This window comes from Streptomyces sp. NPDC050164 (assembly GCF_044459945.1).
Classification (GTDB): domain Bacteria; phylum Actinomycetota; class Actinomycetes; order Streptomycetales; family Streptomycetaceae; genus Streptomyces; species Streptomyces coeruleorubidus_A.
This window is the reverse complement of sequence record NZ_JBITJK010000007.1, coordinates 167,640-224,945: the sequence shown is the minus strand read 5'-3', so window position 1 is coordinate 224,945 and position 57,306 is coordinate 167,640. Positions and strand designations below refer to the sequence as shown.

Here is a 57,306-nt window from a genome sequence, read left to right as displayed (position 1 = left end):
TGGAGGAGTGCACCTTGGCGTCGCCGTGGTGGTCGCTGCCGGCGGCGCCGTACCAGCGGTGGGTGCGGAAGTAGTCGGTGTAGATCTGCGTCGACTGGGCCGGGTATCCGGCGCGGGCGGGGTGGCTCTGGTCGCTGCCCAGCAGCATCCCGCGCTCGCGGTGCCATGCGGCCAGCGGCCGGAAGAGGGCCTCTTCGGTGAGTTCCGCGCGGACCGCGTAGTAGTCGGCTCGGATCTTCGTCTCCGGCACGGTGGCGTCCGTGCCGAACAGAGCCGGCAGGTGGTCGAGCAGGTCGTAGCCGCGCCGGGTGCGGAACTCGTCGGCGAAGCGGTGGCTCCAGGCGTTCGTGCCCGGCAGTTCGTCCTGGAAGCTGCCCGCGATGACGGTGCCCAGGTGCTCGGGCACGCGGCGGTCGTACTCGTGGTGCACGGCGTCCATCAACAGGCCGACGGCGTCCGGGGCCAGGTAGTCGAACGCCGTGGGTACGGCGGTGACGAGCCGTACGTCGGTTCCGTCGGCGGCGGCGACGGCCAGGGTGTGCCGGCCGTCCGTGGCGAGGTCGAGGCGTCGTCCCCGTGCGGTGTACGCGGCCAGCGGGGTCTCGGCATCCCGCAGGGCGACCTTGCCCCGGGAGACGGTGACGTCGCGGCAGCGCAGCGCACCGCCCCTGGCCTCGGGATGACGCCGTGTCACACCACCCTGCACATTGGCGCCGGAGAACCCGATCTGGTCGTAGAACCACAGGCGTGTGCCCAACTCCGCCGCGATCTCGCAGGCGTCGGTGAAGCGCGCCCACCACTCCTCGCCGAACCACGCCGGATCGTCGGCCCGGGCGCCGAACGTCGGGCCGGCCGGGGCCAGGTTGATCACGACGAGGTTGTGGACACCGCCCTCGGCGAACGCCCGCATCTGCCAGGCGAGTCGCTCGCGGGTGACCTTCGCACCCGACCACCACCACAGGGGTGCGGGGCCGAAATCGCGGGGCGGGTCCTCGAACAGCTGCCGCAGTGCGGGGGAGATCACGGACGCGGTCCTTCCCCTAAAACGTTTTTAGGCCACCTTCACCGTAGGGGAGCTGGGACGGTCACGCCATATCCGAGGACGGCACGGCGGAAGCCAACACACGGTCGCCGATGTCTGCGCGACACCTTGTTGCAACGTTTTTCTCGCCCTATATTCGCTGCGACCAGGCCCCCGGAACCGCGATGTCACCAGACGACGGAGTCGCATCATGGCCGGTACCCGCCCCATCCCCAAACAGCTCTGGAAGGCCGCCGCCCTGTCGGGCATGGCCTCCTATCTCGACGCCGGGCTGATCGTCAGCATCTCCGTCAACCTGGCCATCTACCGCGACAGTTACGACATGGGCGTGTGGATGGCCGGTGCGATCAGCGCGATCGTCACCGGCTGCATCGCCGTCGGATCCCTCGTCGGCGGCCGGCTCGCCGACCTCTTCGGCCGCCGCCGCGTCTACAACTGGGACATCTTCTGCTTCGCGCTCGGGGCGATCGTCATCACGCTGGCGCCCGACGACATCACGCTGCTGATCGGCGTCCTCGTCGCTGGACTTGCGGCCGGCGCCGACCTGCCGACGTCCCTGGCCGTGGTCTCGGACGCCGCACCCTCCTGGGCCCGGGGACGGCTCATCGCCTTCACACAGGTCATGTGGATGCTGGGCATCGCCGTCGCCATCTTCCTCGGCTTCGTCCTGTCCACCACGGGCATGACCGGGGCCCGGCTCATCACCGGACAACTGGCCGTCGCCGCGCTCGTCACCTGGGCCCTGCGCTCCCGCCTGAAGCTGTCCGCCGAACAGGACACGAAGGAGGAGACGGCGGCCACCTCGCGCGGCAGCGCACTGAGGAACATCTGGACGCGGGCCGCCCTGCTGCCGATGACCGCGACCTTCGTCTTCTACGTAACCTGGGGCCTCGGGGCCAACACCTTCGGCCAGTTCGGCACCTATCTGCTCGTCACCGTCAGCGACGCCTCACAGAGCCTGGCCACCGGAATCAACCTGGCCTTCATCCCGATCGGGGTGCTGCTGACCTTCGCCTTCGTCCGCGTCGCCGACAGCCCCTGGCGCGACCGGCTGTTCCACGTGGCCGCGGTGGTGCAGATCCTCGCCTTCGTCATCGCGTCCCTGACCGCGGGCGCACTCGTCGGCATGCTCGTCTTCTTCGTGCTCTACCAGCTCTCCAACCCCTTCGCCGGAGAGGCGAACTACAAGGTGTGGTCGCAGCTCACGCTGCCCGCGGACACCCGCGGCACCACCCAGGGCTTCACCTACGCCCTGTCACGCGGGGTCTTCGCGGTCGCCGCGTTCTTCACTCCCGCCCTGGCCGACTACAGCCCGGCCGTCCTGCTCTGGACGATCACCGCCTGCATGACGGTGGCCGCGTTCGCGGGCATGTTCATCATCCGCGTCCTGGTCCCCCGTGCCACCGGCGCGGCGCAAGACAGAGCGGACCTGCGAGTCCCCAGCACCTGAGCCGCAGCACACCGACAAGGAGCACCGACCATGGCAACGACCGCGGACCGCACCGCCGGACGGGCCGCCGCCCTGCACGACCTGCTCCCGCCGGTCACCCGGCGCCGCACCCGGATCGGACTGGTCGCAGGCGGACTCGGCACGTACTGGCCGCAGTTCCCCGGGCTCCTCCCGCAGCTGAAGGAGTCGGCCGCCTACGTCGCCGAGCGCTTCCGGGGGATGGACGCGGAGGTGACCGACGCCGGGTTCGTCTCCGACGCCCAGGAAGGAGCGCGCGCCGCCGAACAGTTGCGCAAGGCCGACTGCGACCTCATCGTGCTGTTCCTGACGACGTATCTCACTTCCTCGATGGTGCTGCCGATCGCGCAGCGCACGCACACTCCGGTCCTGGTCATCGACCTCCAGCCGACCGAGAAGATGGACCACGCCTCCTTCGACACCGGGGCCTGGCTGGCCTACTGCGGTCAGTGCCCCGTCCCCGAGGTCGGCAACGTCTTCCGGCGCGCCGGCATCCCCTTCCGGTCGGTCTCGGGCTGGCTGCGGCAGGAGTCCGCCTGGCGGCGCATCGAACAGTGGATCCGGGCCGCGCACATCCGCGCCGCGCTCCGGCACGCCCGGCACGGCCTCATGGGACACGTGTACCCCGGCATGCTCGACGTGCAGACCGATCCGACGCTGCTGTCCACGACGTTCGGCTCGCACGTGGAGGTGCTGGAGTTCGACGACCTGCGGCACCGGGTGGAGCGCGTGACCGAGAAGGAGACCAGGGAGCGGATGGCGCTCGCCCGGCAGGTCTTCACCCTCGACGACAGCGTGGTGGAGGAGGACTTCGCCTGGGGCGCGACCGTGTCGGTCGCCCTGGACCGGCTCGTGGCGGACTTCCAGCTCGACAGCCTCGCGTACTACCACCGGGGCCTCGACGGGGAGCTGCACGAGCGGCTCGGCGCCGGCATGATCCTGGGAGCCTCCCTGCTCACGGCCCGGGGCGTGCCGGCGGCCGGGGAGTACGAACTGCGCACCAGCGTCGCCCAGCTCGCCTCCCAGAGCGTCGGCGCCGGAGGCTCCTTCACCGAGATCCAGGCCCTCAACTTCGAGGACGGCGTCGTGGAGATGGGCCACGACGGACCCGCCCACCTCGCGGTCAGCGCCCGCGACCCGCTGCTGCGCGGGCTCGGCGTCTACCACGGCAAACGCGGCTGGGGCGTGAGCGTCGAGTTCGACGTCCAGCACGGGCCCGTCACCCTGCTCGGCCTCGGCCAGGACGCCGATGGCAGTCTGTCCTTCGTCACCTCCGAGGGCACCGTCGTACCGGGACCCCTGCTGGAGATCGGCAACACCACCCGCCGCGTCGACTTCGGCCGCGATCCAGGCGAATGGGTGGACGCGTGGAGCGCCACGGGTGTCGGCCACCACTGGTCCCTCGCGGTCGGCCACCACGCGGCCGACTTCCACGCGGCGGCGAGCCTGCTGGGCATCGACCACCGGAGTGTGTGACGGGGAGATGGGCGTCGCCCCCACCCGGAGAGTGGTTGTCGCCACCGCCCGGAAATGGGTGCGGGCACCGCTGGTGACGGACCCGGAGCCCGTGTGAGGCAGGCGGCGTCGCCGAGGCTCGCGTCGGTTGTCATGGCCGCGGCCTCGTGCGGCGCCGAGACGTGCACGACGCCGTCCGACCCAGCCTCACGAAGGAGGAGCCCCTTTCGATCCCCGCATGGTGAAACGATCCGCCCCCGCGGGCCCGCGAAGGCGGTGACCCGTGGGACGCGCTGACAGCCTCCTCGCGATGGGCGGCGCTTTCCTCGCCGCCGCCCTCCTCGCCCGCCTCGGCGGCAGGATCGGATTCCCGACCATCGCGCTCTGCATGCTCGCGGGCATCCTGCTCGGCCCGCACACGCAGGGCCTGGTCATAGTCGAGGACGCACACGACTTCGAGATGCTCTCCGCACTCGGACTGGTGCTGCTGCTGTTCTACCTGGGCCTGGAGTTCCACCTCGACGACCTCAGGAGCGGCGGCCGGCGCCTGCTGACGGCGGGCGGCATCTACCTGCTGCTCAACGTCGGCGCGGGTCTGGTCTTCGGGTTCGCTCTGGGCTGGGGCGTCCGGGAGGCGCTGGTGCCCGCCGGTGTCCTGGGGATCTCCTCGTCCGCCATCGGCCCCGGTGGTCTCCGGCCATCCGTGCCACCACCCATCCCCGACCGAACAACCGTCTTACGGCACGGCGTTCGTACGGGGCGGCCACCGGGAAGGATGAGGATTGGGCCTGATGGCGGACGCCGCTGGAAGGGGGAGAAGCTCAAGCCCTGGTGGGACCGGCCGCGCCGCGCGTCGGCGGGTTGTCTCCCTCCGCACCGTCACACGGCCCCGACACCCCAGGACTTGCCATGGCCTCGGCCGTGCCCTGCCTCGAAACGCTGTCGGGTTCCGGGAAGGAGAAGCCGTGCCCCAGTCCGAAGACGAACGTCTCGTCGACCTCGAAGCACGACTCGAGCGGGAGGACCCCAGGTTCACCCGGGCCATGAGTTCCGGCCGCCCGGCCCGGCCCCGGGAGTACCGGCGTACCGGAGCCTGGTGGGCGCTGGCCCTAGGCGTGGCCGTCCTGGGCTCCGGCATCGCCCTGGCCCAAGGGCTGCTCATCGCGGCCGGACTGGTCCTCGTCGGCATGGCGGCCCAACTGGTCGACCCCGACCCGAGCCGCCTGGGGCGTCAAAGGCAGCGGCGATGGTGACGCGCGCGGCAGCCGGAGCCTATGCCCCCGCCCACTTCCGCAGCAGCGCCTCGCGTTCCTCGCGCGGCGGAGTGTCCTCGGCCGCGTGGTCACGACCCCAGGCGAGAAGGTCGCCGATCCCGGTGCCGCCGTCGGCGAGCCGCTGGAGGAGGGCGACGGAGAGCTCGTACTCGGAGGGCAGGTAGATCCCTCCGGCGACGGCCGCGTGCACATCGACCTGGACGGTCTCCTCGGCCGTCGCCACCTCCACGGTGAAGGCGGGCGGCAGCTGGCAGTCACCCGTGACCACGACCAGCGCGGCGTCGAAAGCCATGGACGCCAGCCTCCGCACCCCGGCCCGCACGGGCACGTCGTGAGCCTCGATCCGGACCACCTGGTCCCACGTCCAGAACCCGCCCCGGCCGGCCCCCAGCGCCTCGACTCCGTCCTCGGACAGCCGCACCCCGGAGGCCGCCCCCTCGGGCTCGGCCCCCACGTACACCGAGTCCTCGCCGATCCAGAACAGGCCGACCATGGCCATGAACGCCTCCCGCAGCTGGTCCGGGGGAGAGCGGACCTCGCCCCCGTGTCGCCGTAGGAGACGGGTGCGACGGGCGAGAGGTTGCGATCTTTCCGGCCGGACCGGCCGGGGCGAATGCCGCCGTCAGGGTGTGGTCGTAACCCGTGTGAACGCTCCGGATGGTGGGACGGCCCGGCATGACTGACGGTGGTGCACGTCGAGGCCGGGTCTCGTGAGCTGGCGAGGCGTCAGCGCCCGGTCCGAGACGGAAGGACTCACCGATGCGCTCTGCCCGCATGCTGCTCGCGACGGCCACGGCCACGGCCGCCCTCGCGATCGCCGCACCCACCGCCTACGCCGAGGCGATGGGTGACCGGGACCACGACACCACTTCCTACAGCAAGGAGCACGACAAGGACCGCAAACACCACAAGCCGCGCGGCGGGATGCACACGGGCGGGGGAGCTCTGACCGCGGTGAACACGGACCACGACTCGGACCGCCCCGAGCACGGCAAGCACGACGAGCACGGCAAGGGCGACGAACACGGCAAGCACGACGAGCACGGCAAGGGCGACGAACACGGCAAGCACGACGAGCACGGCAAGGGCGACGAGCACGGCAAGCACGACGACCACGGGAAGGACTTCGGGCACGGCAAGCACGACAAGCCGCGCGGCGGAGTGCACACGGGTGGCGGAGCGCTGACCGTGGTGAACTCGGACGACTGGGAAAAGGACAGCGAGCGAGGCGACGACCCCTGGGGCGACAAGCACGACGAGAACGGCTTCGGGGACAAGCACCACAAGGACGAGTTCGGCGACGAGCACGGCAAGCACGACGACCACGAGAAGGGCTTCGAGCACGGCAAGCACGACGACCACGAGAAGGGCTTCGAGCACGGCAAGCACGACGACCACGAGAAGGGCTTCGGGCACGACAAGCCGCGCGGTGGCGTGCACACCGGTGGCGGTGCCCTGGCCTCCACGCAGGGCGTGACCGCCGGCGGGCTGGCGGTGCTGGCCGTGGCCGGCACGGGCCTGTACGCCCTGAGGCGTCAGAGGGCCTCGCAGGGCGCGGCATGACCGAGACCTGACCGCATGCCGCCGTGGCCGCCGCACGTGCTCCTCGCGTCGCGGCGGCCCGGCTCGTCCTCCCGCGTGCCGTGTGCCGTGTGCCGCGTTCGCTGCCGTGTCCGTTCCGCTGCCGTGCCCGAATGAGGTGGTCTCCGATGGCAGCCAGCCCTCCTTCTCCCGCCGAGCCCGGTCCCGCGCCGTCGAAGCGGCGATTCCGCACCGTCGTGACGGTCATCTGGGGTCTCGCCGCCCTGGTGCTGATCGTCACCATGGTCACCGGACGTGGTGAGTCGTCGTCCGACGCCGGTGGCCCGCCGCACGCCCCGCCGGCCGTCCCGACGGCCGCGCCGGCCACCTCCGCCGTGCCCGACGCGCCGCCCTCGTCCGCAGCGCCGCACCGGACCGCCGCGTCCGGGACCGGCCCGCATCTGCCGCGGTCCCGGCCGGTCCGTCTTTTCATCCCCAAGATCTCGGTGAACGCGCCCTTCACCGACCTCGCCATCGGCCGTTCGGGTGAGCTCGAACCCCCTCCGGCCGACGACACCAACCTCGTCGGCTGGTACGCCAAGGGCGTCTCGCCCGGCGAGGCCGGAACCGCGATCATCGCCGGGCATGTGGACACCGCGACCTCCCCGGCTGTGTTCGCGGGGCTCAGCCAGATGAGGAAGGGCGACCGGTTCCACGTGGCGCGGGCCGACGGCAGCAGGGCGACCTTCGTGGTCGACGACGCGCAGTCGTTCGCCAAGGCCGACTTCCCCAGCAAGCGCGTGTACGGTGACACCCCCTACGCCCAGGTCCGGCTCATCACATGCGCGGGTGCCTACGACCGGCGGGCCCGGGACTACACCGAGAATCTGGTCGTGTTCGCCCATCTCGTCTGACTTCCGGGTCCCCGGCCTGAGGTGGTGTTTTAGAGTGACTGCCACCAGCTTCAGGCGACTGTGGGACCTGTGAGGTATTCGCGAACCATGACGACCGAAACGTTTGAGTTCCAGGTAGAGGCACGTCAGCTGCTCCAGCTGATGATCCACTCGGTCTACTCGAACAAGGATGTCTTCCTGCGGGAGCTTGTCTCCAACGCCTCCGACGCGCTGGACAAGCTGCGCCTGGAGAAGCTGCGGGACGACTCGCTCGACGCCGACGTGTCCGACCTGCACATCGAGATCGACGTCGACAAGGACGCCCGGACCCTAACGGTGCGGGACAACGGCATCGGCATGTCGTACGACGAGGTCGGACGGCTCATCGGCACCATCGCCAACTCGGGTACGGCCACCTTCCTGAAGGAGCTGCGGGAGGCCCAGGACGCGGCCAATGCCGAGGGGCTCATCGGCCAGTTCGGCGTCGGCTTCTACTCCGGCTTCATGGTGGCGGACGAGGTGACGCTGGTGACCCGGCGCGCCGGCGAGAGCCAGGGGACCCGCTGGACGTCGCGCGGCGAGTCCACGTACACGCTGGAGAAGGTCGACGACGCGCCGCAGGGCACCTCCGTCACGCTCCACCTCAAGCCCGCCGACCCGGAGAACCAGCTCCACGACTACACCTCGCCGTGGACGATCAGGGAGATCGTCAAGCGGTACTCGGACTTCATCACCTGGCCCATCCGGATGGTCCCGGAGGCGGGCGACGGCGAGGACGCGCCCGAGCCCGAGACGCTGAACTCGATGAAGGCCCTGTGGGCGCGGTCGCGCGACGAAGTGTCCGACGACGAGTACCACGAGCTGTACAAGCACATCAGCCACGACTGGCGCGAGCCGCTGGAGACGATCCGGCTCCAGGCCGAGGGCACCTTCGAGTACCAGGCCCTGCTCTTCGTCCCCTCGCACGCCCCGCACGACCTGTTCACGCGGGACTTCAAGCGCGGCGTCCAGCTGTATGTGAAGCGCGTCTTCATCATGGACGACTGCGAGGCGCTGCTGCCGCCCTACCTCCGCTTCGTCAAGGGCGTCGTCGACGCGCAGGACCTCTCGCTCAACGTTTCCCGCGAGATCCTCCAGCAGGACCGGCACATCCGGATGATGCAGCGCCGGCTGACGAAGAAGGTCCTGTCCACGGTTAAGGAGATCAAGGCCAAGGACGCCGACCGCTACGCCACGTTCTGGCGCGAGTTCGGCACGGTCCTGAAGGAGGGTCTGGTCACCGACTCCGAGAACCGGGACGCCATCCTCGCCGTCGCGTCGTTCGCCACCACGTACGCCGAGGACGAGCCGACCACCCTCGCGCAGTACGTGGAGCGGATGAAGGACGGCCAGGAGGACATCTACTACATCACCGGCGAGTCCCGGCAGAGCATCGAGAACTCCCCGCACATGGAGGCGTTCCGGGACAAGGGCATCGAGGTCCTGCTGCTCACCGACGCCGTCGACGAGGTGTGGGTGGACGCCGTCGGCGAGTACGAGGGCAAGAAGCTGCGCTCCGTCACCAAGGGCGAGATCGACCTCGACGGCGAGAAGGACGAGAAGGCCGACGGGGAGCGGGAGAAGCAGGCCGAGGAGTACGCCGGTCTGCTCGGCTGGATGCGGGAGCAGCTGGACGAGGACATCAAGGAGGTGCGCCTGTCGGCCCGGCTCACCGTCTCCCCGGCCTGCGTCGTCTCGGACGCGCACGACCTGACCCCGGCCCTGGAGAACATGTACCGGGCGATGGGCCAGGAGGTGCCGCGCACCAAGCGGATCCTCGAACTCAACCCGGACCACCTGCTGGTGAAGAACCTGAACCAGGCGTACAAGGAGCGCGAGGACCGCTCGGGTCTCGTCGAGTCCGCCGAGCTGCTCCACACGCTGGCGGTGCTCGCCGAGGGCGGCCAGCCCAAGGACCCCGCACGCTTCGTCAAGCTCGTGGCCGACCGCCTGGAGCGCACGCTGTAGGCGGTCGGCGGATCAGCGGTGGTCCGGGGCGTCCGCCGCCCGCGCGCCGGGCGGGGTCGTGCCGGTGCCCGGCGGGACGATCTCGCCCTGGACCACCCGCGGCGCGGTGCCCGCCCCGGCCTCCTCGTCCTTCGCGGCGCGTGCCTCGGCCTTGAGGATGCGGGCGGACTTGCCGGCGGACCGGGCCAGTTCGGGCAGCTTCCTGGCCCCGATCACGGCTATGACGACGATGAGGATGATCGCGAGCTCGCTCAGTCCGAACATGGTGTGTCCTTTCTCGCCCGGGCCGGGCACGGCGTGAGCGTATCGGGCGGGGAGCCCGGTGTGATCCCCGCATCGCAATGTGCGACCGCCGGATGCCGGAGCAGATGGGGCAGCATGCCGCGGTCGAGCAGGGCCTGCCGCCAGGCCAGCCGGGCGTGCTCCACGCGGTCGGCCCGCCCGCCCAGGGCCGAGCGCAGCAGCGCGGCCAGGCCGAGGAGGCCGGTCACGGCCGCCACGAGCGCCAGTGTCCAGCCGGCCGAGACGAGCGACCCGGGCAACGGGCCGGGTGCGCCGGCGACCTGGAGCAGGCAGCCGAGCAGGAGCAGGGACCCGGCGGACGTCGCCGCCACGAGCGGCGTGAGCACCGCGAGGGCGGGCAGCAGACTGCCGGTGTCGAGCGGGCGCCGCGCGTCCTGCCGGACGGCCGTCCGTACGGCCAGGTAGGCGCGGTACGGCTCGCCTGCCGCCGCCGTGATGGCATCGGCGTGGGCGAGCGCGTGGGCGCGCAGGTGCGCGGCCGTCCGGCCGGTCGGATCGGCGCGCACGGCACCATGGAGGTCCGCGGTGCTCAGCGCCAGATCCAGTACCGCTTCGAAGTCCGCGCGGTCCTCGGGTTGGAGGCGGGGCGGATCGGCCACAGGGTCTCCTCGTCGGTTGCTGTGTCGGACGTTGGGAGCGAACGCATTGAATCTACAGTACTGTAGAAGTAGAGGCGATGATCCCGCGGATCTATACGATGTCCAGAGGCAACGCAGGGCGGCTGAAGGGAGACAGGGCGGTGACGGATCCCCGGCAGCGTCCCCGGCGGGGGCAGGGCGAGCTGGAGGCGCTGGTGCTGTCGGCACTGCGGGAGGCGGACGGCCCGGTGACGGCCGGCTGGGTGCAGGAACGCCTCGGCGGTGACCTCGCGTACACGACGGTGATCACGATCCTGACCCGGCTGCTGGCCAAGGGCGCGGTCACCCGGGAGCGCGCGGGACGGTCCTTCGCCTGGACGCCCTCCTCGGACCATGCGGGCCTGGCCGCCGGGAAGATGCGCAAGGTGCTGGACGCCGAGAACGACCGGGAGGCGGTGCTGGCCAGCTTCGTCACCGGCCTCGACCCGGACGACGAGCGGCTGTTGCGTGACCTGCTGGGGCAGGCCCACGGCGAGGGGGACGGCTGAAGCCTCATGGGGGTCTTCGTCTTTCTGCCGCTGGTTCTCCCGCTCACGGCGTGGCCGGTCGCGCGTCTGGCCGAACAGCATCTGCACCCGCGCACCGCGACCCGGTTACTGACCGCGATGGCCGCGGTGCTGGCGCTGTGCAGCACGGTGTGCCTGGGACTGGTCATGGTGGTCGGCACCGCCCAACTGCCCGGCAACCCGCTGCCCGACGGCTGGTCGGACCCCGAGGTGCGGGCGGCGGTGCCGTTCGACGAGGTCGTCGGCAAGGCCGCGATTCCCGCGCTGTGCGCGGTCGTCGTCGCCTGCACCCGCGCGCTGTGGCGGCACGCCCGGGTGCGCCGCCAGGCCCACCGCGCGCTGTCCGGGCTGCCGGACACGGAGGTGGCCGTACTGCCGGACGGCGTTCCCTACGCGTATGCGCTGCCCGGTGGTGGTCGCCGGGGTGGTGGTGCTCTGCACGGTGGCCGCCTGGTCGGTGCTCTGCGCGGCAGCGCCGGGCGCCCTGTCCGCCGTCGGCGCGGGGGGCGTGTCGTGGTGACCACGGCCCTGCTGGACCGGCTCCGGCCGGCCGAGCGCAGGGCCCTGTTCGCCCATGAGCGGGCGCACCTCGCCGCCCGGCACGACCGTTTCCTGCTCGCCGTGCAGCTCGCGGCCCGGGCCAACCCGTTCCTTCGGCCGCTGCGTACGGCCGTGGCGTACACGGCCGAGCGGTGGGCGGACGAGGAGGCGGCCCGGGCGATCGGCAGCCGCCGCACGGTGGCGCGTGCCATCGGCACGGCCGCCCTGGTCTCCCGGGGTACCCCGGCGCCCACGCTCGCGGGACTCGCCGCTCCGGGCCCGGTGCCGCGCCGGGTGGCGGCCCTGCTCGGCCCGCCACCCGCGGTACGCAACTGGCCCTCGGTGTTCACCTCGGTCGGACTGGCGGCGTGGGGCGCGGCCGCCGGAACGGCCGCGTCGGCGATGTCCTCCGCGAACTCCGCCGTCACGATGGTGCTCATCCTGCACGCCGCGACACCCTTTTGAGGGGGCAGGGCCTCAGCCCTCCTCTTCCTCCTCGCCCTCGAAGAAGTCCCCGACCTCGTCGACCACTTCGTCCGCGACCATGCCGCCGACGACCCCGGCCGCGAGCCCGGCCGCGCCCGCCGCGACGGCGGTCCCCATGCCGGGGCCCGAGCGGTGGCCGTCATGGTGATGCCCGCCGTGCCCGTCATGCCCGTGGCCGCCCATGCCGAACGCGGCGGGGGAGCCGTACGAGGCCCGGTGCTCGACCAGTTGCCGGATCCAGCCGTCGACGATCGCGGGCCAGTCCTGGTGCTCGACTCCGTCGTGGGAGACGGTGAAACGGGTCAGCGCGTCATGGCCGGGCGACAGGAAGCCGCCGCGCTTGTCCGCCTCCAGCACGACCTCCATGCCGCCCGGGTCCGCCAGGAACGTCAGCTCGATCTCGTTGACCTGGTGCGCGTACCGGGGTGACGGGACGAGCTCGATCTCCTGGTAGAAGGGCAGTTGCTGGCCGGTGCCGCCGATGCGCCCGTACTCGAGGTCGGCCGTCTTGAATCCGAACCCGAGCCCGCCGAGGGCCTCCAGTACGGCCTCCTGCACGGGCAGCGGCGTGACGTTCAGCTGGTCCAGGTCGCCCTTGTCCTTCGCGCCGGCCACCGACAACTCGGTGCGCACGCCCAGGACGACGCCCAGGCGCTGGCCGTGCAGTTCGGTGACCGGCGTCTCCCACGGCAGGGTCACGCTGAACGGCACACCCCGCTGCTCGCCCTCGGCGAGCCGGAAGCCGCCGCCGACGGTGAAGCGGCCGAAGGGGACGACGCCCTCGCTCTCGCCGCCCTCGTGCTCGGCCTCCACCCGGGCCACCAGCTCCAGGGTGATGTGCTCGATGTCGAAGTCGGCTTTGCCGCCCTCCAGCCGAACCTCACCGGTGAGCGTGCCGCCGGGCCGGACGGGAGCCGGGTCGAGGACCGTGTCGACCGTGGGGCCGCCCACGCCGAGCGCGCCGAGCAGTCGTTTGAACACCATGGTGGCGTCCACTCCTCACATGCGTGTACTGACGTTCTACAAACATGTAGAAGTATAGGGGAGTGCTGGAAGGGATCTTGCACGTCGGTTGCGGAGGAGTACAGCTCACTCCTCCGCAACCGCCCCCGTCACCGCGCGACTCAGCCCACGATCCGGCCCAGCTCGATCCGGTCGATGTTCGGCGCCCAGGCGCTCGCGTTGCCGAACGTCACCTTGTTCGTGCCCTTCGCCAGATCGACCGGAACGCCGACGGTCCAGTAGTCGTCCCAGCTCCAGGTGTTCTTGAAGGTGACCTTCACCGGGTCCGCGGTCCCGACCGTGATGTCCGCCGTACGGGACATGATGTCCGTGTTGTAGGCGTGGCCGTTGTCCCGGCGGTCGTTGTGGGCGTAGTGGACGACCAGCAGATAGCGGCCGGACCGGGGCGCGTCCACCGTGAACTCGGCGGTGCTTGAGGCGCTGTTGCCGAGCCAGCCGATGTACGAGCCCGCGGACGCGTGCGGGGAGTCGACGAGCTTGGCCCCGCCGGCGAGCGCGGCCGAGGCGCCCTCGTGGGAGAGGGTGCCGGCGGCCGAGCCGTCGCCGGAGACGTCGAGGGAGCGGACGGCGCTGTGGCCCGACGTCATCGCGATCCGGTTGTTGCCCGCGACCAGGTAGAGCCGCAGCGGGCGGCCGGGCGCGGCCGTGACCGTCTCCCCGTGCAGCGAGAGCTTCACGGCCGCCGAAGTGCGCGGCACCACCGTGTAGTAGCCGTCGCGCGGGGCGTACACGTCGAACACCGCCTTGTCACCGGAGCGCAGGACCAGGGCGCCCGTGCCCACACCTGCCGACGAGGTGTAGTCGTACGACGGCTTGCCGCTGATGTCCGCCAGCGTGGCCTCGTAGGAGGCGGAGGGCGCGCCCGTCCGCGTGGTCAGGTCGATCCGGTCCAGGGTGACCTCGGCGTCGCCCTTGGACAGGGTCAGCTGGTGCGTGCCCGCCTTGAGCTGGACGCTGACGTCCTTCTTGGCGCGGTACGTCCAGTTCTCCGTGGAGGGGTAGGCGACCGTCACCGGGGCGCCGCCGTCGACCGACAGTTTCTGCGTGGCGGGGCCGCCGGACTGGTTGCCGTACAGGATCGCCAGGTCGTACGTGCCGTCCTTCGGGACCGTCACCGAGAAGGTGACCTTGCTGCCGGGCTGGTTGAGCGAGCCGACATCCTTGGTGCCGGAGGCCGCGTAGCCGTTGGCGTTCTGGACCGTGCCCTGCGTGTAGACCTTGCCGTCGGTGATGGTCGCGTCCTCGGCCTCGTACGACGCCGACCACGGGACGGAGGCGGCGGACGGCGTGCCGGAGCCGCCGGGGGTGAGGACGACCCGGTACGCCGACATCTTGTGCAGGCCGCGCAGCGGGACGGTCGCCGAACCGTCCTCCGCGACCTTCACCTTGGTGCGCGCGAGGACCCGCGGCGCCGCGTGCTGCCCCTCGTATCCGGACCAGGCGGCCTCGGCGACGGTCGCGGTGACCGTACGGCCGAACACCGACCGGGGGACGCCCCGCACGACCACGTCAGAGTCGGCCGCGGAGCCGCCGAGCAGAACCTGCGCCTGGCGGCGGGAGGTGTCGAGGGAGGCGAGCCCCTGGAGGGTGTCGATGGTGTTGGGCTGCGGTGGCGTCACCTTCACCGTGTCCCCGGTCATGCCCGCGTACCAGCGGAAGAGCCACCAGCCGCCGTTGGGGATGTTCGAGCGCACGACGTGGCCGCTGAGGTTGCCGGCCGCGTCCCAGTACGCCATGTTGGCGTACACCTTGTTGCGCTCGAACATCGACACCCACTGCACGAGCTGTCCGGGCACGGACAGGTCGCGGCGGTTGGCGTACTCGTCGATGTTGATCTTCAGCGGGGCGATGCCCGCCTCGCGCTCCAGCTTGCGGTAGTCGTCGTAGTGCGCCTGGAAGTCGCGCAGCGAGCCGGAACCCAGCTCGTGCCAGGTCATCACCTGCGGCAGCACGTTCTCCCGCTTGGCGAAGGCGAGGAAGTCCTTCAACAGACGGGTGTGGTACGCGGCTTCGTTGGGTCCGGCGATCCTCGCGTCCGGGTCGATCGCGCGGATGCGGTGGTACACCGTCTTCCAGTCCTTGAAGAACCGGTCGCGGTTCTTCTCGTACTGCGCCTGGTCGGCGACGCCGAGCTTGTACCAGATCTGGTCTGGCTCGTTGAACGGGATGTAGACGAAGCGGTCGCTGTTCGGGTCGGCCGAGACCTCCTTGACGATCTTGTCGACCTTGGGGAGGTAGTCGTCGATGCCGAGGTCCTCGTACGGCCACTTGGCGTAGACGTCCTGCATCATCACGTTGATCTCGCCGCCGCCGGTACGGAAGAACGACTTCGAGACCGTGAGCGCGTCGCCGTTGGGGTGCTGGGCGCCCCCCTCCGGCTTCTGCGAGATGCTCGTGATCTTCAGGGGCGCCATCGCGGCGTCGCTGGGCACCCCGTCGTCGCTGAGCCCGTACAGCGAGCCGTTGGCGCCCAGCATCACCGGGCCCTCGGAGGCGTTGAGGTCGACGGTGAGGCGCTGTGGGTCCGCTGCTGCCGCGTTTCCGGCTGCGGGGAGAGTGGCTGCCATGGTGGCTGCTCCAAGTAGTGCTGTTATCAAGGCGGTTCTCGTACGAGATCTCGGACGGGCTTTCGTGCGGGTGGGGGTGATCACGCTGCTGGACCTCCAGTCACTTGACGGCTCCACTGGTGATTCCGGACACGATCTTTCGCTGGCCGACGAGGAACACGGCGACCATGGGCAGGCTCATCACCACGACGTACGCGAAGACGAGATGCCAGTTGTTGAGGTAGAGCTGGGCGCTGGCGACCTGGTAGAGGTTGAGCGGCAGGGTCGCCCGGTCTCCGCCGCCGAGGACGAAGAACGCGTAGAAGATGTCGCTCCAGGCGTAGAGCATCACCATGATCGTCGCGGTGGCGATCACCGGCCGGAGCAGCGGCAGGACGATCCGCCAGAAGATCCGCGCCGGCGTCGCCCCGTCGATCCTGGCCGCCTCCTCCAGCTCCATGGGGATGGCGCGGATGAAGCCGGTCATGAAGAAGATCGACGTCGACAGGTACATGCCGGTGTAGACGGCGATCATGCCGGGGCGGGTGTTGGACAGCCCCAGCTGCCGCAGCTCCATCACGATGGTGATGACGGCGGGCGGCAGCAGCAGTCCGCTGATGCACAGCGCGTACGCCGCCGAGACCAGCTTCGACTTGCGCCGGGCGAAGACCCAGGCGGCGCCCGCGCCCAGGATCAGCACCAGGACCACCGAAGGCACCACGACCAGCAGCGAGTTGAGGAAGCCGCGCAGCATCTCGCCCTGGCTGACGGCGTCCGCGTAGTTGCTCGCGGGCTGCCACTGCCCGGGCAGGTCCAGGTTCGGCTTGATCGCCTCCGCCTGCGGCTTGGCCGAGGTGACGGCGACCAGCCACAGCGGCACGCCCACGGCCAGCGCGGCGAGCAGGACGACGAGACAGGGGCGGCCGTACCGCCACACCGCGGTCACAGCATCTGCTCCCTTCGCCGGAGCCCCACGACCAGCGGGATCGCCACGGCGACCACCACCAGGAACAGGACGAGGCTCATCGCGGAGGCCTGCGCGTACAGGCCCTGACCGAAGATCCGGAACATGTAGATGTTGAAGACCTCCGTGGAAGCCGCGGGGCCGCCGCCCGTCGTGGCCTGCACGATGTCGAAGGTGTTCATCGAACCGATCAGCGCGGTGGTGACGTTGAAGGTGACGGCCGGCGCGAGCATCGGCCAGCGCACCGACCAGAAGGTCCGCCAGGGCCCCGCGCCGTCGCACTTCGCGGCCTCCAGCATCTCGCCGGGGATGCCCTTGAGCCCGGCCAGATAGATGAGCATCGACAGGCCCATCCACTTCCACCCGTGGATGAGCGTGACGATCACCAGCGTCCAGGTCGTCGAGCCCAGCCACGGGATGTCCGTGCCCAGAACGGAGTTGACCGCCCCGTCCTGGTCGAGCAGCGCCTGGAAGACGTAACCGGTCGCCAGCGCCGAGATCAGCACCGGCAGGAAGAAGACGGCACGGAAGAACCGGTTGAAGCGGCTGTCGTCCTCCAGCAGCAGCGCCAGCACGAGCCCGAAGCCGTTCTGGAACAAGGCCGCCAGCAGCGCGTACACCAGGGTCGTGCGGATCGCCCGCAGCAGTGAGCCGTCCTCGGCGATGGTCCTGAAGTTGTCCAGGCCCGTGAAGGCGATGTCCGCGTGGTACGAGGACCAGTTGGTGAACGGGTAGTAGAAGTTCAGCAGGTTGGGCACCAGGAAGAAGGCCGCGAAGACGACGATCGCGGGGAGCGCGAACCACCAGGGGTGGTGCACGGCGGCGCGCGGCAGCCGTCCCACGCCCTTCGGTGCGCCTTGTGCAGCAGGCTGCTTGCGCGTACGTACGACCGTGTCCGCCATGGTCAGAACCCGGGGGCGCCCTGGGCCTTGGCCACCTGCGCGAACTGGTCCTGGATCGCCTGCGCGACCTGCTGCGGGCTCTTCTTGCCGAAGATCATGTCGGCCAGGTAGAGGTGGGTGTCGGGGGCGACGATCGCCTTGGCCTGGAAGACGCCGATGGCCTTGGGCAGGGCCGCGACCTGGGCCTTGGACGCCTCGGGCAGCCCGTCGGGAGTGGGCACGGACGGCTGCACGGACGGGATCTTCATCGTCTTGATGTAGTCCGGGTAGTCCGGTCCGAGCCAGAAGGCGAGGAACTGCCGGGCCGCGTTCTGCCGCTTGTCGTCACCGGTCTTGAAGGCGACGACACCGTTGGTCTGGTCGGGGGAGTACAGGCCGGTGGCCGAGGAGTTGGCGACCGGGAACCAGCCGATCTTCTTGTCCAGCTCGGCGGTGGAGTACTTGGCCTGCAACTGGCTCTGGAAGGACGTGACGTTGAGGACCATGCCGGCGTCGCCCTTCCACAGCGCGTCGGCCTGCCCGGTGAAGGTGCCCGTCCGGTAGTTCTTCTGGGCGAGCCCCGCGTCGAGCAGCTTCTCCTTGTACTTCTTGATCGCGCCGATGACGACCGGGTCGGTCCACTTCTTCTTGCCGGCGTTCAGATCGGCCCACCACTGCCGGTCGAGGTCGGTGAGCTGGACCTGCATCTGCCACTGGAGCGGCCACTTGTCGCCGCCGGCCTCGTAGAAGGCGGCCGCGTCGGTCTTGTCGACGACCTTGCGGCCGAGGGCGAGCAGCTCGTCGTAGGACTTGGGGAAGTCCTTCTCGCTCAGCCCGGCCTGCTTGAAGACGTCCTTGTTGTAGTAGACGCCGAGCATGGCGGGGCTGGTGACGATCGCCGCGTACCGTTTGCCGTCGATGACGCCGAGGGACCTCTCGGTGTCGCCGAGCTTGGCCTCCCAGGGCTCCCCGTCGAGGGTCAGGAGGTTCTGCTTGGGCTGGACGAACGGCAGCGTGGAGATGGACGGCTGCCAGAACATCAGGTCGGGGCGGTCGCCGGAGGCCAGCTTCGTCGGCACGTTCTGCTCGTAGAGGTCCGGGATCGCCTGGGTGTCGACCTTGGCGCCGGTGGCCTTCTCGAAGGCGTCGATGACCTGCTTGGGCGCGGTCACCGTGTTCTGCGCGGTCCACATGGTCAGCTTCACGCCGTCCAGCCGGGCGGTCGGATTCACCGCCGTCCGCTTGGCGTCCGAACCGTCCGAACCGGAGTCCCCGGCGGTCGGGTCGCTGCACGCGGTGGCGGCCAGGCCGGCGGCACATATCAGCGCCAGGGCGGGGAGAGCTCTTGTCTTCATCGTGTGCCTTTCCGGAGCAGGCGGTTCGGTTCAGAAAGCGGGACTCGCAACTGCTGGGCTCGTTCGGATTGTTCAGGCGTCGGCGGTTCAGACGTCGGCGGGCGGTGGCCCCGAGCTCTCCCGCACCACCAGTTCCGGCACGGACACGGGATGCGGGGCGACCGGCGCGGACTCCTCCAGCACGCCGTGCAGCAGGGCGAACGCGGACCGCCCGAGGCCGGTGAAGTCCAGGCGTACGGTCGTCAGGGACGGGGTGAGGAAGGCGGAGTGCGGGGCGTCGTCGAAACCGGCCACGCTGACCTCGCCCGGTACCGAGCGGCCGGTCTCGTGCAGGGCGCGCAGCACGCCGAGCGCGAGGTCGTCGTTGCCGCACAGGATCGCGGTGACGGACTGGTCCTTCGCCAGCTTCAGCCCGGCGGCGTGACCGCCCGTCGGCCCCCAACTGCTCTGCACCGGGCGGGGTTCCGGGGCGCCGGCCTCCTTCAGCGCCTGCCGCCAGCCGCTGGTGCGGGCGCTGGTGCGGCGGGTGCTGGACGGGATGGCCACGTAGTGCACGGTCTGGTGGCCGAGGGAGAGCAGGTGGCTGGTCGCCTGGTAGGCGGCCTCGCGGTCGTCGGTCCACACCCACGGGCGGTCGCCGCCCGGCGGGCTCGCCGGGGTCTCGACCACGCCCACGACCGGCAGCCCGGCGGGCACGGCTCCCAGGGCCCGGACACCGGCCGGATCGTAGGCGATCGCGATGATCCCGCCGCCCGCGTCCGCCGCGCGCTGCACCTGCGCGGCGACGGCCGCGTCCTCGGCGGATTCCAGCACCCCGATCCCGACCGCGTACGACGCCGCGCGGGCGGCCTCCTCGATGCCCTGGAGGATCGAGGCGTAGCCGTAGTGGGTGGTGTTCGCGGTGAGCACGGTCACGGCCCGGCTGCGCCCGCTGGCCAGGGCGAGGGCGGTCGCGTTGCGGCGGAAGCCCAGTTCCTCGATGGCGGCGAGCACCCGCTCCCGGGTGGACGGCCGGACGCTGGGATGGCCGTTGATCACCCGAGAGACCGTCTGGTACGAGACCCCCGCGGCGGTCGCGACGTCCCTGATGCTCGCCGGGCGCCTTGTGTGACCGGTCACATTCATGCCAGGATTGTGACCGGTCACACTTGGGTCGTCAAGAGACCGTAACGAGGGATTCATGCGGGCCTCCGCTCCCCGAGGACGGGGCGAGGTCAGGAGGGGGAGCACCTTGACCGGCACGGCGGATGCGGCGCACATGGCCTCCAACCGGCGGCAGGACGAGTTCAGTTGGGGGCATCGAGCCCTCCGGGCCGCTTTCGCGGTCGCCGCCGACGGGACCCTGCGGCTGGTCCGGCTGTCCCACCCCGACGACGAGCGCTCCGCCACTCCGCACTCCGCGCTCCCGCTCGTGGAGCTCACCGCCCTCGGCCACGGCACCGGCTGGTCCGGCCCCCGCTTCACCGGCACGGCCTTCGGCGCCCGGCTCGCCTACCGAACCCACCGCACGGGCAGACGCGACGGCTGGGAGTGGCTGACCGTCGAACTCCACGACCCGGACACCGGATTGACGGCGTCCGTCGAGCTCACGTCACCCACCGCACTGCCCGTCCTCCGCTCCCGCGTCCGGCTCCGCAACGAGGGCCAGGAGCCGCTGGTCGTCCAGTCCGTCAGCAGCCTCCTGCTCGGCGGCCTGCCCGCCCCGGACGCCCTCGACGTCCACCGGGCCCGCAACGACTGGCTCGCCGAGTGCCGCTGGTACACCGAGCCGCTGCGCGCCGCCGTCGCCGACATCCACGTCGACGCCCACCAGCACGACAGCCGGGCCGCCCTCTCCCTCACCGGGCGCGGCAGCTGGCCCACCGACGGCCATCTCGCCATGGGCGCGCTGACGGAGCGGGCCGGCGGCCGGGCCTGGGTGTGGCAGGTCGAGTCCCCGGCCGGCTGGCGCTGGGACCTGGGCGAACGCGCACACGGCACCTACCTCGCGCTGAACGGCCCCACCGACGCGGAACACCAGTGGCGCCTCCGGCTCGCCCCGGGCGAGGAGTTCACCACCGTCCCCGGAGCCCTGGCACTCGGCTCCGACCTCGACGCCGCGATGGGCGCCCTGACCTCCTACCGCCGGGCGGTCCGCCGCCCGCACCCGGACCACACCGCCCTCCCCGTCGTCTTCAACGACTACATGAACACCCTGATGGGCGACCCGACCACGGCCAAGCTCCTGCCTCTGATCGACGCCGCCGCGGACGCCGGCGCCGAGTACTTCTGCATCGACTCGGGCTGGTACGACGACGACACCCAGGGCTGGTGGGACAGCGTCGGTGCCTGGCAGCCCTCGCCGCGCCGCTTCCCCGACGGTGGCATCCAGGCCGTCCTGGACCGGATCCGGGAGCGCGGGATGGTGCCCGGACTGTGGCTGGAGCCGGAGGTCGTCGGAGTGCGCAGCCCCGTCGCGGCCGAACTGCCCGACGAGGCGTTCTTCCAGCGCGACGGCGTGCGCCTGGCCGAACAGGGCCGCCACCAGCTCGACCTGCGGCACCCCGCCGCCCGCGCCCACCTCGACAAGACCGTGGACCGGATCGTCGGCGACTGGGGCGTGGGCTACCTCAAGCTGGACTACAACATCGTGGTCGACCCCGGCACCCAGGCACCCGGCGACCTCGCGCCGGGAGCCGGGCTGCTCGGCCACGCCCACGCCTACCTGGACTGGCTGGCCGGCGTACTGGACCGCCACCCCGGACTCGTCGTGGAGAACTGCGCCTCGGGCGGCATGCGCATGGACGGCGCCACCCTGGCCGTCGCCCAGCTCCAGTCCACCAGCGACCAGCAGGACCCCCTGCGCTACCCGCCGATCGCCGCCGCGGCGCCGACCGCCGTCCCGCCCGAGCAGGGCGCCGTCTGGGCCTACCCGCAGCCCGAGTTCGACGACGGCCTGACGACGTGGACCCTGGGCGGGGCCCTGCTCGGCCGTATCCACCTCTCGGGCCATCTCGACCGGATGTCGGAACACCAACTGGCCCTCGTACGGGACGCGGTCGCGGTCTACAAGTCGATCCGCGGGGACCTCGCGCGGGCCCTGCCGTTCTGGCCGCTCGGACTGCCCGGCTGGACGGACGAGTGGCTGGCCCTGGGGCTCTCGGTCCCCGGTGACCGCACGGCGTACCTGTCGGTCTGGCGCCGCGGCGGACCGGCCGAACTCCACGTCCCCGTCCGGCACCTGGCGGGCCGGACCGTCCGCGCGGACGTCCTGCACCCGTCCTCAGCGGGGGCGGGCACGGCCGTCTGGGACGGGGACGGGCTGACGGTGTCCGTGCCGCGCACGCCCGGTGTGCTGCTGATCGGGCTCACGCAGGAGGGGTAGGCCAGGACGGGTGGGCGGGGCCCCGGCGTCAACGGCCTACGGCACTGCCCTCGCGGACCGCGTTGCGTTCCCGCGCCTGCTGATGTGCGTCCCGGCGGAACGCCCAGGCCATCTCGGGCTCCATCACCCAGCGGAACAGCCGCCGCACCGGCGGGGTGCACAGCGCGGTCACGAGCACCGCGGCGAAGACCGTCACCACGACCACGCCCACGGGCCCGTGGACCCACGCCGGCTCGTACCAGCCCCAGAACTTGGACCCCTGGGCGACGAAGCCGTGCAGCAGGTAGCCGTACAGCGTCCCAGCGCCCAGCACCGTGAACCACGCCCGGCGCCCGGGCACCCACGCGAGGAAGCAGGCCACCAGGACCAGCGAACAGCCGAAGGTCACCAGCGTCATCACGGGCCCGTACCAGGCGGGCGCGGCGAGTTCCTCGGCGCTGTCGCGGTGGTAGAACCAGGCGCCGGTCATCCGCGGGACCGCCCAGTACGCCGCCACGACCGCGGCGGCGAAGACCGGCACGGCCAGCACCCGCACCGAGCGGCGGCGCACCAGCCGGAAGTGCTCCGGCTTCAGCAGCAGACCGAGGACGAAGTACGGCAGGAACTGAAGGGTGCGTTGCAGGTCGAGGTCGTTGCCGACGGACGGCGAGAGCGTCGCCAGCATCGCGATGACGAGGGCGAGCGGCAGCGGCCACCGCACGCGCCGCCACACCGGCGTGGTCAGCCGCCAGATGAACAGCGCCGCCAGGAACCACGTCAGATACAGCGGATCCAGCAGGCTGACGGGCCGGTCGGGCTCCTGGTCCGTCCATCGCGTGAACAGCGTGTACGCCGTCTCGAAGACGACATACGGAACGGCGAGCCCGGTGACCAGGCGCCTGATCCGCCCCGGGCTCGCGTCGAAGGAGCGCGAGAAGTAGCCGGAGATGACGATGAACGCCGGCATGTGGAAGGCGTAGACGACCATGTAGAGCGCGCTGACCGCCCGGCTGCCGTCCCGCAACGGCTCCCAGGCGTGCCCGATCGCCACCAGCACGATCGCCAGGTACTTGGCGTTGTCGAAGAACGCGTCGCGCTGCCCGGCCGGCTTCGGCGGGGCAGCGGACTCGCGCGACGTGCTCGCCCCGGCCTCGCCGCTCGTGTTCGACACGGTCCGCATGCGCAGTGTGTCCTCGCTCATCACGCCTCCCACGCAGGGGGCGGGGAACCGGGACGGGCGCATACGCGTCTTGCCGGTGTTACGGCGGTGGGGTGCCGGTGCGACATCCCCGCCGCCTGACCACTGCGGGGCGACGCAAACCGCTTTCGGCGTGGATGTCGCGCGGATCACACCCACGGTGACGATGCCGCCGCGCCGGACGGTGACGGTGCCGCCGCGCCCACTGGTGGGGAGCGCGCCGGCACCGTCGCACACGGCCCGGTCAGCTCGCCGAGCAGGCGGCGCCGTTCAGCGTGAACGCCGTCGGGCTGGGGTTGGCCGTCGCCCGGGTGGCCGTGAAGCCGAGGGTGACCGAACCCGCCGCGGGGATCGTCGCGGTGTACGGGGCTGCCGCGACGCTGACCTCGGAGCCGCTCTGCGTCGCCGTGCCGCCCCAGAGGTTGGTGATGCGCTGGCTGTCCGGGAAGGTCCAGCGCAGCGTCCAGCCGTTGATCGCCGAGGTGCCGGTGTTGCGCACGGTGATCTCGCCCTGGAACCCGCCGGGCCAGCTGCTCGTCACCCGGTAGCCGACGCCGCAGGCCGCCGTTGAGCCGCCGGAGGAGGTCGTGAACGTCACCGTGGCCGAGCGGGGCGAACGGTTGCCGGCGGCGTCACGGGCGTAGACGGCGAAGGTGTAGGAGGTGGCGGGGGACAGGCCGGTGAGGGTGGCGGTGGTCCTGGCCGTGGTGGTGGCGACCGTCTCGGTGCCGCCGCTGACCCGGACGACGTCGTAGCCGGTGACGCCCGTGGCGTCGCTGGCGGCGGACCAGGTCAGGGTGGCGGACGAGGAGGTCACCCCGGAGGCGGTCGGGGTGCCGGGGGCCGTCGGGGGAGTGGTGTCGCCTCCGCCCAAGGAGTAGATCGCGGCCTCCTTGGCGGTGGCGGCGATGCCGTTCGCGCCGTTGAAGAGCCGCTGCCCCCAGCTGGTGAGCCGGTCCGGGTCGAAGTTCGTGACCATGTCCAGGTACTCGACGCCGCCGCTGTTGCCGCTCCAGGACCAGCCGAGGTAGCCCAGGCGGAGCTGCTGGGCGACGGCCAGGATGGTGTCCTCGTCGGGGTTGCCGTCCGAGTGGTCGTGGCCGAACTCGCCGACGACGATGGGGAGTTTCGCCGTGACGAAGCGGTTCAGATAGTCGGTGATCTCGGCGGCGGTGTCGAAGACGCCGTACATGTGGATCGAGAAGATCGTGTTGGCGTCCGGGTCGGCGGCGAAGACCGAGGCGGCGTTGTCCCGCATGGTGAACGCCCAGTCCTGGCCCCAGTTGGGCGCGTCGACCATGATCGTGTGGTCGAACCCGGCGGTGCGGAGCTTCTGGATGGCCGCCTTGGTGTCGGCCGTCCAGGCCGTGTAGCCGATGTTGCCGTGCGGCTCGTTGCCGATGTTGACGATGACGTAGTCCTCCTGACCGGTCAGCGCGCTCTGCACGCTGATCCAGTAGTCGGCGGCGCGGGAGAGCGTGACGGCTCCGCTCTGTTCGCCGTACCCGGTGGTGTCGTGCACCTCCAGCACACAGATCAGCCGGTTCTGCTTGCACTGGGAGACAACGTTCGCCACGTCGGCGGTGTCGTTGCGGGTCCAGCGGTCACCGCTGGAGAGGACCACGCGGACGGTGTTGGCGCCCTTGGCCTTGATGTGCGCGAGGGAGCTGATCCGGTCCGGGAACCAGGTGTGGGCGTGGTTGACGCCGCGCATCACGAAGTCGTTCCCGGACGCCTCCAGCAGCCGGCCGTTGTCGATACGGAAGCCGCTGGGGGCGGCGTGCGCCGGTGTGCCGAGGGAGAGGAAGGAGAGCAGGAGGCCGAGGAGGGCGACGGCCACGGTGGCCACGCGCGAGGTGGGGGCGGTGCGGGGTCTCATGGCGGCTCCAGAGGTGGGGGTTGGATGAGGCGGGGCCTGTTCCGGGTCGCGTCCAGTCCTGGGGAGGGAGCGGCGAGTGTGCTGCCGGGGCCGGTCCTGGTCCGTGCCGGGTGTCAGGCGGCGGAACTCTTCGCCGTGCACGTGACGGTCGCCGCCGGAGCGCCGGCCGTTGCCGGGGTGGTGGCGACGAAGCCGAACGTGGCGCTCGCGCCGGGCGCCAACGCGCCGTTCCACGCCGCGTTCGTGATGGTGGCCGTACCGTCCGCGGCCGTGCTGAGGGTGCCGTTCCAGACCTGGCCGACGCGCGCGCCGTTCGCCGGTACGACCATCGCGGTCCAGGCCGAGACGGCGGACGCGGACGTGTTCGTCACGGTCACCTCTCCCTGGTAGCCGCCCTGCCACGAGGAGACGGCCCGGAAGCGCGCCGTACAGGCCGCGGGTTCCCCCGGGTTGCCAGGGCCCTGCGGGACGCCCGCGTCGAGGACCGCCGCCAGGGCCGGGAACCAGCGGGCGGCGACCTTGTCGTCGCCGGAGGCGTTGGGGTGCACCCCGTCGTAGGTGTCCGTGGCCGTGCTGAAGCCCGTCCACTGGTCGACCACGGTGATCGGGGAACGTGCGGTGCTGGTCGCCCGCGCCCAGTCGGGGATCCGCGCGTTGAAGTCGACGACGCGCTGCGCACAGGCCGTACAACTGCTCGGGTTCAGGGGGATGAGCTGCGCGACGAGAATCCTCATGTCGGGATTCGAGGCCCTCATCTGCGTCACGAGCTTGGTGTAGGCGGCGAGGATGCGGTCGGGGGTGATGCTGCTCCACACGTCGTTCGTGCCGTAGTGCATGACAACGATGTCCGGGTGTGTGGCCGCGAGCCTGCCCGGCAGCAGGTTCTGATCGGCCACATTGGTCACCAGCTCACCGCCGTGTCCCTCGTTGTCGCCGTCGTGCGCCTGTCCGCAGCCCTGCGGCGGGAGGGTGCCGACGAAGTCGATGTCCGTGTACCCGCTGTTCAGCAGCCGGTTCCAGAGCACCGCTCGCCAGCAGCCCGGCGAGCCGGTGATCGAATCGCCGAGCGGCATGACGCGGACGGGGTCCGCCGCCGGTGCGGCCGTGGCCCGGGGCGCGAATGTGAGACCGAGGGGGAGGAGCAGTGTCGCAAGGAGGCCGAGCACCGGGATGATTCGTAAGCGCGAAGACGAGCGGCGGGTTCTGCGCATGGTGATCCCTTCCCTGGGTGAGGTGGGAGCGCTCCCATGCATCAAGCCATTGTTGTCATTGATGCGTCAAGAGGGGCGGGCCAGGACGGGGCGCTTGCCGTGGACAAAGCCGGCAAGATCTTGTGGCGCCGGGCGGCGGGGGACGGCGCCAAGGACCGTAACGCCATCTCGGAAGCCGCCTTCAAGGATCTGTTCTACGCCAAAGGCAAAGTTGGCGCGTTCGTCGTCGACGGGCGTACCGGACGAACGGTCAGCGCCGACGCGGGGATTGTCCCCGATCTGGTCAACGCCTACGCCGCGCTGGTCTACACCGACACCGGCGCAGAGGTCCACCACGCGAAGCGCTGACGCGGAGGGTCTCCTTCGTCCTGGGCCGACTGCCCTCGAACAGGCCCGTTCAGCGGGCAAGTTCACGCCTGTCCACGTTCGCGGCAGACCCGGACGTACTCGGCGCGGAGCGGCTCCGCCGTACGCACCGGGACGGCAGCCCCGGACGGCCGCACCCCGCCGATGACGACCCGGTCCTCGTGGCTGTGGACACAGCGGACCTTGTCGGTGGCGAACAGGTCCGTAACGAGGGAGCGCGAGCGCAGCGCCTCGGTGCCGAAGCCGGGATCCGGTCGGGGCCGGTCGCGTGCCTGACCGCCATGGGCGACCTCCGTGATGCGGATTACGCGGATTGCCCGGGCCGCGCCCGGTCGTTGAGCGCGGCTGCGTACGCGTGCAGAGCCAGGCCCTGTCCCCAGGGCTGGATCATGTCGGTGCGGATCACCGAATAGCCGAAGGGAATGAGCTGAAGGATGGTGCCGGCACTGGTGCGGGTGAGGGTGCCGTCGGGCGTCACGTACGCGTGCAGGCCGGCGAGGGCGCGCCAGGCTGCGGCCCGCAGCCGGTCGGGCTCGATCCCGAGTGCGGCGGCGCGGAACATGGCGGCGGCGATGCCTGCCGCGGCCGAGGTCTCGAGGATGCCCCTGTTCTCCGGCTGGCCGTCGACCAGGACGTCCCAGACGCCGTGCGCGGGCTGGTGGTCCGCGAGCGCGAGGAGCTGGCGGCACAGGATGCCGCGGACCCGCTCGCTCGTCTCGCCGTGACACCGGTCGGCCTCGAGGTACTCCACGGAGGCCAGGGCCGCCCAGGCGTTGGCCCGGCCCCAGTGGCACCAGATGGTGCTGCCCTGGTGCGAGCCGTGTGCGTACAGCCCGGTCTCCGGGTGCTGCAGGATCCGGGCGTGGGCGAGGATCTGCTCGCCCGCCTCGGCGATCAGCTCGGAGCGGCTGGTGTGCACGCCGCAGTGGATCAGGAACGCGCCGGCCATGAAGACCGTGTCCGCCCAGACCCCGCCGGGCCAGTGCTCGATGGCGCCGCCCGGGTCGCGGGTGAGGACGCCGTCACGGCGCAGCCACCGCAGCAGCCGCTCGCAGCCGTCCTTGTAACGCCGCTCGCCCGTCAGCCCGTACAGATCGGCGCATGCCGTGCCCGGCGCCAGATCGTTGACGTGTCCGAGCTCGATGCCGCTTAACAGATGGCCGTCGATGAACTCGGCCGCGAAGGGATGCGGCGGCCGGCCGGTGGCCTCGGCGAGGCGCAGCATGCCCTGGAGCACCACGCCCTCGCCCCAGAACCACTGGCGCAGCCCCATTCCCGCCGCCCGCGCGGCGATCCGCTCAGCGGTCGCCGCGAGCAGTCCGGGCGTCAGGTCCCGCTGGTCGGCAGGCATCAACGGCGGCCCGGCCAGGGCCGCCTGGCTCACGTCGAGACCGTGCCCGCCGTTCGTTCCGCCATTCGTTGCGCCGTTTGTTCCGCCGTTTATAGGGGGCGCCCCTTCCGGAGGTCGATGACATGCGGGCCGATCGCCAGCGAGGTCGCTCCGGACTCCAGCTGCGCGTACGGGTTGGCGAGCTGCGGCGGGGTCGCGACGCTGCCGTCGGCGGCGAGATCGGCGGGCCGCCCGTCGACGGTGAACGGCCCGGCCCAGTCCAGGGACAGCTCGGTGCCCTCGGCCGTACGGAACGCGACGCGGTCCGGCCCGAAGTCGGGGGCGGCGAGCGTACGGACGAAATCGCCGAGCTCCCTGTGCACGGCGCGCCGTCCCACTGTGCACACCCAGGCGGTACCGGGCCCGGCCGGTCGCAGCTCCTGCCACGCGTCCGGACCTGCGGTCACCGGCTCGGCACCGCCTTCGGTTGCCAGGGCCACAAAGCCGTCCCCCTTGCGCCCGGCGATCCACACGCCGTGCTGGAGCCACTCGTCGAACTCGGCCAGCGGGAACCAGGCATGCGTGTACGCCATGACGTCGTCGGCGGGTATCCGGTACAGCGCCAGGACCGTGCCCTCGTGCTGCCGGGCGCGGGGCAGGATCCGGTTGCCCGCCCAGGAGTTGGGCCGCGCCGACGGGGAGACGGAGGCGTTGGGCGCGTGGGTGACGAAGACCTGCGTCTCGGGGCCCAGGGTGGCGCCCCAGATGTGCTCCTGAAGGCCCGGCAGGCCCGGGCGGTAGTCGTTCACACAGGAGAGCATCGCGTCAGGGGTCTTGTAGACGGTGAGGTCGGATCCGTACGGACGGGAGAGGAGGTCATGGGCGAGGCGGTAGTCGCCGCGGTAGTTCTGCCGGCCCCACCAGCGCTCCGGCAGGTCGTGCGCGGCCTCATGGATGACGTCCGGCATCCGGTAGCGGTCCGCCGTGGCGACCACCGCGGCCGGCAGCACCGCGTCGTTGAGGGCGCCGGTGCCGAAGCACACCCACATGATCGGGGCGGTCTCCTCCAGCCGGGACGAGCGGAGCGTCGACACGTAACTGCGGCCGTGGGCGCAGCCGTGGATGCCGCGCCAGGAGTTGGCCGCCAGGCTGAACAGCACCCGGTCGGCGACACCGGCCGCCAGCTCTGCCAGCTCAGCCATCTCACAGTCGTCGGCGTCCCCGGCGAACTCCACCAGCGACACGAGCGCGAGCAGGTCGATGGCGAGGTAGGCGTTGGAGTCGAACTCGCTGAACCCGCCGGCCAGTTTGCGGCGCATCCACTCGATCGCCAGGCCGCGCGCGTGCGCGGCGTGCGCGGCGCCGGTCCATCCGGTGTTGCCGAAGGTGTCGCCGGCCAGCTCGGTGCCCCACAACAGCTCGGCGGTGTGCCAGACGAACTGGTGGTTCTCGGTGAAGTAGCACATGGCGTCGAGGCCGGGCTGGTCGATCCAGTACTTGAAGCCGAGGAGCGCGGTGCGCACCCGGTCGCGCAGGCCGGGTGCCCAGCGGTCGGCGGGTATCCGCCGCCACAGATGGAACAGGCCGACGGCTTCGAAGTCGGCGCAGTCGGCGCGGTTGTCGATCATCCACAGGGCGCGGGTCAGACCGGACTCGCCGACCGTGTGGTGCGGGTCGGTGAGGGCGCGTACGAGCTCGCCCCCGGTGCCGTCGGCCCTCGCGGCGTGCCGCAGGAACTCGGCGCGCCGGTCGGACAGCTCGCCTTCAGGGGCCGCCCGGTACGCGCCGGGCAGTACGGCGACCGGGAACTCCCGGAACACCGGGGCCCGGTCGTCGTCCACCGAGACCCGCAGTACGGAAGCGCCGGTGGACAGCATCGAGGCGCTGCCCACGTCGTCCCCGGCCCTGGCCTCCTCCGTCTCGTCCGCCTTGTCTGTCTCGTCCCCCTCCTCCGCCTCGTCCAGCCGTACCGCCGCCCGGCCGCCGTCGAGTCGGATCCGCCGGGTCCGGCCCGCCCACTGAAGCCGCAGCGCGGCGCCGTCAGGTCCGGTGAGCGGGATCTCGCCGTCGGTCGTGCCCCAGCGGGTGGTGCCCACCGCGTCGAGTACGCGCTCGGCGACGGCGGAGGTGTACTCGCAGGCGCCCTCGCTGGGCACCACCACCCGGACCGGCAGTCCGTCGACGCGCAGCCGTACGATCTGCCGGACCTCGCGGAACGCCACCTGCCAGGAGGCGACCACGACGGTCGTGGTGCCCGACGGCAGCCAGACCCGGATGTCGTGCTCGACGGGTTCCATGTAGCTGACCGTGCCGGACTCGCCGCGCGGTTCACCGTCCACGAACAGCCGGAACGGACCGGTCGTGGCCAGCCGCAGGGTTCGCCACTCCGCCTGGTCGACCTCCAGCACGCAGGCCGCTAGGGCGACCCGGTACTCCGGGGTGAAGCAGAACTCGCTCCAGTCGACAAGACCGTCGGCCGCGGTGTGCGCCCGCTGCCACCGCCCGGAGTGCCGGGTGCCGCCGGGGCCGGTGTACCGGATCTCGCCGCCCTCGACCACAGGAGCAAGGACCGGATCGCGGCGCAGTGGCCGGTGCCGGTAGAGCTCCTCCTTGAGCGGGGTGACATCGGGCCCGTTGGTCAGCCGCCACCGGCCTCGCTCGCCCCAGGGATCCCCGTCCGCGGCGAGATGCTTGCCCAGATCGTCGGCGGGCTCGCTCCAGGCCGGGCTGATCAGCCAGTCCCGTACGGTCCCACGCTCGTCCAGGGCATGCACAGTGCGGCCCTTGCCGCTCTCCACACCGTTCTCCATACCGCTCTGCACTGTGCTCCTCACTTCAGTCCGGTGTTGGCGACGCCGCGGACGATATGGCGCTGAAGTACCAGGAAGATCACCACGACCGGGATCATGCTGACCACGGACATGGCCAGGATGTAGTTGAACGGGGCCACCAGCTGGCTGTTGAACTGTGCCAGAGCCACCGGCAGCGTGTACTTCGACTGGTCCTGGCTGATGATCAGCGGCCACAGGAAGTCGTTCCACCGCCACATCACCGAGAAGATCGTCACCACGGCGATGGCGGCGCCGCACAGCGGCACCACGATCCGGGCGAAGATCCGGAACTCGCCCGCCCCGTCGATCCGGGCCGCGTCGATCAGATCGTCCGGGATGGTCAGCATGTACTGCCGCAGCAGGAACACCCCGGTCGGCGTCGCGGCGGGCGGGATGATCAGCCCCCACAGGGAGTTCACCAGGCCGAGCTGGGCCGCCATCTGGTAGACCGGAATGAAGATCAGCTGGAGCGGGATCATGATGGTTCCGAGCACGACGAGGAACAGCGCGTTGCGGCCGCGGAAGTTGTATTTGGCCAGGCCGTAGGCGCACATCGTGTTGATGACCACGGTGAGGAGCGTCGCCCCGACCGTCACGATGGCGCTGTTCTTCAGATAGGTGCCGAAGTCGAACGAACTCAGCGCCTCGCTGTAGTTCTCCGTGCGCAGCGCGCCGGGCAGAGGGGAGGGCGGGATCTGCGCCAGCTCGGTCTGTGACTTGAACGAGCTGAGCACGGCCCACACCACGGGCGCGAGGACCACGATGGACAGGCCGATCAGCACCGCGTAGGTGAGGATCCGACCCACGGTCGGAGTGGCGCCCCCGCTGATCGAGGTCCACTGCCGCGCTCCCTTGGAGTCGCGTACGGCCGTCAGGCTCATGCCGACTCCTTCCGCTGGTTGTACAGGTAGTTGAGCAGGGTCAGCGCGAAGACCGAGCAGAAGAGCACCACGGCGGCCGCCGAGGCCAGGCCGTACTGGATCGGGGACTGGAAGGCGTTCTCGTAGATGTACTGGATCATCAGGGTGGTGCCGCCGACGGGACCGCCGCCGGTGAGCGTCCAGATGTAGTCGAAGGCCTGGAACCCGGCGATCATGCTGAGGATGACCACGACCATGGTGGTCGGCCGCAGCAGCGGCAGGGTGATGTGCCGCAGCTGCTGCCAGGCCGAGGCGCCGTCCATCCGCGCGGCCTCGTAGTAGTTGGGATCGATGCCCTGAAGCCCGGCAAGGATGATCAGGATGTAGAAGCCGACGTGCATCCACAGCCCGACGAAGATCACGACACCCATGGCCAGGGTGTCGTCCACCAGCCAGCCCGGTTTGCCCAGTCCGGCCCCGCCGAGCAGCGTGTTGAGCAGCCCGTTGTTCCGCTCGAAGATCCAGCCCCAGATCAGCCCGACCACCACGGGGGAGAGCACCACGGGCAGGAAGAACACCGTGCGGAAGAACGCCCGGCCCTTGATCCTCTGGTTGAGCAGCAGCGCCAGACCGATCGAGACCACCGTGGTGAGCAGCACGAAGCAGACGGCGAACACCACGGTGTGCCGCGCCGCCGCCCAGAACTCGTCCGAGCCGAACAGCTCCTGGTAGTTCTCGCCGCCCGCATAGGTGAAGTCGCGGCCGTTGCGGCTGTCGTACAGGCTGATGTTGAAGTTGTTGATCGCCGGATAGATGACGAACACACCGAAGATCAGCATGTTGGGCAGGATGAACAGATACGGTGCGATCCGCTGGTTCCACGGCTTGACCGAGCGGCGGCGACCGGGCGGGTGGGGGGCCCGGTCGGCCGTCCGCGGGGTCTGCGCGCCGGCCACAGCGGTCACGCGACGTCTCCGAGCGCCTTCTGTGCCGCCGCCTTGATGGCCGCGACGGCCTGCTCCGGCGTGGCCTTGCCCGCCAGCACCTTGGCGAGCTCCTTGACGGTCGCGTCGGCGGTGGCCGAGAACGCGGGGCTGTATGCGGTGCCGTAGGCCGTCGCCGGCGTGCGCTTCACATCGGCGAGAAACACCTGCATGTCGGCGTTGCGCTGCGGATACGTGAGTCCGGAGGAGATCAGGTCCTGCCGGGTGGGCAGGAAGTTGGCCTCCTCGGCCATCTTCTCCTGGGACTCCTTGGAGTTCATGAAGGCGATGAAGTCGGCGGCCTGCTTCTGCCGCTTGCTCTCCTTGAACGACACCATGAACTTGCCGCCCGGGAACCCGCCGCACTCCTCCTGGCACGGGTCGGGCGCCGCGGCCCAGTTGAACTTCGCCTCCTTGGCGAATGCGCTGACCTGCCAGTTTCCGCTGATGTAGACCGGTGTCTGCTGGGCGAGGAAGATCTCGTTGGCCCCCTTGTACTTGGTGCCCGCCTGTAGCCACAGGTCCTTCGGCATGACGCCGGAGTCGTTCAGCTCGGCGAACCGCTTCACGGCGGCGGTGGCCTTCGCCTCGTCGAATGCCGGCTTCTTGCCGCTCGCGTCGAAGAAGCTGGTCCCGTACTGGCTGAGCATGGTGGAGAACCGGTGCCCCGACACGTCCATGGCGATCGCGTTCTGGGTCTTGTTGGCGGCCTGCACCTTCTTGGCGGCCGTGACCATCTCGTCCCAGGTCCAGGGGTGCTTCGGATCGGGCAGCGGCACCTTGGCCTTCTTGAACTGGTCCACGTTGATCAGCGGTCCGTTCATGGTCAGATCGCTGGGCACGGCGAGCAGTTCGCCGCCCTCGCCCGAGACGTAGGCATCGGTGCCTTTGAGGAACTTCCCGTCCAGGGCGGCCTTCTGGAACTTGTTGAGATCCAGCAGATCGCTGCGGAAGGGCTCGATGTCGGTCAGCCGGGCCACGTCCGGCGCGTTGTTGCCGGAGAGCCGGGCCTGCAAGCGCTGTTCGAGATTGTCGAAGGGAACGATCTGAAGGTCGACCGTGACACCGGTTTTCTTCTTGTACTCGGCCAGCAGGTTGCGGGTCGCCTGCTCGTCGGGGCCGTCGGTGAAGTACAGATACGTCAGCTTCTTGTCCTCGGTCTGCTTGCTCGCTTCGTCGCCCGAACCACTGCCGGGTGCGCAGGACGCGACCAGCGATATCGCCGCGGCGGCCACAAGGAACTCACGGACGTGTTTCATCAGGAACTACCTTTCGAATTTCACAGCATTGGCGGGCCCCGTGAAGCCGAGCCTGCGGGAGATCGCAAGCGCCACCTCGGATACGCGCTTGGCTGCCGCATCCTGCTTGCTGAGCATCCGCTCGCGCGGGCCTGCGAGGCTGATGGCGCAGAGCGGCATCCCGCGCTCGTCTCGGATCGGCGCGCCGAAGCACAGCACGTCGGGCTCGTTCTCGCTGTCGTCGATCGAGTAGCCGCGGGCGCGGGTCTCGTCCAGTTCCGCGCGCAGCCGGGCCGGGTCGGTGATGGTGGTGGGGGTGAACGTCCGCAGCTCAAGACGGTCGACGAGGGCGTCCGCCTCGGCGATCGGCAGGGCCGCCAGATATGCCTTGCCCAGGGAGGTGCTGTGGAGCGAGCGGCGTAAGCCGAGCAGTCGGCGGACCGCGATGGAGTGCTCCGTGACGTCCTCGTGTGCGATGTACACCATCTGGTCGCCGTCGCGCACCGCCATCAGCGCGGCCTCGGACAGTTCCCGGGACAGATCCCGCAGATGCGCCTGCGCCGCGAGGAACGGGTCGTAGCCGCTCAGCGCGGCCATCCCGAGCGTGACCGTGCGCTGCCCCAGTACGAGGTCGTCCGCATTGCCGTTCCAGTCCACGTAGCCTCGCTGCCGGAGTGTGCCGAGGATGCGGTACGTGGCGCTGCGCGAGAGGTCCAGCCGGTCGGAGACCTGGGCGGCACTCAACTGCCGCTCGCTGGCGAGCAGTTCGAGGATCGCGAGCCCGCGTTCAAGTGTCCCGGCGCGGCGATCGAGCGCGTCGCTCCCCAACTGGTGGTACTTCTCACTCATTTCCATCCCCTGCCATACCGATGAACGGGACATGTGACCGGTGAGCGGTGACGGAAGCTAATAGTGTCGTTTGGTGAGAGTCAATGATTTGGGCAGAATCAGATCCCGGTCCCTGCGGGTTCCATAAGGCCCCGGTCGGTGCCGACCAGGTCTGATGGTGTTGACCGCGCGGCCCCGGGCCTGGCAGGTTGCCCGGACGGAGCCGAGGCGTCGGGAAGGTGCGGATCGGTGTGCGGCGGCCGAGGGGCCGTGAACCTCAAGCAGTCAGTGCACCAGGGCTCGGTGGCGAGCGGCCGAGGGGTCGAACCACCAGCCGGTGTCGGATCAGCGGCGTAAAGCCGGCGTCGGTGAAATGGGTCGCGCTGCTTCGTCGGCGGGCTCGCCCAGGGTCAGACGAAACCGTTGACGATCATCCTGTTGAGCTCATCGCCGTCGAGCCGAGCGGAACGTGGCAGCCGTTCGACGCCTCGGCAGTGATCACGCCCGCGATGACGTCAGCGGGCCAGTCGGTCGGCAATCGTATTCCAGCGCGTCGCCGCCCTGGCCTGTTCGTAGTCGGTCTGGACGGAGCGATGATCGGCACGGTCACGCTCGACCGGCGCGTGCGCCCGGCTGGGGAATGCGGACTCCGGACCTTTGCCGTGCCATGAGGCATTCATGACCGGATGCCCAGAGAGTCGAGGTCATGATGGTCGGCGTCGGTAAGGCATGCCTTGGCTAACCCGCTTGCGTGGTGGGCCGGGTCGGAGGGCCGGGAGGGCCGCAGCACATGTGGGACGACGCGTTTCCGAGCTTCCTGATCGGACTGAGGGAAGGACTGGAAGCCGGCCTCATCGTCTCCGTGCTGGTCGCCACCCTTGTGCGATCGGGCGCCAAGTCCCGTCTGCCGCAGGTGTGGACCGGCGTACTGGCCGCGATCGCGGTCTCCATGAGCTTCGGCGCGGTGCTCACCTTCACCGCCGCGTCCCTGACCACCGCCGCCCAGGAAGCCTTCGGCGGCACGCTGAGCATCGTGGCCGTCGCCTTCGTGACCGCGATGGTGTTCTGGATGCGCCGCTCGGCCCGCAGCCTGGCGGGAGAGATCAAGGAGAAGGTCACCGAGGCCCTGACCATGGGCGCCGGTGTGCTGGTCCTCACCTCCTTCCTGGCGGTGGGGCGCGAGGGCCTGGAAACCGCCCTGTTCCTGTGGACCACGGCCCGCGCGGCACACGAGTCGGCCGGGCCGCTGACCGGCGCGGGCATCGGGCTCGTTCTCGCGGCGGTGCTGTGCTGGGGCCTCTACCGCCGGGTGCTCTCCATCAACCTCACCCGCTTCTTCACCGCCACCGGCACTGTCCTCATCGTGATCGCCGCGGGCGTGCTCGGCTACGGGCTGCGCGACCTCCAGGAGGGCGGGGTCCTGCCGGGCGGGACGGCCTACGCCGTCGACCTGAGCGGGAGCGTCGACTCCGGGTCCTGGTACAGCACCTTGCTCCAGGGTGTTCTCAATCTGACTCCGACGATGACGTGGCTTCAGGTGGCCGGGTACGTCGGGTACCTCGGCGTGGTGATGACGCTGTTCGTGAGGGGCGTCCGGGGAGTTGGCCCGGCCCCGGCACGGACCACGCCCCCGGCACGGACCACGCCCCCGACACCGGCCCCGCCCGCAGCGCCGTCCCGGCCCGCGAAGGCCACGCCGCCCCTGCCCGCCCCCGCACCCACCCGCCGCCGCCCCGCCTGGCTCATCCCCGTCGCCGTGGTCGCCGTGCCTGCCATCCTGGCCGGGTTCGTCGTCGCCCTGGCGAGCCCCGAGCCCGCCGGGAGCGAGACGGTCGCCGTCTCCGAAAAGGACTGCGGTCAGGGCTTCACCGCGCCCAAGCCGGGGCGGCAGACCTTCCAGATGCGCAACACCGGCGACCAGACGTCCGAGGTGTACCTCATCGACCCGGCCACCAACGCGGTCTACGGCGAGATCGAGGGCCTGGCCCCCGGTACCACCCGGGACCTCGTCGCCACCGTGGCGGGCGGTACGTACGCCTGGCGCTGTGTGCCCGCCGACGGCAAGGCCGTCACCTCCAAGGCGGTCCGGGTCGGCGGTGCCGCCGGTGCCGGGGCCGTCGTGCCCGTCTCCGAGCAGGATCTCGCTGGGCCGCTGCGGGCGTACAAGGCGTACGTGAACCGGGGCCTGGCCCCGCTCGTCACCGAGACCCGGAAGCTCAGTGACGACATCCGCGCCGGGCACCTGGACACGGCACGCGCCGACTGGCTGACCGCACACCGCACCTACGCCTCCCTCGGCGCCGCCTACGGCACCTTCGAGGACTTCGACCAGAAGATCAACGGCCGGCCCGACGGCCTGCCGGGCGGGGTCCACGACAAGGACTTCACCGGCTTCCAGCGGATCGAGTACGGGCTGTGGCACGGCCAGTCGGCGGACGAGCTCAAAGGACCGGTGCGCCGACTCGCCGACGACACCGCCGGGTTGCGCAGGGCCTTCCCGCATCAGGACTTCGACGCCTCCGACCTGCCCCTGCGCGCCCACGAGATCCTGGAGAACACCCTCCAGTTCGAGCTGACCGGCGACACCGACCAGGGCAGCGGCACCGGACTGGCCACGGCCGACGCCAACCTCGCCGGTACACGAGAACTGCTTGCCGTACTCCGGCCGTTGCTCAAGACGCGGGCTCCGCATCTGCTCCCCACCGTCGACGCTGACATCGCGCGACTCCAGGCGCTGTTCGACGCCTGGTACCGCGACGGCCGCTGGACCCCCGTCGACCGGCTCGACCGGACCGCGAAGGCCCGGATCGACGGGGCCATGGGGCAGCTCCTGGAAGACCTGTCGCCGGTGCCGGACCTGCTCGAGATCAGGAAGTCCGCGTGAGCACCGGCCGCCACCAGCACACCGAACACCCCGAAGGGAACGTCCCCATGCCGTCCGCTGACACGCCTCCGCCGGGCTGCCCCGCCCACGCCGGCCGCCGTTCCTTCGTCAGGACGGCCCTGGGTGCCGGAGCCGCCGGAGCCGTACTGGCCGGGGGCGGGTTCGCGCTCGCCGAGAGCGGTGGCGGTACGGCCCGGGCCGCCGAAGGGACGGACGGCGCCGCCGTGCCCTTCCACGGCACCCACCAGGCCGGGATCCTCACCCCCCAGCAGAAGGCCGCCGCCTTCGTCTCCTTCGACGTCATCGCCGGCGACCGCGCGGAACTGGCCGACCTGCTGCGGACCCTGACCCAGCGGGCCCGTTTCCTCACCGCCGGCGGCACCCCCACCGGCCTGGGGATCGGCGCCCCGCCCTCGGACAACGGCATCCTCGGCCTGGTCGTCCCGGCCGACGCGCTCACCGTGACCGTCGGCGTCGGTGCCTCCCTCTTCGACGACCGCTACGGACTCGCCGAGGCCAAGCCGCGCCGGCTCACGCCCATGCGGACCTTCCCCAACGACAACCTGAACCCCGCCGAGTGCCACGGCGACCTGTCCCTCCAGATCTGCGCGGCCCGGCAGGACACCGTGCTGCACGCGCTGCGCGACATCGCCAAGCACACCCGCGGCGCGATGCAGATCCGGTGGCGTGTCGACGGCTTCCAGAACGTGCCGCGGCCCAGCGGCACCCAGCGCAACCTGCTGGGCTTCAAGGACGGCATAGTCAACCCGGACGTCGCGTCGGCCCGGGAGATGGACCACCTCGTGTGGGTCGGCGACGGGCAGGGCGAACCCGGCTGGGCGACCGGGGGCAGCTACCAGGTCGTCCGGATCATCCGGATGCTGGTGGAGTTCTGGGACCGGGTGTCACTGACCGAGCAGGAGCAGATGTTCGGCCGGCGCAAGGACACCGGTGCGCCGCTGGACGGCGCCAAGGAGACCGACAGCCCGAACTACGCCAAGGACCCGCACGGCACGGCCATCCCGCTCGACGCCCACATCCGCCTCGCGAACCCGCGCACCACGGCGACCGGCAACTCCCGCATCCTGCGCCGGGGTTACAACTACGACCGGGGCGTCGACAGCGTCGGCAACCTCGACATGGGTCTGGTCTTCTGCTGCTACCAGCAGGACGTGCGGCGCCAGTTCGAGGCCACGCAGACCCGGCTGATCGACGAACCCCTCGTGGACTACATCTCGCCGACCGGCGGCGGCTACTTCTTCGCCCTGCCCGGCGTGCGCTCGTCCTCGGACTGGTTCGGCCGGGGACTGCTCTCGGCGTGAAGTCCTGTGTGCGTCAGAAGTGTTGACCGCGCCGTGCAAACGTTTTAACTTCCCTTCACCGGACAGGCCGAGGTGAGGGGGAGCCGTGGCAACTGCCTTACGGGAACGAGCAGGTACGAAGGGAGTGAGTCCGGGCGGACGCGATCCCGATGGGATGAAGCGTCAGCGTAAAGGTTTTCAGAGCTGGACGTTGTTCCTGCTCATGCTCCCCGGTGTCGCCTACTTCCTGCTGTTCCACTACGGCGCACTCGTCGGCAACGTCATCGCGTTCAAGGAGTACGTGCCGTTCGACGGCCTGTGGGGCAGCCCCTGGGTGGGCCTCGGCAACTTCCAGCGCATGTTCGACGACGCGGCGTTCTGGGACTCGGTCCTCAACACCCTCTGGATCTCGGTCCTCCAGCTGGTGTTCTACTTCCCGGTGCCGCTCGGCCTCGCCCTGCTGCTGCACACCCTCACCTGGAGCTCGGTGCGCCGGTTCGTGCAGTCGGTGGCGTATCTGCCGCACTTCATCTCGTGGGTGATCGTCGTCGCGCTCTTCCAGCAGGTGCTGGGGGACACCGGCCTGCTCAACAGCGGTCTGAGCGGGGCCGGTCTGCACACCGTCGACATCATCGGCAACCCGGAGGCGTTCAAGCCGCTCGTCGTCGCCCAGGTCATCTGGAAGGACGCCGGCTGGGGCACGATCATCTTCCTCGCCGCGCTCGCCCAGGTCGACGAGCAGCAGTACGAGGCGGCCGCCATCGACGGCGCCGGACCCTGGCGGCGCTTCTGGCACGTCACCCTGCCCGCCATCCGCCCGGTGATCGTCCTGCTGCTCATCATGCGGCTCGGCGACATCCTCTCCGTCGGCTTCGAGCAGATGCTGCTGCAACGCGACGCGGTCGGGCCTGAGACCGCCGAGGTCATCGACACCTTCGTCTACTACCAGGGCATCGTCGGCGGCGACTACGGATTCGCGGCCGCCGCGGGCCTGTTCAAGGGTGTCATCGGCGCCCTCCTCGTCTACGCCGCCAACAAGGTGGCCCACCGCCTCGGCGAACAGGGGGTCTACAAGTGAGCGCGTCCGCCCGGCCCGGCTGGATGGAGAAGCCCCGGCCGCTCACCCAGGCCGCGAAGGCCCTCGCCCTCGCCGCGGTCGTGCTGCTGGTGTGCGTGCCGTTCCTGGTGATCGTGTCGACCTCGCTGGCGTCCACCCAGGAGGTCGTCGACAACGGCGGCTGGGTGCTGTGGCCCAGCGAGCCCACGCTCGACGCCTACCGCGACATCTTCGACGGCGGCATCGTCACCCACGCCCTCGGCGTCAGCGCGGGAGTGACGATCGTCGGCACCCTGCTCAGCCTCGCCTGCACGGTGACCCTGGCCTACGCGCTGTCCCGCCCGGGCGTCTTCGGTGGCAAGCCCGTGCTGCTGCTGGTGCTGTTCACGTTCCTCTTCCCGCCCGGCATGATCCCGAGCTTCCTGCTCGTCAAGGAACTCGGCCTGCTCGACTCGTACGCCTCGCTCGTCCTGCCCGTCCTGGTCAACGTGTTCAACCTGGTCGTCCTGCGCGGCTTCTTCCAGTCGGTCCCCGAGGAGCTGTACGAGGCGGCCCGGCTGGACGGGGCGGGGGACTGGCGGGTGCTGTGGTCGGTGGTGCTGCCGCTGTCCAAGGCCGCGCTCGCCGTCGTCGGCCTGTTCTACGCCGTCGCCTACTGGAACTCCTGGTTCTACGCCTCGCTGTACCTGGAGAGCGACCACTGGCCGCTCCAGCAGGTGCTGCGCACCTATGTGGTGGCCGGTGCCGGCCTCACCGACGCGACCACCGGCGAGGCCACCGTCACCGCTCCGCAGACCGTGCAGATGGCGGTGCTCGTGATAGCCACCGTGCCGATCCTGCTCGTCTACCCGTTCCTGCAGAAGTACTTCACCAAGGGCGTGCTCACCGGCGCCATCAAAAGCTGACACGAGGTGGTTCACCCATGCCCCGCATGTCCCGACGCACCCTCCTGCGCTCCATGGCGGTGGGCGGCGCCGCCGTCTCCGTCCCCGGTCTGCTGACCGCGTGCTCCTCGGACTCCGGCGACAGCGACGTTTCCAACGCCGGCAAGAAGCTCGCCCCCTGGCCGGCTTACCGTCCCGCCGCCGGGCCCGAGCCCGACCTGGCCCCCACCGACGCCGGTGTCCAGGCCGGCTACACCACCTACCCGTCCGACCTGGTCAAGTCCGTCTCCCGCACGCCCGGAGACGGCTCCACCGTCCGCGTCATGACCGTCTCCTTCGGCACGCCGCCCAAGCCCGCCTCGCAGAACCGCTTCTGGGCGGCCGTCGAGAAGGCCCTCGGCGTGAAGATCGAGTACACGATCATCTCCCAGGCCGACTACCAGAAGAAGATGGCGACGGTCATGGCCGGCGACGTCGACGCCCTGCCCGACATCATCAACATGTTCGCCGGCTTCACCCTGCCGCGTGAGGCGCAGTTCGTGCAGCGCCGCGCCCAGGACCTCACGCCGTACCTGTCGGGCGACGCGATCGCCGACTATCCCAACCTCGCCAACGTCCCCACCCACGCCTGGCGCGACATGGGCCGCATCGGCGGCCGCATCTACGGCATCCCGCTGGAACGCCCGCTGCCCGGCTCGACCCTCTGGATCAACCAGGACATGTTCGCCGACGCGGGCATGAAGGAGGGCTGGACCGCCGAGGACTTCACCGCCGTGGCCCGGCAGGGCACCCGCGGCAGGACGTACATGCTCGGCGCCGCCAACGGCTCCCTGTTCGGCAACGCCTACCACTCCGCCGCCCACAACGCGCCCCAGCGCTGGGCCGTCACCAAGGACGGCACCTTCCTGCCGGCCTGGGCCGACGAACGCTGCAAGGCGTCGATCGCCTTCCAGACCCAGCTGCGCAAGAACGGCTCCTACCACCCCGACGCCACGTCCATCTCGCAGATCGACCTGACGACCCTCTACTACAACGGCACCGTCGGCTCCATGCAGGACGGGTTCGGCGCCTACCTGCCCAAGTACCGGGAGTCCCAGGGCAAGATGAGCCCCGCCGCGGCCCTGCCGTACAGCGTCGGCGGCGAGCCCGGCGGCATCGTCGCCGCCCGCCGCTCCTTCGGCTACACCGTCCTGAAGAAGGCCAAGAAGGAGCGCATCGAACTGCTGCTGCGCATCCTCGACTACCTCGCCGCACCCTTCGGCAGCGAGGAGTGGGAACTCGTCCACTACGGCGTCGAGGGCGTGCACTTCACCCGCGGCAAGGACGGCTCGCCCGAGTTCACCAAGCTCGGCGAGGTGGAGAACAACACCAACCTGCCGCTGAAGTACCTCGCCGAAGGCCCCCAGGTGCTGTTCGTGCCCGGCATGCCCGACGCCGTGCGGGCCCTGCACGCCTGGCAGCGCAAGGTCGTGCCGCACGCCATCCGCGACGCCTCCTTCGGGCTCCAGTCCGCGACGAACAACGCCCAGGGCGCCACCCTCAAGACGTTCCTGGACGACACCATCACCGGCATCATCGCCGGACGGCTGCCGCTGACCGAATGGGACGCGGCGGTGAAGAAGTGGCGGAGCCGGGGCGGCGACAGAATGGCCGAGGAGTACGCGAAGGACTACGCGGCCAACACCTGAACAGCGGTGGGCGGAAGAGGGGATGCGGGGGATGGGGAACGACATGGTGTCCAAGGGACGGGTCACGATCCGCGAGGTCGCCGAGCGGGCGGGCGTGTCGACGGCCACCGCCTCCCGCGCGCTCAGCGGCAACCACCCGGTGCCCCCGGCGACCCGGGCCCGGGTGCTGCGCGCGGCCCGCGACCTCGACTACGTGGCCAACGCGCACGCCCGCGCCCTGGTCGGCGGCGGCCGCAAGATGGCCGCCGTCGTGGTCCGCCAGGTCACCAGCCCCTTCTACGCCCAGGTCGCCGAGGGCGTGGAGGCGGAGGCCGCCGACCGCGGCTGGCTCTGCGTGGTCGGCGCCACCGGCGGCGACGCGCAGCGCGAGATGGAGTTCGTGCAGCTCATGCGGGAGGAGGGCGCCCGGCTGGTGATCCTGGTCGGCGGAGTCGTCGAGGACGACGCCTACCGGGAGCGCGTCGCCCACTACGCCCACGCCCTCGACTCCTCCGGAGCCCGGCTCGTGCTCTGCGGCCGGCCCGCGCCCGACCCGGAGATCCCCGCGCTCGTCGTCGAGTTCGACAACGAGGCCGGGGCCCGCGCCATCACCGCCCATCTGCTGTCGGCAGGCCACCGCAGGATCGTCTTCCTCGGCGGACTGCCCGGCAACACCGCCCTCGACGCCCGCGTCGCCGGCTACCGGGCCGCCCTCGCCGAGCACGGGCTGCCGCCCGAGGCCGCACACGTCGTCGACTGCGGCCTGGGCCGGGCCGCCGGCCATCGCGCGATGACCGAACTCCTCAAGTCGACGCGGGAGTTCACCGCGGTCTTCGCCGGGGACGACATGGTCGCCGCCGGCGCCCTGCGCGCCATCGCCGACACCGGACTGAGCGTGCCCGGCGACATCTCCGTCGTCGGCTACAACGACATCCCGCTCGCCGAGGACTTCAACCCGCCCCTCACCACCGTCCGCACGCCCGCGGAGGAACTCGGCCGTGCCGCCGTGCGCATCGCGCTGCGCGACCCCGAGCACGCCGCCGGGGCCCACCATCTGCTCGGCACCCACATCGTCGTACGCGACAGCGTCGGCGCGCCCCCGCCCGGGCGCGCCCTGTGACCAACGGAGGAACCGCACCCGCATGAGCGCGCCGCACGTGTCGCTCCCCGACCCGACGCACCTGCCCAACCTGCCCCACCTGCCACCCCCCGACCCGCTGACCTCGCCCCTCACCGGCTGGACCCGCGCCCACTGGGAGGCCATCGCCGACCGCCTCCTCGACGCCCTGACGCCCTACGCCTCCCCGGGCCTGGCCCAGTACCGGCTGCCCGGCCCGCCCAGCCACTCCGGGCCCTGGTCGGACGGACTGGAGGGCTTCGCCCGCTCCTTCCTGCTGGCCGCGTTCCGCATCGCCGGTTCGGGCGGGCAGGGCGTGCCCGGCCTGATCGAGCGGTACGCGGCCGGGCTCGCCGCCGGCACCGACCCGCGCGGCCCCGACCGCTGGCCGCCCATCACCGACCGGTCCCAGCCCATGGTGGAGGCCGCGTCCCTCGCGATCGCCCTGCACGAGACGCGGCCCTGGATCTGGGACCGGCTCGACGACCGGGTACGGCAGCGGATCGCCGACTGGCTGGGTGGCTTCGTCGGAGCCGTGGTCAACGACTCCAACTGGCGGCTGTTCCAGGTCATCACCGAGGAGTTCCTCGCCTCCGTCGGCGCCCCGCACAGCCGCAGCGAGATCGACGCGGGCCTGGCACGCCTGGAAGACTGGTACCGGGGCGACGGCTGGTACACCGACGGCGACGGCCGCAAGTTCGACTACTACAACGCCTGGGCGTTGCACCTGTACCCGGTCCTGTGGGCCCGTATCGCGGGGCCGCGCGCCGATCCCCGGCTGGTGGCGGAACACCGCACGCGCCTGCGGTCGTTCCTCCACGACCACCAGCACTTCTTCGGCGCCGACGGCGCGCCGGTCCACCAGGGCCGCTCCCTCACCTACCGGTTCGCGACGGCGGCCCCGCTGTGGGCGGGTGTCCTCGCCGACGCCACCCCGCTGCCGCCCGGGCGCACCCGCCGCCTGGCCTCCGGCGCGCTGAAGCACTTCGCCGAGCGCGGCGTGCCCGACGAGCACGGGCTGCTCACGCTCGGCTGGTACGGGCCCTTCCTCCCCGTCACCCAGCGGTACTCGGGCCCGGCCTCCCCGTACTGGGCGAGCAAGGCCTTCCTCGGCCTGCTCCTGCCAGCCGACCACCCCGTGTGGACGGCGCCCGAGGAACCCGGCCCGGTGGAGACGGCCGACGTGCACCTCGCGTTACCGGCCCCGGGCTGGCTGTTGCACTCCACCGCCGCCGACGGGATCGTCCGGCTCGTCAACCACGGCAGTGACCGACTGCCGCCGCCACCGGCAACGGCCGAGGACAGCCCGCACTACGCCCGCTTCGCCTACTCCAGTGCCACGGCCCCCGAGACACCGGCCGTACCCGACACGGGCCCCGACAACCACATCGCGCTGCTCGCCCCCGACGGCACACCCACCCCCCGCGGGCGCATCCACCCCCTCGGCGTCGAGGGCCCCCGGGCCGTCTCCTGGCACCGGGCCCTGCTCCCGGGCGACAGCGAAGGACACCGCATCGAGACGGTCAGCGTGGTGCACGGCCCCTGGGAGGTCCGGGTGCACCGCGTCGACGCGCCCCCCGGCACGCCCGTACGCGAGGGCGGCTGGGCCGTCGCCGACGACACCGCGTCACCGGCCGCCCGGACCGGCCCCGGCTGGGCACTGGCACGGCGCGCGGACGGCCTGACCAGCACGCTCGTCGGCCTGCACGGGTGGAGCGACGACGAGGGGGCGGTCGTAGCGGCCGTGGGCAGCAACGCGTACGGGCACCACTCGGCGACGCCGTTCCTGACGCTGCCGTCCCACCCCGGTGGTACGCGCCTGATGGTGACGCTGGTCGTGCTCAGTGCCGACCCGGTGGTGCACGCCCTGGTCGACGGGGCCCGGGTGTGGGCCGGAGCCGACGGGAGCGTGGAGATCCGCTTCCCCGACGGCACACGGGAGTCGGTGCCCTGAGAAACGCCGTGGGGGCGTGGCTCGACTGAGCCACGCCCCCACGGCGTCACGCGCGTCAGGCCTCCACGCGCCTGCGCGTCACCGCCTTCCTCAGCAGCGGCCAGGCCAGCAACAGCACGATCACCGCGTACACCGTCACCGCGAACGGCGTGTTGAACAGCCCCGTCACGCTGCCGTCGCTGATCTGGAGCGCGCGACGCAGCTGCTGTTCGGCGTTCGGGCCGAGGATCACGCCGATGACGGCGGGCAGCACCGGCAGCCCGTAGCGGCGCATGCCGAAACCGATCAGACCGATGATCAGCAGGATCACCAGGTCGATCACCTCACCGCCGACCGCGTACGCGCCGACCGCCGCGAAGAACATGATCCCGGCGTACAGGTACGGCCGCGGGATGCGCAGCAGCTTCGCCCACAGCGGTGCCAGCGGCAGGTTGAGCGCGAGCAGCAGCACCATGCCGACGAAGAGCGAGGCGATCAGGCCCCACACCAGGTCGGTTTCGCGCTCGAAGAGCAGCGGGCCGGGCTGGATGCCGTACTGCTGGAAGGCGGCCAGTATGACGGCCGCGACCGCCGTGGTCGGCAGGCCCAGGGTCAGCATCGACACCAGCGTGCCCGCCGCCGAGGCCGACGCCGCCGACTCCGGCCCGGCCACACCCTCGATGGCGCCCTTGCCCCACTCGTCCTTGTGCTTGGACAGGCGCTTCTCCGTCACGTACGACAGGAAGGTCGGGATCTCCGCGCCGCCCGCCGGGATCGTGCCGAACGGGAAACCGATGAACGGGCCGCGCAGCCACGACTTCCAGGTCCGGTTCACATTCCCGCGCCCCAGCCACGGACGCCCCACCGGGATCGGCTCCGCCGGGCTGCGCCGCAGGTGCGCCGCCACCCACAGGGCCTCGCCGATCGCGAACAGACCGACCGCGACGATCACCACGTCGATGCCGTCGGCCAGTTGGAGCGAGCCGAAGGTCAGACGCTGCTGGCCGGTCATCTGGTCCAGGCCCCACCAGGCCCAGCGTGAGGCCGATGAGCAGGGAGGCGAGGCCCCGGATGCGGGACGAGCCCAGCACCGACGTCACCGCGATGAACGCCAGCACCATGATGGCGAAGTAGTCCGGCGCGCCGATGTCGACGGCCAGTTCGGCGACCGTCGGCGCGAGCGCGACCAGCAGGATCGTGCCGATCAGGCCGCCCGCGAAGTGCCCGACGGCGGCCGCCGCCAGGGCCTGCGCGCCGCGCCCGGACTTGGCCATGGGGTTGCCCTCCATGGCCGCCACCACCGCCGCGCTCTCGCCGGGCGTGTTGAGCAGGATGGAGGTGGTCGAGCCGCCGAACATCGCGCCGTAGTAGATACCGGCGAACATGATGAACGCGCCGGTCGGTTCGAGCCCGTACGGCACCGGCAGCAGCAGCGCGACCGCCATCGCCGGGCCGATGCCGGGCAGCACGCCGATCGCCGTGCCGAGCAGCACGCCGATCGCCGTGCCGAGCAGCACGCCGATCACGGCCCACAGCAGGTTGACCGGGGTGAGGGCCGTACCGAAGCCGTCCAGAAGGGAGTTGAAGGCATCCATGTCACAGCACTCCCATCAGCGGACCGCCGGGCAGGGGCACTCCGAGCAGGTTGTTGAAGACGACATAGGTGACGAGGGACAGCCCGGCCGCGATGAGCGGATCGCGGTCGATCCTGCGGCTGCCGAGCGCGAACGCCGCACCCCAGAACAGCAGCGCGCCCGCGACCGGAAAGCCGAGCGGCTCGATCAGCACGGCCGAGCCGAGGAACACCCCGGCGAGCAGCAGCACCGTGCGCCAGTCGGCGGGTTCCGACAGGTCGATGTCCTCGCCGGTCTCGGCCTGGCCCCGGCCGCCGCGCAGCACGTCCACGGCGAGCAGGGCGGCGATCACCAGCAGGCCGGCGCCGACCACGACCGGCACGGTCTTCGGGCCGATCGGGCCGCGCTGGGCGATGTCGACGTCCATGGTGAGCGCGTCGGTCAGGACGAGCACGCCCAGCACCAGCAGCAGCGCGCACACGCCCAGTTCGGAGTGCTCCCGCAGCCACGAGCGCCGCTCGCTGCGCTCCGCGGGGGGAATGTCGGTGGTCTGCGTCGTCACAGTCCCAGCTCCTTCAGCACCGAAACCACGCGCTTGTCCTCGGCGTCGAGGAACGCGCCGAACTCCTCACCGGTCAGGAAGGCGTCGTCCCAGCCGTTCTGCTTCAGGGACTTGCGCCATTCGTCCGAGCCGTGCAGTTCCTCGAGCAGCCGCACGAGCTTGTCGCGCTCGCCGTCGGTCAGGCCGGGCGGGGCGACGATGCCGCGCCAGTTGGTGAAGTTCACGTCGTACCCGGCCTCCTTCAGCGTGGGCGCGTCCAGCCCCTCGACGCGCTCGGGGCCGGTGACCGCGAGGAGGCGCAGCTCGCCCGCCTTGATCTGGTCCAGGTACTCGCCGACGCCGGACACGCCGAAGGCGACCTTGTTGCCGAGGATCGACGCGAGCAGCTCGCCGCCGCCGTCGAACGGGATGTAGTTGACCTGCTTCGGGGGGATCCCGGCTGCCCGCGCCATCAGCATCGGCGCGAGGTGGTCGGGCCCGCCGGGCGACGAGCCGCCGCCCACCGGGAGCTTGCCCGGGTTCTCCTTCCAGGCGCCGATGAGATCGTCGATCGTCTTGTACGGGGAGTCCTTGGCGACCACGACGACGTCCTGCTCCTCGGTGAGCCGGGCGATCGGCGTGGTGTCGCCGAGCGTCTTCGGCGCGTCGTTGGAACGGACGGCGCCCACGACCCCGAGGCCCATGGACATGGCGAGCTTGCCGTTGCCGTGCTCGCTCACCAGCCGGCTCAGCCCGACCGTGCCGCCGGCGCCGGGCAGGTTGAACACCTCGATGTTGTGGGTCAGTTTGGCGTCCTCGGCGTTCTTCGCGGCCGTACGGGCCGTGATGTCGTAGCCTCCGCCGGGCGTGTTGGGGACCATGAAACGCAGGCCCGGGATCTGTGTGCCGGTCTCGGAGCCGCTGCCGGTGGTCAGCAGCGGTGGTCCGACGAGCACGAGCACGGCGGCCCCGAGCAGGGCGAGGGGAGTGCGCAGGCGCACGAGTGCCACCACCTGTCGGTACGTCGTTGCGGGTAGGTAAAGGCCCTGTGGGGGAGGGTGACGTGGGCCACATGCTGCACCGGACGCCGACGGCTGTCTCTCGTGCGGAACCAACGGAGGTTTTGGTCTTTGCGGTCACCGGACCGCAGGGGAGGTCGGGGCTCGCGGCGCGGACGCCGCGAGCCCTGCGGCTCACCGCGCGGGCGCGGCGCAGCCCACGTCCCGGGCCGGCAGGCGGCCCGTGGCGAGGTAGGCGTTGACCGTGTCGTCGACGCACGGCACGCCGTAGACGCCGTACACCGCGTGCTGGTCGGCGCCGGTCACGGTGATCAGGCGCGAGGAGGGCCACATGCCGCGGACCGCCCGGGCACCGTCGTAGTCGGTGCGCGGGTCCCCGGTGGCGTTGACCAGCAGGGCCGGCAGGTCGTCCCGGATCGCGGTCGGACGCTCGCGCGGCCGGTCCCAGAACGCGCACGGGCCGATGTTGTGCGTGACGGGCGCGAACAGCGGGTCCGCCGCCCGGGTGCGCTGCACGTCGCGCCAGTACACCTCCGGGTCGCGCGGAGCGGCACCGTCGCCGCAGAGGATCGCCGTCTGCACGCTGCCGTAGTGGGAGTCGGTGTCCGTGAGCACGAATTCGAGCACCCCGGCGAGCCACGGGGACGGCGTGACCCGCTGCCCCCGCGACGCCCGCAGCATGTCCCGGACGCCCTGCGCGAAGTCCCCGTAGGCCGCGTCGTTGTGCTGCGACAGGCCGTTGAAGGCGACGATCGGCATCACGTGCTCGTCCAGCCGGTGGTCGCCGAGCCGCAGCGGCGTTCGAGCCGCGGCCTTCCGGACGCGCTCCACGGTCGCCAGCACCTCGCCCCGTGTGCGGCCCAGCCCGTACGTCGCCTCACGGGCGGCGGCCCAGGAGGCCCAGCCCTCCAGCGCGCGGCGGTTGGCCCGCTCGACGCCCCGGAGCAGCCGGGGCCCGTACCGGTCCGGGTCGATCACCCCGTCCAGGACGACCCGGTCGGTCCGGCCCGGGAACATCGTGGCGTACACCTCGCCGAGGTAACTTCCGTACGAGTAGCCCAGGTAGGAGATCCGCCGCTCGCCGAGCGCGGCCCGGATGACGTCCATGTCGCGGGCGGTGTTGCGGGTGGTGGCGTGGGGCAGCACGTCGCCGGCGTGGGTGCGGCAGCGCCGGGCGAGGTCCTTCGAGAACGCGGCCATGCGGTCGAAGCCGGCCCGGTCCTCACCCGCCCCGCGCCACGCCGAGCTGGTCGGCCAGCGGCAGTCCAGCGGTGTGCTGCGGCCGACGAAACGGGGATCCACGCCGACCACGTCGTACCGGGCGGCGACGTCCTTCATCGCCTTGCGCACCCACGGCGCGTCGCCGAGGGACGTCCCGCCGGGGCCGCCGCCGTTGAGCAGCAGCGGGCCGACGCGGTGGGCGGTGTCGGTGGCGCGGATCCGGGATATCGCGACGGTGATCGTGCGGCCGCCGGGGTCCGAGTAGTCCAGCGGTACGGTCACGTCGGCGCAGCGGGCACCCGCCTGCCCCAGTTCCTTGCCGACCGTGTCGTCCGGTCCGAGCACGCAGCTCTTCCAGGTGAGGCGCTGGTCGTGGTAGCGGGCGAGGGCGTCGGGGCCGGGACTCGCCCCGGCCGTGGCGGGCAGCGCGGTCAAGGCGAGACCGGCGGCCGTCAGGGCGAGGGCGGCTCGCCTGGCGGCTCCCGGGAAGCGGGATAACACGGGTGGGTGTCCTTTCTGTCGCCGATGTCCCCTCGCGACTGGCAGGGACATGCCGGAGAGGGGTGTGGTGCGACAGAACGCTAGGGACGGGCCGACGCTCGATCACTCCGGCTGGCAGCCGCTTCGAGGTGGGGCAAGCCCCAGCACAGAGGCGGGGGAATGCCGTTTCCGTGGTGGGGACAACAACCGACATCTCGGCCCCGAGCTGGGACAATGCTCGGGCAGACCTTGTGCAGGTCGATGCAGGGGGTTGTCCAGACATTCGCTCACGCCTAGGGTCACCTTCCGAGCGCAAGCGCTTTCCAAGTGCTTCCCAAGCGTGTGTCCGCCGGCCGTCCGAGGAGCGCCGCATGTCCTTGTCCCCCACCCGCCGCCGCGTGGCTGTCGTCGGCACCGGAGCCATCGTCGGCGGCAGTCATCTGCCCGCGCTGCGGGCGCATTCCGACCGGGTGGAGCTGGTCGCCGCCGTCGACGTCGACCAGGAGCGCCTCGACGCCTTCCGCGAGCTGGCCGGCGGCCAGCTCGCCGGGTACACCTCGGTGGACGCGATGCTGGACGCCGTACGCCCCGACCTGGTCCTCATCGGGACGCCGCCCTCCCTGCACCGCGACCAGACGGTGGCCGCGCTGAAGGCGGGTGCCTGGGTGCTGTGCGAGAAGCCGCTCACCCTTTCGCTCGCCGAGTACGACGAGATCGCCGCCGCCGAGGAGGCCTCCGGGGCGTACGCGGCGGTCGTCTTCCAGCACCGCTACGGCTCCGGCGCGGTACACGCCCACGAGCTGCTCACGAGCGGCGAGCTGGGCGCCCCGCTGGTGGCGCACTGCCAGACCACCTGGCACCGGGACGCCGCCTACTACGCCGTGCCGTGGCGCGGCAAGTGGGCCAGCGAGGGCGGCGGGCCGACCATGGGCCACGGCATCCACCAGTACGACCTGCTGCTGCATCTGCTCGGCGAGTGGGAGGAGATCCGGGCGATGGCCGCCCGGCTCGTCCACGACACCGAGAGCGAGGACGTCTCCACCGCGCTGGTGCGTTTCAAGAGCGGCGCCCTCGCCACGGTCGTCAACAGCGTGCTGTCCCCGGACGAGGTGAGCCGTATCCGCATCGACTGCGCGGACGCCACGGTCGAGCTCACTCACCTGTACGGCCACACCAACGACAGCTGGGTCTACACCCCGGCCCCGCACGTCGGCTCCGACCGGGCCACCGCCTGGCGCACCCCCGCCAACGACGTGCCCAGCTCGCACACCGCCCAGCTGGGCGCTCTCCTCGACGCCTACGACAACGGCACTCGGCCACCGGGCAGCGGCCAGGACGCCCGCGCCACCCTCGAGTTCGCCGCCGCCCTGTACAAGGCGGCGTTCACCGGCCGCTCCGTGCACGCGGGCGAGATCGGTCCCGGCGACCCCTTCTACGAGGCCATGCACGGCGAGTACCCCGACTGGGCCCCCAAGGAGCGCGCATGAGCATCCGAGTCACCCACACCCACGGTGAGGACATCGCCGTCACGGCGGCGAACGGCACGGAGATCCTCCGCTACGTCTACCGCCCCGACCCGGATCCCTTCGAGTCCCGTAAGCCGTACGCCCACCCGGTGCGCACCCTGTCCGGCCGCACGGTCACCGGCTACCGCCCGAACGACCACCGCTGGCACAAGGGCCTCCAGATGACCGCGAGCCATCTCTCCGGCCAGAACTTCTGGGGCGGCAACTGCTACGTCCACGGCCAGGGCTATCTGCGCCTGCCCGAGCGCGTCGGCTCCATGCGGCACGACGGCTTCTCCGCGTTCACGGTCGAGGACGACCGGCTCGCCTTCACCGAGGAGCTCACCTGGGTCGAGAACGGCGGCGAGGAGTGGGCGCGCGAGGTGCGGGGGCTGACCGTCCACTCGGTGGACGAGGAGGCCGGCGCCTGGGCCCTGGACTGGTCGATCCGCCTCACCAACGTCCGTTCCGAGCCCCTGGCCTTCGGCTCCCCGACCACCGCGGGCCGCGAGATGGCCGGCTACACCGGACTGCAGTGGCGCGGTCCGCGCGACTTCACCGGCGGCACGGTCTTCGCCCCGGACACCGACGCCGACGCGGGCAAGCTCATGGGCACCCAGGGCCCCTGGCTCGCCTTCACCACCGAGCACGACGACGTCGACGGCCACTCCACCCTCGTCTTCGCGCACGCGCCCGAGAACCTCGACGAGACGTCCGCGATCCAAGAGTCGCACTGGTTCGTGCGTTCCGAGCCCTTCCCGACGGTCGCCTTCTCCTGGGCGTTCTTCGAGGAGTTCGAACTCCCGCCGGGCGAGTCCTTCGCCTACCGCTACCGGCTCGTCGTCGCCGACGGCGCCTGGGACCGGGACCGGGTCGGTACGCACCTGGAGGGCCTGCCGTGGTGAACGAAGCGAAGCCCGCCCTGCCGCACCCGCTGCCCGGCGCGATCGGCCTGTCCCATCTGAGCGCCTACGACTGGGAGGCCGCCGACGGCGTCTGCGGCGGCAGCCCGCATCTGCACCTGGTCTGCACCGAGGCGTACGTCGTCACCGGCGGCCGGGGCGCGGTCCAGACGCTGAGCCCCGACGGCTACCGGGACATCCCCCTCGAAGCCGGCTCCATCGCCTGGTTCACGCCGGGCACCGTGCACCGCATGGTGCAGGGCGGCGATCTGCGCATCACCGTGCTGATGCAGAACAGCGGCCTGCCCGAGGCCGGGGACGCCGTGTTCACCTTCCCGCCCGAGGTGCTCGCCGACCCCGACAAGTACGCCGCCGCGGCGACGCTGCCGCCCGGCACCGGACCGGAGACGGCGGCGGCCGCCCAGCGCCGCCGGGACCTCGCCGTGCAGGGCTACCTGCCCCTGCGCGAGGCGCTCGTCGCCGGCGACAACGGCCCCTACCTGGAGTTCCAGCGGGCCGCCGCCCGGATCGTGCGCGACAAGGTGCCCACCTGGCGCGCCCTGTGGCGGGCGGGCGCCCTGGCCACCGCGGAACGCACCGGCGCCCAGCTCGACGCACTGGCCGGCGGCGAGCCCGCCTACCTCGGCGAGGCCACCGCCTACGAGGCCGCGCCCACCCGGCTCGGCGGCTTCGGCATGTGCGGCAGGCGGGACGAGTACAACCTGCCCGGGACGACGCTGCCGTACCAGGGCGAGTAACAGAGCAGGGGGGCCGAGGGGGGCCGACAGAGAGTCCGAGGAAAGGAGAGGTGACCTCGGCATGCCCGGACACAGGACAAAGGGGTTCTGCGCGTCGGCCGCCGCACTGGCACTGTGTGCCGTGCTGGCGGGCTGCGGAGGATCCGGGGAATCGGCCGGCGGCGGCAAGGTCGTGCTGCGCTACACGTGGTGGGGTAACCCCGACCGCGCGGAACGCACCGAGCAGGCCGTCGCGCTGTTCGAGAAACAGCATCCGGACGTCGATGTGACGACGTCGTTCTCCGGCTACGACGCCTACAAGCAGAAGCTCGCCACCCAGGCCGCCGGCGGAGACGCGCCGGACGTGATGCAGCTGGACTACCGCCAGATCGACCAGTACGCCTCCGGCGGCGTCCTGCTCGACCTGGCGAAGCAGAAGGCCGTACTGCGCACCTCCGAGATCGACCAGGGCCTGCTCGCCACCGGCCGTGTGGACGACGTCCAGTACGCGATCCCGCAGGGCCGCGGCACCGAGACCGTCGCCTACGACGTCGGGACCTGGAAGAAGTCGGGCGTGCCCCTCCCCGGCAAGAGCTGGACCTGGAGCCAGTGGGCCGACACCATGCGGGCCCTGGCCAAGAAAACCGGCAAGCCCGGCGCGACCGACCCCGGCCAGAGCGAGGACGCCTTCGAGGTCTGGCTGCGCGGGCAGGGCAAGTCCCTCTACACCGAGGGCGGCGGCCTCGGCTTCACCGCCGACGACCTCACCCGCTGGTGGACGTTCACCGACAAACTGCGCCGCGAGGGCGCCGTCTCGCCCGCCGAGCAGACCACCCAGCTCGACGGCTCCGTCGAGAACACCCCGCTCGGCCGCGGCACATCCGTCACCGACGCCAACTGGGACGCCCCGGCCAGCGGCTTCCTCGCCCTCGTCAAGGGCGGCGTCGCCCTCGCCCCCATGCCGTCCGGCGAGGACGGCACCCCCGGCCAGTACTTCAAGCCGTCCATGTTCGTCGGAGTCTCCGCGAACACCGCCCATCCCAAGGAGGCGGCGCAGCTCGTCGACTTCCTCGTCAACGACCGGCAGGCCGCGAAGATCCTCGGCGCGAGCCGCGGCATCCCCGTCAACGAGCAGGTCCGCGACGAGATCGGCCCGCAGCTCAAGGACTTCGACAAGACCATCGCCGACTTCCAGGCGTCCCTGGAGGGCAAGCTCAAGTACCCGCCCCAGGCGCCGCCCTCGGGCGACAACGCCCTCCAGACCACCTTCCAGCGCGACTACGACCAGGTGTCCTACGCGCGCATGTCGCCCCGCGAGGCGGCCGAGAACTACGTCACCGAGGCGAAGGCGGAGCTGAGGTCATGACCACCACCGCGATCCCCACGGAGACCAAACGCGTCACCGCCACCGCCCCGAAGCGCCGCCCCAAGCGCGAACGCGAGGGCGCCGCCTGGGTGTTCCTGTCCCCATGGGTCCTCGGCGCGATCGTCCTGACACTGCTGCCGATGGCCGTGTCGCTGTACCTGTCGTTCACCGACTACGACCTGTTCAACCCGCCGAAGTGGGTGGGCCTGCGCAACTACGTGCAGATGTTCACCGAGGACCCGCGCTACTGGCGCTCGGTCGTGACGACGGTGACGTACGTCGTCATCGCCGTGCCCCTGCAACTGGCCCTCGCCCTGGTCGTCGCGCTCGCCCTGAAGGGCATGAAGCGCGGCAAGGCCTTCTACCGTTCCGCCTTCTACGCCCCCTCGCTGCTCGGCGCGTCGATGTCCATCGCCCTCGTCTGGCGTGCGGTCTTCAACGACGGCGGCACGGTGGACAACCTGTTCGGCACCGGCGGCTGGGTCAACAAGCCCGGCTGGGCGCTGGTCGCCGTGGCCTTGCTGACGGTGTGGCAGTTCGGCGCGCCGATGGTCATCTTCCTCGCCGGTCTCCAGCAGATCCCCGCCGAGCTGTACGAGGCGGCGGCGGTCGACGGGGCCGGGAAGTGGCGGCAGTTCCTGTCCGTCACCGTGCCGATGCTGTCCCCGGTGCTGTTCTTCAACCTGGTCCTCCAGACCATCCAGGCCTTCCAGGTGTTCACGCCCGCCTTCGCGGTCAGCGCGGGCAAGGGCGGGCCGGCCGACTCGACCCTCGTCTACACCATGTACCTCTACGACCGCGGCTTCGTCGCCTCCCACATGGGCTACGCCTCCGCCATGGCCTGGGTGCTGCTCCTCGTGATCGGTGTGGTCACGGCGGTGCTGTTCCGCACTTCGCGCTCCTGGGTCTTCTACGCCTCCGAGGGGGACCGATGACCTCGACCGCCGTTTCCCACAAGCCCGTCCGATGGGGCCGGGTCGCCGTCCACCTCGGCTGCCTGGCCGCGCTGCTGGTCATGCTGTACCCGCTGGCGTGGCTGCTGGCCACCTCGCTCAAGCCCGCCGACGAGGTCATCGCGAGCCTCGACCTGCTGCCCAGCCACCTGGAGTGGTCGAACTACTCCACCGCCATGGAGGGCGTCAACGACGTCTCCATCTGGCGGCTGCTCACCAACTCCCTGCTGATCGCCGGCGGTGCGGTCCTCGGCAACGTCATCAGCTGCTCGCTCGCCGCCTATGCCTTCGCACGCCTCAGGTTCCGGCTGCGCGGGCCGCTGTTCGCCTTCATGATCGCCACGATCATGCTGCCGCACCACGCGGTGCTGATCCCGCAGTACATCATCTTCAACCAGCTCGGCCTGGTGAACACCTACTGGCCGCTGATCCTGCCGAAGTTCCTCGCTACCGAGGCGTTCTTCGTCTTCCTCATCGTGCAGTTCATGCGGGGCCTGCCGCGCGAGTTGGAGGAGGCGGCCCGGATCGACGGCTGCGGGCCCTTCCGCAGCTTCTTCCAGGTCGTGCTGCCGCTCACCCGGCCGGCCCTGATCACCACCGCCATCTTCACCTTCATCTGGACGTGGAACGACTTCTTCACCCAGCTCATCTACCTGTTCGACCCGGACAAGTTCACGCTGACCCTCGCGCTGCGCTCCTTCGTGGACGCCTCCAGCACCTCCGCGTTCGGCCCGATGTTCGCGATGTCGGTGATCGCGCTGCTGCCGATCGTGCTGTTCTTCCTCGCCTTCCAGCGCTTCCTGGTGGAGGGCATGGCCAGCTCCGGACTGAAGGGGTGAGCGGGATGCGGACACGCGAGGCCGGTGAGGTGTTCGGGCCGCGCATGACGCTGTTCGCGGACGTGCTGAGCGTCGGCCTCGCCACGTCGGTGGCCTGCCTGCCGCTGGTGACCGCACCGGCCGCGCTGTCGACGGCGTGTGCCGTACTGCGCGGCGCCGGACAGGACCGACCCGTCACGGCCGGGCGGTACGTCCTCCTGCTGCGGCAACGGCTGCGGGCCGGTGACCTGCTGGCGGGGGCCGTCGCCATGGCGGGTCTGCTGCTGCTCGCGGCCGACCTGGCGCTGGCCGGGGCCGGGCTGCCCGGAGCGCCGCTGTTCGCGGTGGCCGCCGCCGCCATCGGCGCCTGCGCTGCGG

Annotated in this window: 46 protein-coding genes and 3 pseudogenes (2 of these 49 running past the window's edge); 26 read left to right on the top strand and 23 right to left on the bottom strand. The window is 71.0% G+C overall.

The genetic code is table 11. The features are described 5' to 3' along the window. Positions 1 to 1,024: the beginning of a glycosyl hydrolase gene (locus ACIBNA_RS14255; protein ID WP_399165495.1), read on the bottom strand. Its footprint begins 3,005 nt before the window's first position; only the first 1,024 of its 4,029 coding nucleotides appear in the window; it begins with the start codon at positions 1,022 to 1,024; the stop codon falls past the left edge of the window. Between the two features lie 208 nt (positions 1,025 to 1,232). Between ACIBNA_RS14255 and ACIBNA_RS14250 the strand changes: the two genes are divergently transcribed. The 4 genes and pseudogenes from ACIBNA_RS14250 (at position 1,233) to ACIBNA_RS14235 (ending at position 5,218) form a co-directional block, all read left to right on the top strand. Continuing rightward, the gene (locus ACIBNA_RS14250) at positions 1,233 to 2,492 is read left to right on the top strand and encodes an MFS transporter (RefSeq protein ID WP_399165494.1); all 1,260 of its coding nucleotides are present in this window, start codon (positions 1,233 to 1,235) and stop codon (positions 2,490 to 2,492) included. Between the two features lie 30 nt (positions 2,493 to 2,522). Next, on the top strand, positions 2,523 to 3,986 hold the full coding sequence (locus ACIBNA_RS14245; RefSeq protein WP_399165493.1) for an arabinose isomerase: 1,464 nt from the start codon (positions 2,523 to 2,525) through the stop codon (positions 3,984 to 3,986). Between the two features lie 262 nt (positions 3,987 to 4,248). After that, a pseudogene (locus ACIBNA_RS14240) lies at positions 4,249 to 4,644 on the top strand (cation:proton antiporter); the annotation flags it as partial. 286 nt (positions 4,645 to 4,930) lie between these two features. Further along, on the top strand, positions 4,931 to 5,218 hold the full coding sequence (locus tag ACIBNA_RS14235; protein ID WP_399165492.1) for a DUF3040 domain-containing protein: 288 nt from the start codon (positions 4,931 to 4,933) through the stop codon (positions 5,216 to 5,218). A 19-nt stretch (positions 5,219 to 5,237) separates the two neighbouring features. On the opposite strand, the gene ACIBNA_RS14230 is transcribed toward ACIBNA_RS14235, so the two are convergent. Then, positions 5,238 to 5,738 (bottom strand): hypothetical protein, encoded by a 501-nt coding sequence (locus ACIBNA_RS14230; RefSeq protein WP_399165491.1) that lies wholly within the window; start codon positions 5,736 to 5,738, stop codon positions 5,238 to 5,240. 260 nt (positions 5,739 to 5,998) lie between these two features. Here ACIBNA_RS14230 and ACIBNA_RS14225 point away from each other — a divergent pair, with 260 nt between their 5' ends. From ACIBNA_RS14225 to htpG, 3 genes are all read left to right on the top strand, one after another. Continuing rightward, complete coding sequence (locus ACIBNA_RS14225; RefSeq protein WP_399165490.1) at positions 5,999 to 6,802, top strand: hypothetical protein; 804 nt, start codon at positions 5,999 to 6,001, stop codon at positions 6,800 to 6,802. 146 nt (positions 6,803 to 6,948) lie between these two features. Then, entirely contained in the window at positions 6,949 to 7,674 is a 726-nt protein-coding gene (locus ACIBNA_RS14220) for a class F sortase (RefSeq protein WP_399165489.1), read from the top strand. 87 nt (positions 7,675 to 7,761) lie between these two features. Beyond that, positions 7,762 to 9,660, top strand: a complete 1,899-nt coding sequence (gene htpG, locus ACIBNA_RS14215; RefSeq protein WP_399165488.1) for a molecular chaperone HtpG — start codon at positions 7,762 to 7,764, stop codon at positions 9,658 to 9,660. 12 nt (positions 9,661 to 9,672) lie between these two features. On the opposite strand, the gene ACIBNA_RS14210 is transcribed toward htpG, so the two are convergent. Both ACIBNA_RS14210 and ACIBNA_RS14205 read right to left on the bottom strand, forming a co-directional pair. Next, positions 9,673 to 9,924, bottom strand: coding sequence for a twin-arginine translocase TatA/TatE family subunit (locus ACIBNA_RS14210; RefSeq protein ID WP_399165487.1), 252 nt, complete (start codon positions 9,922 to 9,924; stop codon positions 9,673 to 9,675). Continuing rightward, on the bottom strand, positions 9,912 to 10,562 hold the full coding sequence (locus ACIBNA_RS14205) for a hypothetical protein (RefSeq protein ID WP_399165486.1): 651 nt from the start codon (positions 10,560 to 10,562) through the stop codon (positions 9,912 to 9,914). The genes ACIBNA_RS14210 and ACIBNA_RS14205 overlap by 13 nt, the downstream gene beginning before the upstream one ends. A 140-nt stretch (positions 10,563 to 10,702) precedes the next feature. Here ACIBNA_RS14205 and ACIBNA_RS14200 point away from each other — a divergent pair, with 140 nt between their 5' ends. Beyond that, positions 10,703 to 11,089, top strand: a complete 387-nt coding sequence (locus ACIBNA_RS14200) for a BlaI/MecI/CopY family transcriptional regulator (protein ID WP_399165485.1) — start codon at positions 10,703 to 10,705, stop codon at positions 11,087 to 11,089. Positions 11,090 to 11,095: 6 nt separating this feature from the next. Then, complete coding sequence (locus ACIBNA_RS14195; protein WP_399165484.1) at positions 11,096 to 12,112, top strand: M56 family metallopeptidase; 1,017 nt, start codon at positions 11,096 to 11,098, stop codon at positions 12,110 to 12,112. Between the two features lie 12 nt (positions 12,113 to 12,124). Here ACIBNA_RS14195 and ACIBNA_RS14190 read toward each other — a convergent pair whose 3' ends face one another. The 6 genes from ACIBNA_RS14190 to ACIBNA_RS14165 all read right to left on the bottom strand — a co-directional run bounded on the left by ACIBNA_RS14190 (position 12,125) and on the right by ACIBNA_RS14165 (position 20,027). Further along, positions 12,125 to 13,117 carry a sporulation protein gene (locus tag ACIBNA_RS14190; protein WP_399165483.1) on the bottom strand — a complete coding sequence of 331 codons (993 nt, stop codon included), beginning with the start codon at positions 13,115 to 13,117 and terminating at the stop codon, positions 12,125 to 12,127. A gap of 140 nt (positions 13,118 to 13,257) precedes the next feature. Then, positions 13,258 to 15,723 (bottom strand): CBM35 domain-containing protein, encoded by a 2,466-nt coding sequence (locus tag ACIBNA_RS14185; RefSeq protein ID WP_399165482.1) that lies wholly within the window; start codon positions 15,721 to 15,723, stop codon positions 13,258 to 13,260. 100 nt (positions 15,724 to 15,823) lie between these two features. After that, positions 15,824 to 16,648 (bottom strand): carbohydrate ABC transporter permease, encoded by an 825-nt coding sequence (locus ACIBNA_RS14180; RefSeq protein ID WP_399165481.1) that lies wholly within the window; start codon positions 16,646 to 16,648, stop codon positions 15,824 to 15,826. After that, positions 16,645 to 17,568, bottom strand: coding sequence for a carbohydrate ABC transporter permease (locus ACIBNA_RS14175; RefSeq protein ID WP_399165480.1), 924 nt, complete (start codon positions 17,566 to 17,568; stop codon positions 16,645 to 16,647). Before ACIBNA_RS14175 ends, ACIBNA_RS14180 begins: the two co-directional genes overlap by 4 nt. 2 nt (positions 17,569 to 17,570) lie before the next feature. After that, positions 17,571 to 18,902 carry an ABC transporter substrate-binding protein gene (locus ACIBNA_RS14170; protein WP_399165479.1) on the bottom strand — a complete coding sequence of 444 codons (1,332 nt, stop codon included), beginning with the start codon at positions 18,900 to 18,902 and terminating at the stop codon, positions 17,571 to 17,573. An 87-nt stretch (positions 18,903 to 18,989) separates the two neighbouring features. Continuing rightward, the gene (locus tag ACIBNA_RS14165; RefSeq protein ID WP_399165478.1) at positions 18,990 to 20,027 is read right to left on the bottom strand and encodes a LacI family DNA-binding transcriptional regulator; all 1,038 of its coding nucleotides are present in this window, start codon (positions 20,025 to 20,027) and stop codon (positions 18,990 to 18,992) included. 133 nt (positions 20,028 to 20,160) lie between these two features. Here ACIBNA_RS14165 and ACIBNA_RS14160 point away from each other — a divergent pair, with 133 nt between their 5' ends. After that, entirely contained in the window at positions 20,161 to 22,266 is a 2,106-nt protein-coding gene (locus ACIBNA_RS14160; protein ID WP_399165506.1) for an alpha-galactosidase, read from the top strand. Between the two features lie 28 nt (positions 22,267 to 22,294). Here the strand turns inward: ACIBNA_RS14160 and ACIBNA_RS14155 are convergent, their stop codons facing one another. From ACIBNA_RS14155 to ACIBNA_RS14145, 3 genes are all read right to left on the bottom strand, one after another. Continuing rightward, the gene (locus ACIBNA_RS14155; protein WP_399165477.1) at positions 22,295 to 23,446 is read right to left on the bottom strand and encodes an acyltransferase family protein; all 1,152 of its coding nucleotides are present in this window, start codon (positions 23,444 to 23,446) and stop codon (positions 22,295 to 22,297) included. A gap of 241 nt (positions 23,447 to 23,687) precedes the next feature. Then, complete coding sequence (locus tag ACIBNA_RS14150; RefSeq protein ID WP_399165476.1) at positions 23,688 to 25,322, bottom strand: cellulase family glycosylhydrolase; 1,635 nt, start codon at positions 25,320 to 25,322, stop codon at positions 23,688 to 23,690. Positions 25,323 to 25,435: 113 nt separating this feature from the next. Continuing rightward, on the bottom strand, positions 25,436 to 26,533 hold the full coding sequence (locus ACIBNA_RS14145; RefSeq protein WP_399165475.1) for a GDSL-type esterase/lipase family protein: 1,098 nt from the start codon (positions 26,531 to 26,533) through the stop codon (positions 25,436 to 25,438). 36 nt (positions 26,534 to 26,569) lie between these two features. Between ACIBNA_RS14145 and ACIBNA_RS14140 the strand changes: the two genes are divergently transcribed. Further along, positions 26,570 to 26,881: a hypothetical protein gene (locus ACIBNA_RS14140; RefSeq protein WP_399165474.1), complete on the top strand. Its 312-nt coding sequence runs from the start codon at positions 26,570 to 26,572 to the stop codon at positions 26,879 to 26,881. Positions 26,882 to 27,203: 322 nt separating this feature from the next. On the opposite strand, the gene ACIBNA_RS14135 is transcribed toward ACIBNA_RS14140, so the two are convergent. Genes ACIBNA_RS14135 through ACIBNA_RS14110 form a run of 6 tightly spaced genes read right to left on the bottom strand, consistent with a single transcriptional unit; the run spans position 27,204 to position 34,990 of the window. Further along, positions 27,204 to 28,283, bottom strand: a complete 1,080-nt coding sequence (locus ACIBNA_RS14135; protein ID WP_399165473.1) for a glycoside hydrolase family 88 protein — start codon at positions 28,281 to 28,283, stop codon at positions 27,204 to 27,206. Positions 28,284 to 28,339: 56 nt separating this feature from the next. Beyond that, complete coding sequence (locus tag ACIBNA_RS14130; RefSeq protein WP_399165472.1) at positions 28,340 to 31,039, bottom strand: hypothetical protein; 2,700 nt, start codon at positions 31,037 to 31,039, stop codon at positions 28,340 to 28,342. Positions 31,040 to 31,059: 20 nt separating this feature from the next. Further along, complete coding sequence (locus ACIBNA_RS14125) at positions 31,060 to 31,941, bottom strand: carbohydrate ABC transporter permease (protein ID WP_399165471.1); 882 nt, start codon at positions 31,939 to 31,941, stop codon at positions 31,060 to 31,062. Continuing rightward, positions 31,938 to 32,885: a carbohydrate ABC transporter permease gene (locus ACIBNA_RS14120; RefSeq protein WP_399165470.1), complete on the bottom strand. Its 948-nt coding sequence runs from the start codon at positions 32,883 to 32,885 to the stop codon at positions 31,938 to 31,940. Before ACIBNA_RS14120 ends, ACIBNA_RS14125 begins: the two co-directional genes overlap by 4 nt. Next, on the bottom strand, positions 32,882 to 34,162 hold the full coding sequence (locus ACIBNA_RS14115) for an ABC transporter substrate-binding protein (protein WP_399165469.1): 1,281 nt from the start codon (positions 34,160 to 34,162) through the stop codon (positions 32,882 to 32,884). Before ACIBNA_RS14115 ends, ACIBNA_RS14120 begins: the two co-directional genes overlap by 4 nt. Positions 34,163 to 34,168: 6 nt before the next feature. After that, positions 34,169 to 34,990, bottom strand: a complete 822-nt coding sequence (locus tag ACIBNA_RS14110; RefSeq protein ID WP_399165467.1) for an IclR family transcriptional regulator — start codon at positions 34,988 to 34,990, stop codon at positions 34,169 to 34,171. Between the two features lie 533 nt (positions 34,991 to 35,523). Between ACIBNA_RS14110 and ACIBNA_RS14105 the strand changes: the two are divergent. From ACIBNA_RS14105 to ACIBNA_RS14070, 8 genes and pseudogenes are all read left to right on the top strand, one after another. After that, positions 35,524 to 35,592: pseudogene (locus ACIBNA_RS14105) on the top strand (GNAT family N-acetyltransferase); the annotation flags it as partial. 167 nt (positions 35,593 to 35,759) lie between these two features. After that, on the top strand, positions 35,760 to 37,853 hold the full coding sequence (gene efeU, locus ACIBNA_RS14100; protein ID WP_399165466.1) for an iron uptake transporter permease EfeU: 2,094 nt from the start codon (positions 35,760 to 35,762) through the stop codon (positions 37,851 to 37,853). A gap of 47 nt (positions 37,854 to 37,900) precedes the next feature. Then, on the top strand, positions 37,901 to 39,175 hold the full coding sequence (gene efeB, locus ACIBNA_RS14095; protein WP_399165505.1) for an iron uptake transporter deferrochelatase/peroxidase subunit: 1,275 nt from the start codon (positions 37,901 to 37,903) through the stop codon (positions 39,173 to 39,175). Positions 39,176 to 39,377: 202 nt separating this feature from the next. Then, the gene (locus ACIBNA_RS14090; RefSeq protein ID WP_399165504.1) at positions 39,378 to 40,232 is read left to right on the top strand and encodes an ABC transporter permease; all 855 of its coding nucleotides are present in this window, start codon (positions 39,378 to 39,380) and stop codon (positions 40,230 to 40,232) included. Next, on the top strand, positions 40,229 to 41,116 hold the full coding sequence (locus ACIBNA_RS14085; RefSeq protein WP_399165465.1) for a carbohydrate ABC transporter permease: 888 nt from the start codon (positions 40,229 to 40,231) through the stop codon (positions 41,114 to 41,116). The genes ACIBNA_RS14090 and ACIBNA_RS14085 overlap by 4 nt, the downstream gene beginning before the upstream one ends. 17 nt (positions 41,117 to 41,133) lie before the next feature. Beyond that, positions 41,134 to 42,783, top strand: a complete 1,650-nt coding sequence (locus ACIBNA_RS14080; RefSeq protein WP_399165463.1) for an extracellular solute-binding protein — start codon at positions 41,134 to 41,136, stop codon at positions 42,781 to 42,783. A gap of 31 nt (positions 42,784 to 42,814) precedes the next feature. Continuing rightward, positions 42,815 to 43,882 (top strand): LacI family DNA-binding transcriptional regulator, encoded by a 1,068-nt coding sequence (locus tag ACIBNA_RS14075; protein ID WP_399165462.1) that lies wholly within the window; start codon positions 42,815 to 42,817, stop codon positions 43,880 to 43,882. 22 nt (positions 43,883 to 43,904) lie between these two features. Then, complete coding sequence (locus ACIBNA_RS14070) at positions 43,905 to 45,833, top strand: DUF2264 domain-containing protein (RefSeq protein ID WP_399165460.1); 1,929 nt, start codon at positions 43,905 to 43,907, stop codon at positions 45,831 to 45,833. Between the two features lie 55 nt (positions 45,834 to 45,888). Here the strand turns inward: ACIBNA_RS14070 and ACIBNA_RS14065 are convergent. The 4 genes and pseudogenes from ACIBNA_RS14065 to ACIBNA_RS14050 all read right to left on the bottom strand — a co-directional run bounded on the left by ACIBNA_RS14065 (position 45,889) and on the right by ACIBNA_RS14050 (position 50,668). Beyond that, positions 45,889 to 47,407: pseudogene (locus ACIBNA_RS14065) on the bottom strand (tripartite tricarboxylate transporter permease). Between the two features lies 1 nt (position 47,408). Continuing rightward, a complete protein-coding gene (locus ACIBNA_RS14060) occupies positions 47,409 to 47,948 on the bottom strand; it encodes a tripartite tricarboxylate transporter TctB family protein (protein WP_399165459.1) in 540 nt (179 codons plus the stop codon). Then, positions 47,945 to 48,928 carry a Bug family tripartite tricarboxylate transporter substrate binding protein gene (locus ACIBNA_RS14055; protein WP_399165503.1) on the bottom strand — a complete coding sequence of 328 codons (984 nt, stop codon included), beginning with the start codon at positions 48,926 to 48,928 and terminating at the stop codon, positions 47,945 to 47,947. The genes ACIBNA_RS14060 and ACIBNA_RS14055 overlap by 4 nt, the downstream gene beginning before the upstream one ends. A 192-nt stretch (positions 48,929 to 49,120) precedes the next feature. After that, on the bottom strand, positions 49,121 to 50,668 hold the full coding sequence (locus tag ACIBNA_RS14050) for an alpha/beta hydrolase (protein ID WP_399165458.1): 1,548 nt from the start codon (positions 50,666 to 50,668) through the stop codon (positions 49,121 to 49,123). A 350-nt stretch (positions 50,669 to 51,018) separates the two neighbouring features. On the opposite strand from ACIBNA_RS14050, the gene ACIBNA_RS14045 reads away from it, so the two are divergent. From ACIBNA_RS14045 to ACIBNA_RS14015, 7 genes are all read left to right on the top strand, one after another. Continuing rightward, the gene (locus tag ACIBNA_RS14045) at positions 51,019 to 52,134 is read left to right on the top strand and encodes a Gfo/Idh/MocA family protein (RefSeq protein WP_399165457.1); all 1,116 of its coding nucleotides are present in this window, start codon (positions 51,019 to 51,021) and stop codon (positions 52,132 to 52,134) included. After that, complete coding sequence (locus ACIBNA_RS14040; RefSeq protein WP_399165456.1) at positions 52,131 to 53,057, top strand: PmoA family protein; 927 nt, start codon at positions 52,131 to 52,133, stop codon at positions 53,055 to 53,057. Before ACIBNA_RS14045 ends, ACIBNA_RS14040 begins: the two co-directional genes overlap by 4 nt. Continuing rightward, on the top strand, positions 53,051 to 53,812 hold the full coding sequence (locus ACIBNA_RS14035; RefSeq protein WP_399165454.1) for a cupin: 762 nt from the start codon (positions 53,051 to 53,053) through the stop codon (positions 53,810 to 53,812). The genes ACIBNA_RS14040 and ACIBNA_RS14035 overlap by 7 nt, the downstream gene beginning before the upstream one ends. A 61-nt stretch (positions 53,813 to 53,873) precedes the next feature. After that, complete coding sequence (locus ACIBNA_RS14030) at positions 53,874 to 55,157, top strand: ABC transporter substrate-binding protein (protein WP_399165453.1); 1,284 nt, start codon at positions 53,874 to 53,876, stop codon at positions 55,155 to 55,157. Beyond that, the gene (locus ACIBNA_RS14025; protein WP_399165452.1) at positions 55,154 to 56,092 is read left to right on the top strand and encodes a carbohydrate ABC transporter permease; all 939 of its coding nucleotides are present in this window, start codon (positions 55,154 to 55,156) and stop codon (positions 56,090 to 56,092) included. Before ACIBNA_RS14030 ends, ACIBNA_RS14025 begins: the two co-directional genes overlap by 4 nt. Beyond that, positions 56,089 to 56,949 (top strand): carbohydrate ABC transporter permease, encoded by an 861-nt coding sequence (locus ACIBNA_RS14020; RefSeq protein ID WP_351411448.1) that lies wholly within the window; start codon positions 56,089 to 56,091, stop codon positions 56,947 to 56,949. Before ACIBNA_RS14025 ends, ACIBNA_RS14020 begins: the two co-directional genes overlap by 4 nt. A 5-nt stretch (positions 56,950 to 56,954) precedes the next feature. Beyond that, positions 56,955 to 57,306, top strand: partial view of a hypothetical protein gene (locus tag ACIBNA_RS14015; RefSeq protein WP_399165450.1) — the 5' portion only. It continues 242 nt past the right edge of the window; 352 of the gene's 594 nt are visible here — the first part of the coding sequence; it begins with the start codon at positions 56,955 to 56,957; the stop codon falls past the right edge of the window.

Bases quoted from the DNA above. Each gene is read 5' to 3' on its own strand.
- ACIBNA_RS14070 (WP_399165460.1), top strand. From the start codon at position 43,905: ATGAGCGCGCCGCACGTGTCGCTCCCCGACCCGACGCACCTGCCCAAC.
- ACIBNA_RS14170 (WP_399165479.1), bottom strand. From the start codon at position 18,902: ATGAAGACAAGAGCTCTCCCCGCCCTGGCGCTGATATGTGCCGCCGGC.
- ACIBNA_RS14115 (WP_399165469.1), bottom strand. From the start codon at position 34,162: ATGAAACACGTCCGTGAGTTCCTTGTGGCCGCCGCGGCGATATCGCTG.
- ACIBNA_RS14250 (WP_399165494.1), top strand. From the start codon at position 1,233: ATGGCCGGTACCCGCCCCATCCCCAAACAGCTCTGGAAGGCCGCCGCC.
- ACIBNA_RS14125 (WP_399165471.1), bottom strand. From the start codon at position 31,941: ATGAGCCTGACGGCCGTACGCGACTCCAAGGGAGCGCGGCAGTGGACC.
- ACIBNA_RS14080 (WP_399165463.1), top strand. From the start codon at position 41,134: ATGCCCCGCATGTCCCGACGCACCCTCCTGCGCTCCATGGCGGTGGGC.
- ACIBNA_RS14185 (WP_399165482.1), bottom strand. From the start codon at position 15,723: ATGGCAGCCACTCTCCCCGCAGCCGGAAACGCGGCAGCAGCGGACCCA.
- efeU (WP_399165466.1), top strand. From the start codon at position 35,760: ATGTGGGACGACGCGTTTCCGAGCTTCCTGATCGGACTGAGGGAAGGA.
- ACIBNA_RS14110 (WP_399165467.1), bottom strand. From the start codon at position 34,990: ATGAGTGAGAAGTACCACCAGTTGGGGAGCGACGCGCTCGATCGCCGC.
- ACIBNA_RS14140 (WP_399165474.1), top strand. From the start codon at position 26,570: ATGCATCAAGCCATTGTTGTCATTGATGCGTCAAGAGGGGCGGGCCAG.
- ACIBNA_RS14130 (WP_399165472.1), bottom strand. From the start codon at position 31,039: ATGGAGAACGGTGTGGAGAGCGGCAAGGGCCGCACTGTGCATGCCCTG.
- ACIBNA_RS14020 (WP_351411448.1), top strand. From the start codon at position 56,089: ATGACCTCGACCGCCGTTTCCCACAAGCCCGTCCGATGGGGCCGGGTC.
- ACIBNA_RS14075 (WP_399165462.1), top strand. From the start codon at position 42,815: ATGGGGAACGACATGGTGTCCAAGGGACGGGTCACGATCCGCGAGGTC.
- ACIBNA_RS14090 (WP_399165504.1), top strand. From the start codon at position 39,378: ATGCTCCCCGGTGTCGCCTACTTCCTGCTGTTCCACTACGGCGCACTC.
- ACIBNA_RS14165 (WP_399165478.1), bottom strand. From the start codon at position 20,027: ATGAATGTGACCGGTCACACAAGGCGCCCGGCGAGCATCAGGGACGTC.
- ACIBNA_RS14175 (WP_399165480.1), bottom strand. From the start codon at position 17,568: ATGGCGGACACGGTCGTACGTACGCGCAAGCAGCCTGCTGCACAAGGC.
- ACIBNA_RS14145 (WP_399165475.1), bottom strand. From the start codon at position 26,533: ATGCGCAGAACCCGCCGCTCGTCTTCGCGCTTACGAATCATCCCGGTG.
- ACIBNA_RS14220 (WP_399165489.1), top strand. From the start codon at position 6,949: ATGGCAGCCAGCCCTCCTTCTCCCGCCGAGCCCGGTCCCGCGCCGTCG.
- ACIBNA_RS14195 (WP_399165484.1), top strand. From the start codon at position 11,096: ATGGGGGTCTTCGTCTTTCTGCCGCTGGTTCTCCCGCTCACGGCGTGG.
- ACIBNA_RS14040 (WP_399165456.1), top strand. From the start codon at position 52,131: ATGAGCATCCGAGTCACCCACACCCACGGTGAGGACATCGCCGTCACG.
- ACIBNA_RS14230 (WP_399165491.1), bottom strand. From the start codon at position 5,738: ATGGCCATGGTCGGCCTGTTCTGGATCGGCGAGGACTCGGTGTACGTG.
- ACIBNA_RS14190 (WP_399165483.1), bottom strand. From the start codon at position 13,117: ATGGTGTTCAAACGACTGCTCGGCGCGCTCGGCGTGGGCGGCCCCACG.
- htpG (WP_399165488.1), top strand. From the start codon at position 7,762: ATGACGACCGAAACGTTTGAGTTCCAGGTAGAGGCACGTCAGCTGCTC.
- ACIBNA_RS14045 (WP_399165457.1), top strand. From the start codon at position 51,019: ATGTCCTTGTCCCCCACCCGCCGCCGCGTGGCTGTCGTCGGCACCGGA.
- ACIBNA_RS14245 (WP_399165493.1), top strand. From the start codon at position 2,523: ATGGCAACGACCGCGGACCGCACCGCCGGACGGGCCGCCGCCCTGCAC.
- efeB (WP_399165505.1), top strand. From the start codon at position 37,901: ATGCCGTCCGCTGACACGCCTCCGCCGGGCTGCCCCGCCCACGCCGGC.
- ACIBNA_RS14025 (WP_399165452.1), top strand. From the start codon at position 55,154: ATGACCACCACCGCGATCCCCACGGAGACCAAACGCGTCACCGCCACC.
- ACIBNA_RS14225 (WP_399165490.1), top strand. From the start codon at position 5,999: ATGCGCTCTGCCCGCATGCTGCTCGCGACGGCCACGGCCACGGCCGCC.
- ACIBNA_RS14210 (WP_399165487.1), bottom strand. From the start codon at position 9,924: ATGTTCGGACTGAGCGAGCTCGCGATCATCCTCATCGTCGTCATAGCC.
- ACIBNA_RS14030 (WP_399165453.1), top strand. From the start codon at position 53,874: ATGCCCGGACACAGGACAAAGGGGTTCTGCGCGTCGGCCGCCGCACTG.
- ACIBNA_RS14160 (WP_399165506.1), top strand. From the start codon at position 20,161: ATGGCCTCCAACCGGCGGCAGGACGAGTTCAGTTGGGGGCATCGAGCC.
- ACIBNA_RS14150 (WP_399165476.1), bottom strand. From the start codon at position 25,322: ATGAGACCCCGCACCGCCCCCACCTCGCGCGTGGCCACCGTGGCCGTC.
- ACIBNA_RS14155 (WP_399165477.1), bottom strand. From the start codon at position 23,446: ATGAGCGAGGACACACTGCGCATGCGGACCGTGTCGAACACGAGCGGC.